49 protein-coding genes, 1 tRNA gene and 1 pseudogene (2 of these 51 only partly in view) are annotated in these 57,671 nt (G+C 63.5%); 31 read left to right on the forward strand and 20 right to left on the reverse strand.

Translation table 11 applies throughout. From position 1 onward, the window contains the following. Positions 1-800, reverse strand: the start of a protein-coding gene (locus NX778_RS08815) for an SLBB domain-containing protein (RefSeq protein WP_258811352.1). Its footprint begins 1,513 nt before the window's first position; only the first 800 of its 2,313 coding nucleotides appear in the window; it begins with the start codon at positions 798-800; its stop codon lies off the left edge, out of view. 337 nt (positions 801-1,137) lie between these two features. Next, positions 1,138-1,302 (reverse strand): hypothetical protein, encoded by a 165-nt coding sequence (locus NX778_RS08820; RefSeq protein WP_258811353.1) that lies wholly within the window; start codon positions 1,300-1,302, stop codon positions 1,138-1,140. 32 nt (positions 1,303-1,334) lie between these two features. On the opposite strand from NX778_RS08820, the gene NX778_RS08825 reads away from it, so the two are divergent. Continuing rightward, the gene (locus NX778_RS08825) at positions 1,335-3,041 is read left to right on the forward strand and encodes a glycosyl hydrolase family 28-related protein (RefSeq protein WP_258811354.1); all 1,707 of its coding nucleotides are present in this window, start codon (positions 1,335-1,337) and stop codon (positions 3,039-3,041) included. 24 nt (positions 3,042-3,065) lie between these two features. On the opposite strand, the gene NX778_RS08830 is transcribed toward NX778_RS08825, so the two are convergent. After that, positions 3,066-3,785 (reverse strand): pseudouridine synthase, encoded by a 720-nt coding sequence (locus tag NX778_RS08830; protein WP_258811355.1) that lies wholly within the window; start codon positions 3,783-3,785, stop codon positions 3,066-3,068. Positions 3,786-3,996: 211 nt separating this feature from the next. Here NX778_RS08830 and NX778_RS08835 point away from each other — a divergent pair, with 211 nt between their 5' ends. After that, on the forward strand, positions 3,997-4,224 hold the full coding sequence (locus tag NX778_RS08835) for a hypothetical protein (RefSeq protein ID WP_258811356.1): 228 nt from the start codon (positions 3,997-3,999) through the stop codon (positions 4,222-4,224). Positions 4,225-4,618: 394 nt separating this feature from the next. Here NX778_RS08835 and NX778_RS08840 read toward each other — a convergent pair whose 3' ends face one another. The 4 genes from NX778_RS08840 to NX778_RS08855 form a co-directional block, all read right to left on the reverse strand. Continuing rightward, a complete protein-coding gene (locus NX778_RS08840; RefSeq protein WP_258811357.1) occupies positions 4,619-5,605 on the reverse strand; it encodes a S49 family peptidase in 987 nt (328 codons plus the stop codon). 143 nt (positions 5,606-5,748) lie between these two features. Then, positions 5,749-6,126, reverse strand: coding sequence for a Rieske (2Fe-2S) protein (locus NX778_RS08845; RefSeq protein ID WP_258811358.1), 378 nt, complete (start codon positions 6,124-6,126; stop codon positions 5,749-5,751). After that, entirely contained in the window at positions 6,126-6,785 is a 660-nt protein-coding gene (locus tag NX778_RS08850) for an HAD-IIIA family hydrolase (protein ID WP_258811359.1), read from the reverse strand. Before NX778_RS08850 ends, NX778_RS08845 begins: the two co-directional genes overlap by 1 nt. A gap of 65 nt (positions 6,786-6,850) precedes the next feature. Next, on the reverse strand, positions 6,851-7,873 hold the full coding sequence (locus NX778_RS08855; RefSeq protein WP_258811360.1) for an RluA family pseudouridine synthase: 1,023 nt from the start codon (positions 7,871-7,873) through the stop codon (positions 6,851-6,853). Positions 7,874-8,514: 641 nt separating this feature from the next. Between NX778_RS08855 and NX778_RS08860 the strand changes: the two genes are divergently transcribed. The 4 genes and pseudogenes from NX778_RS08860 to moeA all read left to right on the forward strand — a co-directional run bounded on the left by NX778_RS08860 (position 8,515) and on the right by moeA (position 15,332). Beyond that, entirely contained in the window at positions 8,515-11,646 is a 3,132-nt protein-coding gene (locus tag NX778_RS08860; RefSeq protein WP_258811361.1) for an Rne/Rng family ribonuclease, read from the forward strand. 253 nt (positions 11,647-11,899) lie between these two features. Further along, a pseudogene (locus tag NX778_RS08865) lies at positions 11,900-12,076 on the forward strand (chromate transporter); the annotation flags it as partial. Between the two features lie 208 nt (positions 12,077-12,284). Beyond that, on the forward strand, positions 12,285-13,394 hold the full coding sequence (gene moaA / locus NX778_RS08870) for a GTP 3',8-cyclase MoaA (RefSeq protein ID WP_258811362.1): 1,110 nt from the start codon (positions 12,285-12,287) through the stop codon (positions 13,392-13,394). Between the two features lie 3 nt (positions 13,395-13,397). Further along, on the forward strand, positions 13,398-15,332 hold the full coding sequence (moeA, locus tag NX778_RS08875; RefSeq protein ID WP_258811363.1) for a molybdopterin molybdotransferase MoeA: 1,935 nt from the start codon (positions 13,398-13,400) through the stop codon (positions 15,330-15,332). Positions 15,333-15,342: 10 nt separating this feature from the next. Here moeA and blaOXA read toward each other — a convergent pair whose 3' ends face one another. The 9 genes from blaOXA to NX778_RS08920 all read right to left on the reverse strand — a co-directional run bounded on the left by blaOXA (position 15,343) and on the right by NX778_RS08920 (position 27,937). Continuing rightward, positions 15,343-16,095 carry a class D beta-lactamase gene (gene blaOXA, locus NX778_RS08880; RefSeq protein WP_258811364.1) on the reverse strand — a complete coding sequence of 251 codons (753 nt, stop codon included), beginning with the start codon at positions 16,093-16,095 and terminating at the stop codon, positions 15,343-15,345. A gap of 86 nt (positions 16,096-16,181) precedes the next feature. Beyond that, complete coding sequence (locus NX778_RS08885) at positions 16,182-17,495, reverse strand: DNA recombination protein RmuC (protein WP_258811365.1); 1,314 nt, start codon at positions 17,493-17,495, stop codon at positions 16,182-16,184. 2 nt (positions 17,496-17,497) lie between these two features. Further along, complete coding sequence (locus NX778_RS08890) at positions 17,498-17,887, reverse strand: group II truncated hemoglobin (RefSeq protein WP_258811366.1); 390 nt, start codon at positions 17,885-17,887, stop codon at positions 17,498-17,500. A gap of 41 nt (positions 17,888-17,928) precedes the next feature. Beyond that, positions 17,929-19,926: a T6SS phospholipase effector Tle1-like catalytic domain-containing protein gene (locus NX778_RS08895; protein WP_258811367.1), complete on the reverse strand. Its 1,998-nt coding sequence runs from the start codon at positions 19,924-19,926 to the stop codon at positions 17,929-17,931. Beyond that, positions 19,923-20,681: a DUF3304 domain-containing protein gene (locus tag NX778_RS08900; protein ID WP_258811368.1), complete on the reverse strand. Its 759-nt coding sequence runs from the start codon at positions 20,679-20,681 to the stop codon at positions 19,923-19,925. Before NX778_RS08900 ends, NX778_RS08895 begins: the two co-directional genes overlap by 4 nt. 2 nt (positions 20,682-20,683) lie before the next feature. Beyond that, on the reverse strand, positions 20,684-21,487 hold the full coding sequence (locus NX778_RS08905) for a DUF4123 domain-containing protein (protein WP_258811369.1): 804 nt from the start codon (positions 21,485-21,487) through the stop codon (positions 20,684-20,686). Next, on the reverse strand, positions 21,488-24,283 hold the full coding sequence (locus NX778_RS08910) for a type VI secretion system Vgr family protein (protein WP_258811370.1): 2,796 nt from the start codon (positions 24,281-24,283) through the stop codon (positions 21,488-21,490). 96 nt (positions 24,284-24,379) lie between these two features. After that, positions 24,380-26,911 carry an ABC transporter permease gene (locus tag NX778_RS08915; protein WP_258811371.1) on the reverse strand — a complete coding sequence of 844 codons (2,532 nt, stop codon included), beginning with the start codon at positions 26,909-26,911 and terminating at the stop codon, positions 24,380-24,382. Positions 26,912-26,923: 12 nt separating this feature from the next. Beyond that, positions 26,924-27,937, reverse strand: coding sequence for an adenosine deaminase (locus tag NX778_RS08920; protein WP_258811372.1), 1,014 nt, complete (start codon positions 27,935-27,937; stop codon positions 26,924-26,926). Between the two features lie 576 nt (positions 27,938-28,513). Here NX778_RS08920 and NX778_RS08925 point away from each other — a divergent pair. The 18 genes from NX778_RS08925 (at position 28,514) to NX778_RS09010 (ending at position 49,788) form a co-directional block, all read left to right on the forward strand. Beyond that, positions 28,514-30,436 (forward strand): PrkA family serine protein kinase, encoded by a 1,923-nt coding sequence (locus tag NX778_RS08925; RefSeq protein WP_258811373.1) that lies wholly within the window; start codon positions 28,514-28,516, stop codon positions 30,434-30,436. A gap of 230 nt (positions 30,437-30,666) precedes the next feature. Beyond that, positions 30,667-31,938 (forward strand): YeaH/YhbH family protein, encoded by a 1,272-nt coding sequence (locus tag NX778_RS08930; RefSeq protein ID WP_258811374.1) that lies wholly within the window; start codon positions 30,667-30,669, stop codon positions 31,936-31,938. Positions 31,939-31,953: 15 nt separating this feature from the next. Next, entirely contained in the window at positions 31,954-33,480 is a 1,527-nt protein-coding gene (locus tag NX778_RS08935) for a SpoVR family protein (protein WP_258811375.1), read from the forward strand. A gap of 641 nt (positions 33,481-34,121) precedes the next feature. After that, positions 34,122-34,778 carry an energy transducer TonB gene (locus NX778_RS08940; RefSeq protein WP_258811376.1) on the forward strand — a complete coding sequence of 219 codons (657 nt, stop codon included), beginning with the start codon at positions 34,122-34,124 and terminating at the stop codon, positions 34,776-34,778. An 85-nt stretch (positions 34,779-34,863) separates the two neighbouring features. Beyond that, a complete protein-coding gene (locus tag NX778_RS08945; RefSeq protein ID WP_258811377.1) occupies positions 34,864-35,775 on the forward strand; it encodes a MotA/TolQ/ExbB proton channel family protein in 912 nt (303 codons plus the stop codon). Positions 35,776-35,777: 2 nt separating this feature from the next. After that, positions 35,778-36,206 carry an ExbD/TolR family protein gene (locus NX778_RS08950; protein ID WP_258811378.1) on the forward strand — a complete coding sequence of 143 codons (429 nt, stop codon included), beginning with the start codon at positions 35,778-35,780 and terminating at the stop codon, positions 36,204-36,206. Positions 36,207-36,260: 54 nt separating this feature from the next. Continuing rightward, a complete protein-coding gene (locus NX778_RS08955; RefSeq protein WP_258811379.1) occupies positions 36,261-36,689 on the forward strand; it encodes an ExbD/TolR family protein in 429 nt (142 codons plus the stop codon). Positions 36,690-36,760: 71 nt separating this feature from the next. Further along, entirely contained in the window at positions 36,761-37,993 is a 1,233-nt protein-coding gene (locus tag NX778_RS08960) for a tetratricopeptide repeat protein (protein ID WP_258811380.1), read from the forward strand. A 322-nt stretch (positions 37,994-38,315) separates the two neighbouring features. After that, the gene (locus NX778_RS08965) at positions 38,316-39,287 is read left to right on the forward strand and encodes a bifunctional riboflavin kinase/FAD synthetase (protein ID WP_258811381.1); all 972 of its coding nucleotides are present in this window, start codon (positions 38,316-38,318) and stop codon (positions 39,285-39,287) included. A gap of 69 nt (positions 39,288-39,356) precedes the next feature. Continuing rightward, positions 39,357-42,251: an isoleucine--tRNA ligase gene (ileS, locus tag NX778_RS08970; protein WP_258811382.1), complete on the forward strand. Its 2,895-nt coding sequence runs from the start codon at positions 39,357-39,359 to the stop codon at positions 42,249-42,251. Between the two features lie 69 nt (positions 42,252-42,320). Continuing rightward, on the forward strand, positions 42,321-42,827 hold the full coding sequence (gene lspA, locus NX778_RS08975) for a signal peptidase II (RefSeq protein ID WP_258811383.1): 507 nt from the start codon (positions 42,321-42,323) through the stop codon (positions 42,825-42,827). Between the two features lie 10 nt (positions 42,828-42,837). After that, a complete protein-coding gene (coaBC, locus tag NX778_RS08980; RefSeq protein WP_258811384.1) occupies positions 42,838-44,064 on the forward strand; it encodes a bifunctional phosphopantothenoylcysteine decarboxylase/phosphopantothenate--cysteine ligase CoaBC in 1,227 nt (408 codons plus the stop codon). 9 nt (positions 44,065-44,073) lie between these two features. Then, a complete protein-coding gene (gene dut, locus NX778_RS08985) occupies positions 44,074-44,523 on the forward strand; it encodes a dUTP diphosphatase (protein WP_258811385.1) in 450 nt (149 codons plus the stop codon). Between the two features lie 12 nt (positions 44,524-44,535). Then, positions 44,536-45,618: a M48 family metalloprotease gene (locus tag NX778_RS08990; RefSeq protein WP_258811386.1), complete on the forward strand. Its 1,083-nt coding sequence runs from the start codon at positions 44,536-44,538 to the stop codon at positions 45,616-45,618. A 193-nt stretch (positions 45,619-45,811) separates the two neighbouring features. After that, positions 45,812-46,819 carry an XdhC family protein gene (locus tag NX778_RS08995; RefSeq protein ID WP_258811387.1) on the forward strand — a complete coding sequence of 336 codons (1,008 nt, stop codon included), beginning with the start codon at positions 45,812-45,814 and terminating at the stop codon, positions 46,817-46,819. A gap of 76 nt (positions 46,820-46,895) precedes the next feature. After that, entirely contained in the window at positions 46,896-47,795 is a 900-nt protein-coding gene (locus NX778_RS09000) for a DMT family transporter (protein WP_258811388.1), read from the forward strand. Next, positions 47,796-48,665 carry a DNA-3-methyladenine glycosylase family protein gene (locus NX778_RS09005; RefSeq protein WP_258811389.1) on the forward strand — a complete coding sequence of 290 codons (870 nt, stop codon included), beginning with the start codon at positions 47,796-47,798 and terminating at the stop codon, positions 48,663-48,665. 76 nt (positions 48,666-48,741) lie between these two features. Continuing rightward, positions 48,742-49,788, forward strand: coding sequence for a hypothetical protein (locus NX778_RS09010; RefSeq protein WP_258811390.1), 1,047 nt, complete (start codon positions 48,742-48,744; stop codon positions 49,786-49,788). Here the strand turns inward: NX778_RS09010 and NX778_RS09015 are convergent, their stop codons facing one another. Continuing rightward, positions 49,789-50,202, reverse strand: coding sequence for a T6SS immunity protein Tdi1 domain-containing protein (locus tag NX778_RS09015; RefSeq protein ID WP_258811391.1), 414 nt, complete (start codon positions 50,200-50,202; stop codon positions 49,789-49,791). 252 nt (positions 50,203-50,454) lie between these two features. On the opposite strand from NX778_RS09015, the gene NX778_RS09020 reads away from it, so the two are divergent. Together NX778_RS09020 and NX778_RS09025 are read left to right on the forward strand one after the other, a co-directional pair. Beyond that, positions 50,455-51,156 carry a hypothetical protein gene (locus tag NX778_RS09020; protein WP_258811392.1) on the forward strand — a complete coding sequence of 234 codons (702 nt, stop codon included), beginning with the start codon at positions 50,455-50,457 and terminating at the stop codon, positions 51,154-51,156. 283 nt (positions 51,157-51,439) lie between these two features. Continuing rightward, positions 51,440-51,643, forward strand: coding sequence for a hypothetical protein (locus NX778_RS09025; protein ID WP_258811393.1), 204 nt, complete (start codon positions 51,440-51,442; stop codon positions 51,641-51,643). Between the two features lie 48 nt (positions 51,644-51,691). Here the strand turns inward: NX778_RS09025 and NX778_RS09030 are convergent. After that, positions 51,692-51,768, reverse strand: a tRNA-Met gene (locus NX778_RS09030). Positions 51,769-51,931: 163 nt separating this feature from the next. Between NX778_RS09030 and NX778_RS09035 the strand changes: the two genes are divergently transcribed. The 5 genes from NX778_RS09035 (at position 51,932) to NX778_RS09055 (ending at position 56,294) form a co-directional block, all read left to right on the forward strand. Next, the gene (locus NX778_RS09035) at positions 51,932-52,513 is read left to right on the forward strand and encodes an NUDIX hydrolase (RefSeq protein ID WP_258811394.1); all 582 of its coding nucleotides are present in this window, start codon (positions 51,932-51,934) and stop codon (positions 52,511-52,513) included. Between the two features lie 3 nt (positions 52,514-52,516). Next, on the forward strand, positions 52,517-53,245 hold the full coding sequence (gene aat, locus NX778_RS09040; protein WP_258811395.1) for a leucyl/phenylalanyl-tRNA--protein transferase: 729 nt from the start codon (positions 52,517-52,519) through the stop codon (positions 53,243-53,245). A 52-nt stretch (positions 53,246-53,297) separates the two neighbouring features. After that, positions 53,298-54,026 (forward strand): arginyltransferase, encoded by a 729-nt coding sequence (locus tag NX778_RS09045; RefSeq protein ID WP_258811396.1) that lies wholly within the window; start codon positions 53,298-53,300, stop codon positions 54,024-54,026. A gap of 153 nt (positions 54,027-54,179) precedes the next feature. Then, the gene (locus tag NX778_RS09050) at positions 54,180-55,217 is read left to right on the forward strand and encodes a quinone-dependent dihydroorotate dehydrogenase (RefSeq protein ID WP_258811397.1); all 1,038 of its coding nucleotides are present in this window, start codon (positions 54,180-54,182) and stop codon (positions 55,215-55,217) included. Positions 55,218-55,247: 30 nt separating this feature from the next. Beyond that, positions 55,248-56,294, forward strand: a complete 1,047-nt coding sequence (locus tag NX778_RS09055; RefSeq protein ID WP_258811398.1) for an aldo/keto reductase — start codon at positions 55,248-55,250, stop codon at positions 56,292-56,294. 134 nt (positions 56,295-56,428) lie between these two features. On the opposite strand, the gene NX778_RS09060 is transcribed toward NX778_RS09055, so the two are convergent. Beyond that, the gene (locus NX778_RS09060) at positions 56,429-57,364 is read right to left on the reverse strand and encodes a CysB family HTH-type transcriptional regulator (RefSeq protein WP_258811399.1); all 936 of its coding nucleotides are present in this window, start codon (positions 57,362-57,364) and stop codon (positions 56,429-56,431) included. Beyond that, positions 57,361-57,671: the end of a sulfate/molybdate ABC transporter ATP-binding protein gene (locus tag NX778_RS09065; protein WP_258811400.1), read on the reverse strand. The gene runs 763 nt beyond the window's last position; 311 of the gene's 1,074 nt are visible here — the last part of the coding sequence; its start codon lies beyond the right edge, outside the window; the stop codon is at positions 57,361-57,363. The genes NX778_RS09060 and NX778_RS09065 overlap by 4 nt, the downstream gene beginning before the upstream one ends.

Below are 57,671 nucleotides of genomic sequence, written 5' to 3' on the forward strand. Positions count from 1 at the left end.
TTGTCCCCCCTGGCGATGAATGAATACAGGTCGAGCTCCGCCGCGACGGTCCCGCCGCGCTTGACTTGTACATGGCGCATGGAACCGTTTGCGTTGGGCCCGCCACTGGCAAACAAAGCCGTCACAAGCGTCGACAGGCTGGACACAGTGTATGTCCCGGGACGCTGGGCTTGGCCGACCACATAGACCGTGATCGCGCGCAGCTGCCCAAAAGTAACACTGAGCGTCACGCCCTTGTAAAGCTTCCCCACTGCTCCGCGGATCACCGACTCCGCCTGCCCCGCCCGGACACCGGCAAGCGAAATGGTGCCGAGGGTTGGGAGTGAAATCGACCCGTTTCGGTCGATCGTTGCCCGATAATCAATGTCGATTGTACCCCAGCCACGGATCAGCAGCTGATCGCCAGGGCCAAGCTGATAGTCGGAGGGCACCGGCGTGTTGGCAACCGGCGCAAAGGTGGACGGTGCATTCGCGAAAAACTCCGAACCAAAGATGGGCAAGGACCGGCCGGTATTTTCTGCCAAGAATTTCTGAAACTCACTCTGTACCACATTGTTCGCCTCGCGACTAGCCGCGCCTTGCGCCGCACCAGCCGCTCCGGCCCCAGCAGCAGCCGCGTCCGAAGTGCTTCCGTTAGTAATCGTGACCTTGTGCGGCGCTTGCGCCGGAGCGAGTTCACCAACCGATGCTTGGGCTTCCTGTCCAAACAGATCCGACTTGAAGTCAGTCTTCTCCTGGGCAGGGGCGATTGCAGCTACAGCCATGGCGACGGTCGCGAAACCGATTTTGATGTTAAACATTGAGTAAGCCAAAGGAAATCAAGCGAGAGCGTTTTAGTTCAGCTCGCTATGTTACCCGATGGTATTGGTTGAGGGAAATGCCTGATGAACGCCAGTTTGCAAAAACCCCTTGCGTGAGGGCGACCGTTCAGCAGATTTACCACACTGCAGTTCCGAGATTTCGCTAAAAAATTATCAGACAAAAAACGTTTACCCCACCAAGCAAGTCTTTGATAACAAAAGGAAATTCTATTGTTTCCAATAATCAATATTAGATACATTCTGACAAATGTTAAAGTTTCAAGCTATGGGCTATGAAGGGGCAGAAGAACTTTAGATAAATGCACTTTCTACATTTTTATGAAATTTTGGGAATATCTACCCAGCACCAATAGGGCCCTACCTCCTGCTGCGGAATGATCGATCCCTCGACGGGGTTGAGAATTTTCATCGAAAAGGCACAACGTTCAGCTGCCGGCGGTCTTCGCTCCAGCCCCGATTTCTCTTCCGCGGGCAGGTACATTACACTTCCTCACCATTTCGAAAGGAAAAATCATGGTCGGGATGTTCAGTAAAGCGCGGCGCTCGATGCTCTTCGGTGCAGGCACCATCGCTGGATTTTTTGCGAAGACAACGCCATCTGCGTCTGTGCCTTCCTTAATATCGGAAGCGAATGCTGCGGGACAGGTTCCGCTATTTCAGAACCAACTGTCCGCCCCCTCGGGCGCTTCTCTGGTTGGCTTTGCCCAAGTCGACACGACTCAGAGAACTGTGCAGGACAGGCTGCGCGACGAGATCAATGTGCGTGATTTCGGCGCCAAAGGTGACGGTGCAGCTGATGACACTGACGCCATCAACGCAGCGATCGCGTACGCGAAGGCGAAACGGTTCAGATGCGTTGTAGTCCCGAGCGGCAACTATAAGACAAGTGGTTCAATCGTCATCGGTGGCAACTTTCAGGATGGGTTCGAACTGCGCGGGCACCGCGCAAGCATCACGGCAACGGCAAATGCACCGGTCTTTCTCGTGGACGCCCGCCATCCCGAGGCAGCCCCCGAAGTCCGGATTCACGTGCTGTTGCATGGCTTTGATGTGGTGGGTCCAGGCAAAGCACATGCAAATTCTGCAGCCATACAGGCGCAACACGGCGCCAATGTCCATGCGAAAGACTGCTCGCTAAAGAATTGCAATCGCGGCTTGTACGGTTACGGCAACCTCATAAGCCAATACGACAACCTTTTTATCCAGGGATGTGCATACGGAATCGACTTGGCCGCTGACGGCGAGTTCGCCCCGAACGACGTTCACTTTACAAATTGTCAAATCATTGCGAACGATCGCGCGATTCGTGCAAAGACTTTCCCTAACGGCGCTATCACCTTCGTCGGTTGCGAGATCGAGGGAAATAATTCAAACGGCGCAATAGACGATGGTGTTCCTGTTGCCGAATTCGCCAACGCGGGCAAAGTAACGATGATCGGCTGCCACATGGAAGACAATCCGGGCCAGTTCAACATCTACTATGACGCACTGGCCAGGAACCACCTTAATCTGATTGGATCGGAACTGACGCCGGGCGACAGATGCGGCAATGTCTTGTACGTGGCAAATGTCACCGGGGGCAGCAGCCTCATTGTCGTTGGAAGCCGCGTCACCAACAACGTCGGAAAGAATCAGATCGTACTTTCACCTGGTGCAAGGGCTACGATCATTGGCGAAACGGCCGGCTACGTGAGCGGCGACGTGTCGCAGGCACTGATCCTCCAGGCCGGGCTGCTCAATATTTCACGTGAAGATCGCAGCGTGGGAGGCGTCGGGGTGGCTTTTCCGAGAACCCAACAAGCTTCCGCCGATCCGAACACGCTCGACGACTACGCGGAGGGAACGTGGACCCCTGTTGTGATCGGCGCCGCAGGCGCAGGGTCAGCGAAATACTCGACACAGAACGGCAGATACACGAAGGTCGGACGGCAGGTTTTTGTCGAAGCGTATCTTCATTGGACTGGCGGCACAGGCACTGGAGACTTCTATATTGCCGGGCTTCCTTTCACAGTCTCCAATTCCCCCCCTACCTATCCCTCAGCGAATATTGGCCGAACCACCGAAATTTCGTGGACAGCCGGCAATATAATCTATGCGACTTTCGAACCAGGGACCAGGCAAATTCATTTGCTCGAAGGACCGAACGGCGGTGGGGGAGTTTCGATGCTTCCGTATCCAAAAGAAGGTTCCATTATGGTTTCGGGTACCTATACCGTTTAACAGCCCATCCGCCGCGATGGCAGACTACGACGCGGGCACCAGCAACGCTAGCAGTGGAGGCTCAAGGTAGCACCACTCTCCTTCCTTAATCATCAAGGATTCAAGGGTGAGCGCCCCTATCTGCGAGCGATGCAGCGCGGTGCAATGATTGCCGGCTGCGGCGAGCATGCGCTTGACTTGGTGGTACTTGCCCTGCTCCAACACGATTTCAAGCTGATGCTCACCGCGCTTGATGCAGGTCACGGCGGCGAGGGGCGCTGGCTCGTCGTGCAATTGAACACCGGCCAGTAGTTGGTCGACCAACTCCTGGGTCACGGGCTCCGCCGTTGTTGCCTGATATACCTTTGGTACATGGCGCTTCGGCGAGGACTGCGCGTGGATAAATGCGCCGTCGTCGGACATCAGCAGCATGCCGGTGGTGTCGTGGTCGAGGCGGCCTACCGGCTGTACCTCGCGCCAAGTGAACTGTTCCGGCAGCAGGGTCAGCACGCCGGGGTGATGGCTCGGCTTGCGCGAGCACTCGTAGCCAGCCGGCTTGTACAGGGCGATGTAGACATGCTCGCGGTAGGTCCACTCCTCATCGAACACGGTCAGGACGAGGCCATCGGTCTCGACAAGGGTCTTATAACTGGTCAGGATTTCGCCGCCGATGGCGACGCCGCCGTCTTCGATCAGGGCGCGGCAGTACTTGCGGCTGCCGAAGCCTTGGGATTGGAGGATGCGGTCAAGGGAGATTTTGCTCATGGGGCAAGACTGTAACAGAACGCTCAACCGGGTCAAAGCTGCGACGGATGCCCTTGCAGCCGGGACAGCATCGTTGCGTTCGTTTGATTTTCCTCAAGCATCGGAATTTTCCGATAGATACACTGAGATTGAAGTAGGAATCGGACTAACGGAACCATCCTTTTCTAGGACGTTCGTTAGGAATTTTGACCAGGAAAACCAAGAGGCCAGGATGCAAACTGCGAATCTACAGCAGCAAACGGTCGAAGAACGCAAAAATAACGCCCGTGAGCAGTCTGCCATTTTTCCTACCAAGTTGGCGCTTGTGCGCTGGATGAGCGGGGCTGAGCCGCAGTTGCATCACTCGCAGCCTCCCCTCCGCGCGGCGTGGCTGGCGAAGGCGCAGCGGGATTTCCAGGCATGGCTGGACGATGGTGGGTTCGTGCAACATGACGATTGAGGCCGCGCCAGTTAAGTCGCCGGGCGAGAACCAGCCACGTTGGGCCGTTTAGGTCCACCCAGCAGGCGTAGACCAACGAACGGAGACGCCGCAGATCTGCGAACTCAGCATGGGTCCCGGCCTGCGCCGGGACGACGGCTCGGAACTAAACTCAGCAGATCCCTATCTGCAGAACTAGAAAGAGAAAACGACGGCGAGGGCCGTCGTTTTCTTTCCCCAAAGGGGATTGTCATGAGGAATTGATTTCTCTCGAATCGTACATTGACGTACGTCTCTGTAGTCCATATCCGGAACCGATGAGAAGAGGCTGAAAGTCCGTTTCGTCTCCTTGAGGGAACTACATTCGTAAATATAGAACACGAACGCGAACTTTCAAGGAAAAGATCGAGCGCGTTCAGCGCAACTGTGGAATTTGACCACGGTACACGGATTGCACGGCGCCACTACCCACCGACGCGCCGAACTTCTTCAGGACGCGTTCCGGCAGACCTTCGTGCGCCGTGTAGTCGACGATATCCTCGGCCTTGACGATGTCGCGCGCCACCGAATCGACAGTGCCGAAGCCGTCCGCCAGCCCCATGTCGACGGCCTTGGCGCCGGTCCAGTAAAGGCCGGAGAAGATTTCCGGGGTTTCCCTCAGGCGAGTGCCGCGGCCCGCGCGCACGACACTAATGAATTGCTGGTGGATCTCGTTCAGCATTTCCTGAGCGTGTTGCTTCTGCTTTTCCGACTGCGGGCTGAATGGGTCGAGGAAGCCCTTGTTCTCGCCGGCAGTCAGCAGGCGGCGCTCCACTCCCAGCTTTTCCATGGCGCCGACGAAGCCGAAACCGTCCATCAGTACGCCGACAGATCCGACGATGCTTGCCTTGTTGACGTAGATTTTGTCGGCGGCGGAAGCGATGTAGTAGCCGCCGGATGCGCAGATTTCGTCGACCACCACGTACAGGGGCTTGTTCGGGTAACCCTTTTTCAGCCGATTGATCTCGTCGACCACGATGCCCGCCTGGACCGGACTACCACCCGGGCTGTTGATCTTAAGCACGATCGCTGCCGTGCCTTGATCAGCGTAAGCCTTGTTCAGGGAATTCACGATATTGTCGGCGGATCCGCTGCCATCGGTATCGATCGTGCCTTTGATTTCGATCAGGGCCGTATGGCGTCCGAGTGCCTGGGTGTCCGAGCTTCCAAGGTCGAAGTAATTCCACACGACGACGATCGCGAGCGTCAGGAAGACGAGCTTGAAGAAGATGCCCCAGCGGCGCGCGGCGCGTTGCTCCTTGACCGTGGCGAACACGAGGCGTTCGAGGGTTTCGCGCTCCCAGTTGGCGATCGTAGGCTCTTGCGGCGTGGCGGCCGGGTGGTCAGGGTTCTGTTCGCTCATGCATGGTGGCGTAGGGTTTGCTGGCGCCGTCAATTCCGGTCTGCTTGGTGGGCGCCCAGGCAAAATGGGGTTCCCGCTTTCTCGGGAACGACGGTAACTCTATCTCTACGTCTATCTCTATCTTCATCTCTAGCGATATCTCATCAGCTGGATGACCCAGCCGCCGAAGGCTTGATGAGATCGTCCGGCTGCCAGTAGATCTTGTTATCCGCTTCACGCACTGCGATTTTGCGCAACCTGCCGCCCTTGCACGGGCCACCAGCGCACGAACCGCTATCCGGCAGGTAAATCGCGCCGTGCGTCGAGCACATCAGGTACAGGCCGCTCGACTCGAAGAATTCGCCCTGGAACCAGTCCAGCTCGATCGGCACGTGGGCGCAACGATTCAGGTAAGCATACGGCTTCCCATCGTAACGCACCACGAAACCTGTCGCTTCGTCGCCATACGCCAACACGGGGAAACGCACGCCCTTGCCGCCCTCTTCCAGCGCACCCGAATCGCAGATGAACACTTCTTCCATCACGCGTTCTCGGCCAGCCATTGGCGAAGCTCACCAACCGTTTTCGCCGAGAAGATGGGTTTGCAGGCTTCCAGTTGATGCACCGGATGCGCGCCATATTCCACCGCGATCCCGCTCGCCCCGGCGTTATTCGCCATCAGCAAGTCATGCGTGGTGTCGCCTACCATCACGGTACGCCGGAGGTCCTGGCCCAGTTCCCTGGTCAGTTCCTGCAACATTGCCGGGTGCGGCTTCGAGAATGTCTCGTCCGCGCAACGAGTGGCGTCAAACATCGACAGCAGCCCGACCGCGTTCAGCGCACGGTTCAGGCCCACTCGGCTCTTGCCCGTGGCCACTGCAAGGAAGTATCCCTCTTGCGAAAGTTCTTCCAACATCTCGCGAACTTCCGGGAACAGCACCAGTTCGTGGTCTTTCGTCAGGTAGTGGTAGCGATAGCGCTCGATCATCTTCGGATACAGATCCGGGTCGATGTCGGGGATCACGGTCTGCATCGCCTCGGCCAGGCGCAGGCCGATCACGTGCGCGGCGGCCTGGTCGGTCGGCGGGGCAACGCCGATGTCCTTGGCCGCCGACTGGATGCTTTTGACGATGGTGGCGGTGCTGTCCATCAGCGTGCCGTCCCAGTCAAAAACGATCAGGTCGAATTTTTTTCGTGGCATGTGTTCTGGCCGCTCGCGCGGCCAGCTCCTCTACTTATTTTTATGTGATTCGGGAAAACACCCTGCTATCCCTTTGCTTGCCCCAAGCTTACCAAGAAACGCTCGCATTCAGCGGGCAGTGGCGCCTTCAGTGTCATTTCTTTCCCGGAATCAGGATGGGTGAAGGTGATTTGATGCGCATGGAGAAACATCCTGCGCAGCGGACCATGATCCTCGCCAGCCTTCTGCAGCTGGCGGTTCAATGCGAAATCGCCGTACTTCTCGTCACCGAGGATAGGAAAGCCCGAAGATGCCAGATGAACGCGGATCTGGTGGGTACGCCCCGTCTTCAGCTCCGCTTCCAGCAAGGCAAATCGCTCCCACTTGCGCAGGAGGCTGAATACGGTATGGGATTCCATGCCCCCGGCCTGCACCACCACCCGCCGCTCGCCATCCGGCGTCGTGAATTTATGCAAGGGCAGCTTCACATGCTGCCGCTTGTTGTTCCAGTCGCCATAGACCGCGGTCAAATAGCGTTTGTCGGTGTGGCCATCGCGCATCTGCTCGTGCAGATTAGTCAGGGCCGAGCGTTTCTTAGCAAGCAACAACAACCCCGAGGTTTCGCGGTCCAGCCGGTGCACCAGTTCCAGGAACTTGGCCTCCGGCCGCGCAGCCCGCAGCTGCTCGATGACGCCATAGGAAACGCCCGATCCGCCGTGCACGGCCACCCCGGCCGGCTTGTCGATCACCAGCAGGTGGCTGTCCTCGAACAGAATCGGGAACTCGACGCCGGGCACGGGCGCCGAAGCGCTGCGTTCGGCCATCCGCACAGGAGGAATGCGCACGACGTCGCCCGCTACCAGCCGATACAGCTGGTCGATGCGGCCCTTGTTCACCCGCACTTCACCGGAGCGCAGGATCCGGTAGACATGGCTCTTGGGGACGCCCTTGCAGATCCGCAGAAGGAAGTTGTCGATACGCTGACCGGCCTCTTCTTCGGTAATGGTAACGAGCTGCACTTGCGCAGCTGCCTGTGATGAAGGGGGAACGACAGCATTTTGCTGCCTGGTTTCTCCTGTCTTCCCAGAAATTCTCTTTAAGTCCTTCATTTTGAATATATAATCGACAGGCGGCGGTCAAACCTCTGCTTGTGTAAGAATTAAAACGATATTTTACACAGGGGCGCCCCCGTCGGCCCCGCAAATAAATGCTATTCGATGGGGAAAATAGCGTACGCACGTTCCCGCGCGAGCTTGGGCTGCACCGTAGTTGCAGTCGGGTAACGCGTGAGGGATGCAGGAATGGATTGTTTGGAAATGTAAGGATAAGTACCGGCAAGCCCGCCGCAAGGTTGGCTCGCTGGTTGATGGCGTCGATAACGCTTGCCGTTTTCGCCCGACCCGATGTAGGCCTCAATCAGAAGGCTCGTGAATAAAGGCTGATTCTTCGCCTGGTATCGAAGTCCTGGTTTGTTCGCTGGCTACGGTTTGGCATGCTGTTGCACATCGCCTCGCTGATGCTGTGCCGCCCTGTTCGGGCCGCACGCAGATTTTGCAGGCGTCAAGGTGCGCGCGGCAATGACGATTGACTCCATCCGCGCCCTGTTGCGGGCAGCGACGCCGTGCGTCGCCGCGCCGCAGGAGTAGGGCATACCCACCCTCCAACACTCCCCTCCCCGCGTACTCCTTGTATGTTGCCGCCCTTTGGCAAGGTGGCTTGGAACGGCCTTCGGGTCGCGGAGTTTATAAAAATGAAACGAATGTTGTTTAATGCTACGCAGCAGGAAGAGTTGCGCGTAGCGATCGTCGACGGTCAGAAGCTGATCGATATCGATATCGAGACGTCCGGCCGCGAACAGCGCAAGTCGAACATCTACAAAGGCGTCATCACCCGCATCGAACCGTCGCTGGAAGCCTGCTTCGTCAGCTACGGCGAGGAGCGCCACGGCTTCCTGCCGTTCAAGGAAGTGGCGCGTTCCTATTTCCGCGATGGCGTGGACGTCCGCAATGCCACTATTAAAGAGGCGCTGCGCGAAGGCCAGGAAATCATGGTGCAGGTCGAGAAAGAGGAACGCGGCAACAAGGGCGCGGCCCTGACCTCGTTCATCTCGCTGGCCGGCCGCTACCTGGTACTGATGCCGAACAACCCGCGCGGCGGCGGCGTGTCGCGCCGTGTCGAGGGCGAAGAGCGCCAGGAACTGCGCGAGACCATGGACAAGCTCGACCTGCCGCAAGGCATGTCGGTGATTGCCCGCACCGCCGGCATTGGCCGCAATGTTGACGAGCTGCAGTGGGACCTGAACTACCTGATGCAGCTGTGGCGCGCGATCGAAGGCGCCGGCAAGTCGGCACCGGGTCCATTCCTGATCTACCAGGAAAGCTCGCTCGTGATCCGCGCGATCCGCGACTACTTCCAGCCGGACATCGGCGAGATCCTGATCGATACCGACGAGATCTACGAACAGGCGCACCAGTTCATGAGCCACGTGATGCCCGACATGGTGCACCGCGTGAAGCGTTATAGCGACGACGTGCCGCTGTTCTCGCGTTTCCAGATCGAACACCAGATCGAGACCGCGTACTCGCGCACCGTCCCGCTGCCGTCGGGCGGCGCGATCGTCATCGACCACACCGAAGCGCTGGTGTCCATCGACGTCAACTCGGCGCGCGCCACGCGCGGCTCGGACATCGAGACCACCGCCTTCAACACCAACTGCGAGGCGGCCGATGAAGTGGCCCGCCAGCTGCGCCTGCGCGACCTGGGCGGCCTGATCGTGATCGACTTCATCGACATGGAAGTGGCCAAGAACCAGCGCGAAGTCGAGCAGCGCCTGAAGGACGCCCTGCACCACGACCGTGCGCGCGTCCAGATGGGCAAGATCTCGCGCTTCGGCCTGATGGAACTGTCGCGCCAGCGCCTGCGTCCGTCGCTGTCGGAAGGCTCGCACGTGACCTGCCCGCGTTGCTCCGGCACCGGCCACATCCGCGATACCGAATCGTCCGCCCTGCAAGTCCTGCGCATCATCCAGGAAGAGGCGATGAAGGAAAACTCCGCGACCATCCACGTGCAAGTGCCGGTGGACGTGGCCGCGTTCCTGCTCAACGAGAAGCGTGGCGAAGTGCTCAAGATCGAGAACCGCCACAAGATCGCCGTCATCCTGATCCCGAACAAGCATCTGGAGACGCCGCACTACAAACTGGAGCGCATCAAGCACGACGACCCGCGCCTGGAAGAAGCGGCCGCCAGCTACACTCTGGCCGAATCCGCCGAAACGGACATGGGCTTCTCCAAGCGCCAGAAGGAAGAGACCCGTCCGCGCCAGGAAGCTGTCGTCAAAACCATTACCCCGGCACAACCGGCACCGATGGTGGACCGCAGCGAAGTGGCGGCCAAGCCGGCAGCCGCGCCGGCGGCCCCGGTCGCACCGGTGGCGCAGTCGCCGGCCGAGATCGGCTTCTTCGCGCGTCTGCGCAATTTCTTCTTCGGCGCACCGGCGCCGGTCGCCCCGGTCGCAGCACCGGCCCCGGCCGCAGCTGCATTGAAGCCGGCAGCGGGCGAACGTGGTGACCGCGGTGGCCGCAACCAGCAGCGTGGCCGCGGTGGCCGTAACGGCAAGCAAGGTGGCCGCGAGCGCGAGGAGCGCGAACCGGTCGCCAAGGCGCCGCAGGACGAGACTGCCAAGGCAACGGAAGGCACGGAGGCCAAAGGCGGCCGCCAGCGCCAGCAACGCCAGCCGCGTGAGCAGCGCGAGCCGGTCGAGGCGCAAGCCCAGCGCGCCGAGCGTGGTGAACGCGCCGAGCGCGGCGAGCGCCCGGAAAAAGCGGAACGTCCGGAGCGTGCGGAACGCGGTGAGCGCGGCCAGCGTCCGCAACGCGAGCGTGGCGAGCGCTTCCCGGCTGCCGAAGCAAAATCCGAGGAACCGAACCTGGCGCAAGTGGTCGCCGTGGCGGAAGCCGACACCGCCAGCGCTCCGCACGGTGACGAGCTCGAGCATGCGGTGAACCTGGCTGCGGCGCCGGCCGGCGAGCATGGCGAAGGCGGCGATGAGCCGCGCCGCCGACGCCGTCGTGGCGGCCGCAACCGCAACCGCCGCGAGCGTGAGCAGGTCGAGGACGCGGAAGGCGCCGAGCAGGAAGGCGAACCGGCGTTCACCCCGGTGGCCGACCAGGAAGCTGCCAAGGTGCAAGCCGAGGCACGCCAGGCCGCATCGACCGCCGACCTGGGCGCACCGTGGCCGTTCCCGACGTCCGCGTCGATGGCAGCCCGTGCTGCTGAGAAAGCGCCACAAGCACCGGCAGCAGCGGTGGCATCGACCGCCCAGCCGGGCCCGACGTCGACCGCCTGGGTGTTCCCGACGGCTGCGATGATGGGGGCCCGCGCCGCTGAGCAGGCTGCTCCGGCGAAGGCTGAACAGGCTGCTTCCGAGCCGGCACAGGCTGCCGCTTCGGTTGAAACTGCCCAGGCTGCGGCGCCAGTAGAGGCTGCTGCTCCGGTACAGGCTGCTGCTCCGGTACAGGCTGCTGCTCCGGTACAGGCTGCTGCTCCGGCTCCGGTTGCTTCGGCGCCAGTTGCTGCTGCTCCGGTTGCTGCTGCTCCGGCTGAGCCGGCACTGGTTGCTGCTCCGGCGGCCATCTCGCCTGCTGCACCTGTCGAAGCTGTCGCAGCCGCGCCGACATCGGCAAGCGCACCGGCTCCGGCCGCGGATCTGGGCGAGCTGCTGGCCGCTGCCGGCCTGCAACTTGCATCGACCGACCCGGCCAAGCTGCGTGCCGCGCAAGAGCAAGCGGCCCAGGTTGCACCGGCAGCACCGGTGCGCCGCACCCGCCGCGTGCCGCCGCCGCCGGTGGATGAACCGCTGGTTCAGGTGGATACCCGTCAGTAATCACGCTGCGGTTTGAAGAAGAAGGGAAGCGTTCGCGCTTCCCTTTTTTTACGCCGCGTGACGAGAGGCTCAGCATGGATCCCGGCCTCCGCCGGGATGACGGTTTTTTGGATGGTGATAAACAATTAAGGTTCGCTCGCTGGTTTGCTTGAAAACCGTCGCCCCGGCGGAGGCCGGGGCCCATGCTGAGCATCCACGCCTGCGCCCGCTTTCCTGTACGATGAGCGACCTCCACGCTCCCCGCGCGACCCGAATGCCCGAGCCAAACCCGCCGTCGCGCCCCTCCCCCATCGGCCTGGGCGAAGCCTTCTAGTACTGGCTCAAACTCGGCTTCATCAGCTTCGGCGGCCCCGCCGGCCAGATCGCGGTGATGCATGCGGAACTGGTCGAGCGCCGCCGCTGGATCTCCGAACGCCGCTTCCTGCGCGCCGCTCACCGCCATCTCGGCCGCCGTGGTCGGCGTCATCGCCAGCCTATCCCTGTTCTTCGGCCGCAGGTATTCTTCGCCGGCGGACAGTGGCAGCCGGCCGCGATGCTCATCTGCGCCGCGGCCTGCGTCGCACTGTTCCGCTACCGCGTCGATACGGTCAGATTGGTCCTCGCCTGTGCCGTCGCCGGCCTCGTGCTATCGTATCGGCATGGCTGAAAAAAACATCATGCTGGTCGACGACCGCGCCCGTGCGCTCGCCGTCCCAGCCATCCTCGACACGCCGGCAGGCCGCGTGCAGGACGCGCTCGCGCGTCCGCTGCACGACCTGCGCATCTCGGTCACCGACCGCTGCAATTTCCGCTGCGTGTACTGCATGCCGAAGGAAGTGTTCGACAAGGACTATCCCTACCTGCCGCACTCCTCGCTGCTCTCGTTTGAAGAGATCACGCGCGTCGCGCGCCTGTTCGTCGAACACGGCGTCGAAAAGCTGCGCCTGACCGGCGGCGAACCGCTGCTACGCAAGGACATCGAACGCCTGGTCGCGATGCTGCGCGAGCTGAAGACGCCCAGTGGCCGCCCGCTCGACCTGACGCTCACCACCAACGCGTCCCTGCTGGCCCGCAAGGCGCGCTCGCTGAAGGACGCTGGCCTCGACCGCGTCACCGTCTCGCTCGATGCATTGGACGACGCCACCTTCCGCCGCATGAACGATGTCGACTTCGCCGTGTCCGACGTCCTCGAAGGCCTCGACGCAGCGCACGCCGCGGGCCTTGGCCCGATCAAGGTCAACATGGTGGTCAAACGCGGCATGAACGACGACCAGATCCTGCCAATGGCGCGCCACTTCAAAGGCTCGCCCTTCATCCTGCGCTTCATCGAATTCATGGACGTGGGCGCGTCCAACGGCTGGAACATGGCGGACGTGGTGCCGTCGAGCGAAGTAGTGCGCCGCATCGGCGCCGAAATGCCGCTCGAACCCATCGCGGCCAATTACAGCGGCGAGACCGCGGAGCGCTGGCGCTACACCGACGGCGGCGGCGAGATCGGCCTCATCTCCAGCGTCACCCAGGCCTTCTGCCACGACTGCTCACGTATCCGCCTGTCCACCGAGGGCAAGCTGTACACCTGCCTGTTCGCCACGCGCGGCCACGACGTGCGCGCGCTGCTGCGCGAAGGCCGCAGCGACCTCGAAATCTCCAACGCGATCGCGCAGCTGTGGCGCGTACGCGCCGACCGTTATTCCGAGACCCGAACCATCAACACGGCAGGCCTCGTGCGCGGCGAGCGCAAAGTCGAAATGTCCTACATCGGCGGCTAGAACATGAAAAAGAACGAATCGATCAGTGGGCTGATCCTCGCTGGCGGGCGTGGCACGCGCATGGGCCACGTGGACAAGGGCCTGCAGCCCTTCCGCGGAAAGCCGATGGCGGCGCATGTACTGGAACGGCTCGCGCCGCAAGTGGCCAGCATCGCCATCAACGCCAACCAGAACCTCGACACCTGGCTCGGCTTCGGTGTGCCGGTCTGGCCGGACGAGACGCCAGGCTTCGCCGGTCCGCTGGCGGGCCTGGAAGCAGGCATGCGCCGCTGCGCCACGCCTTATCTTTTGAGCGCGCCATGTGATTCGCCGTTTGTGCCGGAGGATCTGGCCGAGCGCCTGTTCGAAGCCCTGCAGCGCGAAGACGCGGACCTTGCGTTCGCCGCGACCCAGGAGCCGGGCAAGATGGTGCAGCCGCATCCGGTCTTCTGCCTGGTGAAGGCGGAGCTGCAGCCCGTGCTGTCGGCCTATCTCGCGGCAGGCGGGCGCAAGATGGATGGCTGGTACAAGGAGCTCAAGGCCGTCGAAGTCCTGTTCGACGACGCCGACGCCTTCCGCAACATCAATACGCGCGACGAGCTCGAACAGCTCGATGCAGACGGCTCGTCGTTCCCGCGCACGGGCTCGACGCCCCCCGGAGAACCCCATTTCGCCGATCAGCCACAATCGCTGGCCCAAGTCGCCAGCTGCCTCGCCGGCTACGACCCCAACGCGCTTCCGGTACGTGATGCCCAACGCATCATCCGCGACTTCGTCACGCCGATCCGCGGAATCGAACAAGTCGCGCTGCGTTCGGCTCTGGGTCGGGTGCTGGCACAGGACATAATCTCCACCATCAACGTCCCGGCCCACGACAACTCCGCGATGGACGGTTTTGCCCTGCGCGGCAGCGACCTGAAACCGGACGCGCCAACGACGCTGCGCGTGATCGCCACCGTCTACGCCGGCCGCCCCTGCGACATCGTCCCATCGGACGGCGAATGCGTGCGCATCATGACCGGCGGCGTAATGCCGAATGGCTGCGACAGCGTGGTACCGCAGGAATTCGTCACCGCGGACAGCGACACCAGCGTCACCATCCCGCCCGGCGCCATCCGCACCGGCGACAACCGCCGCCTGGCCGGCGAAGACCTCAAGGCCGGCAATGCAGCGCTCCGCAAAGGCAAAGTGATCCGCCCCGCCGATCTCGGCATGCTCGCCTCGCTCGCGGTCGCGGAAGTGCCGGTGCAGCGCCGCCTGCGCGTCGCCTTTTTCTCGACCGGTGACGAGCTGCGGTCGATCGGCCAGCCGCTGGATGAAGGCTGCGTCTACGACAGCAACCGCTACACCATCTATGGCATGCTGCAGCGGCTCGGCTGCGACATCATCGACATGGGCATCGTGCGCGACGATCCACAGGCGCTGGAAGACGCGCTGCGCACCGCCTGCGAGAACGCGGACGCGATCGTCACCTCGGGCGGCGTGTCGGTCGGCGCGGCGGACTACACCAAGCAGGTCATGGCCAGGCTGGGCGACGTCACGTTCTGGAAGATCGGCATGCGCCCCGGCCGCCCGCTCGCTTTCGGCCGCATCGCGTCCGGCGCGCACAGCGCCTACCTGTTCGGATTGCCGGGAAATCCGGTGGCCGTGATGGTCTCGTTCTACTTCTTCGCGCGCGACGCGCTGCTGCGCATGATGGGCGCGGAGGCGCCGCTTGAACTCGTGAAGGCCCGTTCGGCGGGCGCGATCCGCAAGAAACCGGGGCGCACCGAATACCAGCGCGGCATCCTGTCGCGCAGCGACGACGGCATGCCGCAAGTGCGCATCACCGGCTCGCAAGGCTCAGGCATCCTGCGTTCGATGTCGGAGGCGAACTGCATGGTGGTGCTGCACGACGAACAGGGCAGCGTCGCCGCCGGGGACATGGTGGATGTGCTGCTGTTCGAAGGTCTGGTCTGATTCCCGGCGCCTAGCGCGCCAGTTGCGCGAGCTCGCCCACCATCCCGTCGCGCGCCTGGATCGCCACCGGCACCTCGCCGGTCTCGGAGGCTTCCCGTTTGAGGAGGCGGGCGAATACGACGGTACGCCTGCCCTTCGTCGCCCAGCCGACGTACCAGCCATTGCCGCCGCCGGAGCCGGTCTTGCCGTGCACCGTCCAGCCACCTGGAACCTCGCCGTACAGCGTGATCCTGGCGGTCATGTCGTAGGCGTGCCCGCTGACGCCGAGCTCGCGGTTTACGAGCTTGCGCAGGAATGCCACCTGTTCGAGCGGTGAAATCTGCAGCGATGAATTGATCCACGAAAGATCCGGGCCTTCCGTCGCCGGCAAACCCGATACATCTGCGTTGCCGAAGCCGAAACGCTGCGTGTACGCGGCAAGCCGCTCGTGCCCGATCGCGAACGTCACCTGCTGCGAAAACCAGACGACAGAGTCACGCATCCACTTCGCCGGATCGGTCGGCATGCGCCAGTTCTCGCGCCAGTCGACGTAGCCGGGGCGGAACGGCAGCAGCGGCGCGTGCTCGTCCTTGAGGAAGCCCGCGTCATAACCCATCAGGCTGATCGCGACCTTGAACGTCGACGCCGGCGTCACGCGGCGATCGCATTCGCCGCGCTGTGCGAGCACCTTGCCGCTGGCGGCATCGGCCACCACCGTGCACACTTCCCTCGCCTGACTGTTCGAAACCACGAGCATCGCTGCGAGAATCACGAAACGCAGCATCTCCCTGCTCCTGCTGCGAGCTCCGGCGCCGCCAAATGCAAGCTCCATTCGCTTCCTCATTCTTATCTTTCAGTTCGCGGTTGATGTCAGTCGTCGGCTTCGACCGGCTCGGTCCCCAACATCAACTGCGCAGCTTCGCTCGGCAGGGCCTCCACTGACTTCAACTTGCGCGCCATCACCCGACTGCGCACTTCGGCGTTCTCGATGTTTTTCGCGGCGCGTTCCAGCGTCACCTTGGTCGCGGCGAGCACGTCGCCGAACTTCCCGAATTCGGTCTTCACAGCACCCAGAACCTGCCACACTTCCGACGAACGCTTCTCCAGCGCCAGCGTGCGGAAGCCCATCTGCAGGCTGTTGAGGAGCGCGGTCAGGGTCGACGGCCCGGCCACCATCACGCGCAGGGTGCGCTGAAGTTCATCGGAGAGGCCCGGGCGGCGCATCACCTCTGCGTACAGGCCCTCGGTCGGGAGGAACAGGATCGCGAAGTCGGTCGTCTGCGGTGGCGAAACGTATTTCTCGCAGATGGTCTTCGCCTCAAGCCGCACCGCGCGCTCCAGCTCCGCTCCCGCTTTCGCCACGCCGTCGGCGTCGGCGTGCTCGGCCGCTTCCACCAGGCGCTCGTACTGTTCCTTCGGGAACTTGGCGTCGATCGGCAACCACAGTGGCGGGCCGCCTTCAGTCGCGCCAGGGAGCTTGATCGCGAACTCGACACGCGCGTTGGTGCCCACCACGGTCTCGACGTTGCGCGCGTACTGGTCGACGGTCAGCACTTGCTCCAGCAGCATCTCCAGCTGCACCTCGCCCCACGTGCCGCGCGTCTTCACGTTGGTCAGCACCCGTTTCAGGTCACCCACGCCGACCGCGAGCTGCTGCATCTCACCCAGGCCCTGGTGTACTTTCTCCAATCGTTCGGAGACGTGGCGGAAGGACTCGGTCAGGCGCGTTTCGAGCGTCGCATGCAGCTTCTCGTCGACGGTCTGGCGCATCTCCTCGAGCCGCTTGGCGTTATCGTGCTGGAGGTCGCCGATCTTGGCTTCCAGCGTCGCGCGCACTTCGAGCATGCGCTGCGCGTTCGATTCCGTGAGCGTCGACAGCGCCTGGTTCAGCGTGTCGGCGAAGCGCTTGAGCGCCCGCGCCTGCTCCTCGCGTCCGCCGGCGCCTTGCGCCTGGATCTGCTGGCGCATCGCTTCGAGCTGCTGCACAATTGCGGCCTGGTTCTGCGCGAGATGCGCCGACAGTTCCTGGCGCGTGCCCTGCGCGCTAGCCTGCATTTCTAGACGCAGTTCGCGTTCGATCCGTTCGAACTGCGCATCGCCCCGGCCACGCAATAGCGCGAGCAACTGGAGTACAACGACGGCAAAGAGTGCGGCGGCGAGGATCAGGAACTGGGTTTCGGTCATGGTCAGTCAGCCTTGTTGCGCATCCAGTCGGCGGTGTTGTAGAACGATTGCATCAGGCGCAGCTGCAGCTCCTCGTCGATGCCGACATCGTGCATCGCCATCGCCATGCAACGCAGCCACTGGTCACGTTCGCCGGTGCCGATCCCGAACGGCAGGTGGCGCGCGCGCAGCATCGGATGGCCGAATTTGTCGATGAAGAGATTGGGCCCGCCCAGCCAGCCGGACAGGAACATGAACAGCTTCTCGCGCGAGCTGTCGTTGGGCTTGGGGTGCATCGCGTGGATGCCGGCGAATTCCGGCTCCAGCTCCATCAGGTCGTAAAAGCGGTCGACCAGTTCACGCAGGCGGCTCTCGCCGCCGATCATTTCGTAGGGGGTGGGGGTATCGGACATCCTGCCATGATAGCGCAGGCCGCTGACGCTGTGCTGGGCGATCAGGATAGCAGCAAACCGTCGGACCCACCATAAACTTTCCGATATCGGAGATATCCTGCCTCGACTCCTCTAAACGGCTCGCGACCTCCGTTCACCATCCTCGGGATCTTACCAGTCCTCGCATACTCGTCTGCCGCACGCTCCTGCTCTTGGGTCAGGGCAGATGACGGCTGGGAGTAATCCGCCTTCCCAGCAAGCACTGGCAGGCGCTGGTGGCGCAGCTGAACCCATTTGTTCAAAAGCTCTTTAAGGTCACGCTCATTGTCGGCGTCCCCCAAACATTTGAACGACGCTCTCGAATCGTGAACATAGTCGTCAAAAAAGCGTAAAACCTCGACGCTTGGCTTTTTCCACTTTCTCCACCACGTCGCGATCTCTTCCCACTCGGCGTCGCGGTTGTTGTTAAAGCCAGGCGGCTGAGTCGCTGGCGTGAAAAAGTCGCCCCTCTTCCGCAGCCAATCCTCGAACCGAGCGATTTCTTCATCGAACTCTAGACCTGCACTATAGATGTCATTCTGATGTAGCGTGGATGCGCGTGCAAAACCAGGAATTTTGTGGACAGGGCTAGGTCCATCGACCCGGCGCGCCAAGCGCCATTCCATCTGTTTGCGGGCCTGCTCGCGCATGATTCGATGGATCGGCCCACTGGTCTCCTTGCAAGTGGCAATGTAGGAGTTGAACGTCTCGATGGTGCGATCCGACAGCGCGAATCTCCCCTTGACGGTCTCAGACGCAAACTCGAGTTTTAGTGGAGCACCGTTAATCCGCGCCGACTTGTACATCATAAGCAAAGGAATTCGGGACAGCATGTCGTCGCCATTGGCGTCGCTTCCTTTGCCCTGCTCGCAGGGGCAGTACCCGCACCCGACATCCGAATGCACTCCAGGCATAACGATTTCTTCATGGCCTGCCGAAAGGACACCATTCACTGCGATCGAGTCCACTGGAAAACTACGGCGCAGTTCATGTGCTGCGACGAGATGCAGACATTTGAGCCCCGAGGGGACACGCAAGCTGTCCTCTGCGTCGGCCCAGGCAGCATGGCCATCCCACCAGTTTGTGGAGTTTGCTAACCCGACCGAAGCTACAGTGTCGAACAGTCCAAGAAAATCGAATTCAACGTGGAATCCGCCGAGAGACATTTCGCCAGGCCTTCCCCGAAGCTCTGCGTCCAGCCTGCATAGTGACTGCAGCCAGTTGGTGAACACCCGAGCCTCAGTGGCACCGCGAGAGAATCCAAACGTCGATATGTAGATCGTCTTCACCGTCCCAGGGTCGATCTTCCGGGGTTTGCCAGTCACCGGATCGGGACAATGTAGCGCTACTGCCGCCTGTAACTGGGACAGAACGACCTTGAATTCCTCACGCGTGCGCCCTATGCGATACCGTATCCGCTCTGGCACCTGCGCAGCCGTTTCGCCATCCATCGCCGCGCGAGCTTCCCGCGTCAAGGATGTGTTTCGAAATAGCCGATCCAGATCGGATGCGATCAACAACGGCGCCTTCAGGAAATAACGGTGGACATTATTGATCGCCTGCGCCAACGCCCAAATTATCCGGCGCTCGCCGAGACGACCGCCCGCGGCACCCGCAGTGGCATCGCCATCCTTGCCACTGTCGCCTACGTCGGGAAAGGGAGACGCGACGCCAGGGACATAAACTTTGAAGAAGTGCGTATACTCCTTTGCCCGGTAGTGCCAGTCGGTATATGCGGGGAGAACGCCGGGCACGCTCAGGCCAGGGAAACAGTCATAGAGTCGCGCGACATTGGAGTGGTCCTTAGTTGCTTCGGCCTGCCGGTAATTGTTCCGCGTGCCATCAAAAAAGAACCCGAAGAACAGATTGGTTTTGCATGATTCGCTGGGCGTCCCTAACGTCGGCTTTTCGCGCAACTCCAGGGCAGTGAGTACTTTTCGACGATCGGTTGAGAAGAATTGATTCCGATCGCTCGAATACTTAAAGGCCGCGCCAATGGCCGGCGATAGAAGCGCGCTCACGGCCGCGTCTCCTCGAACCGTTGCAGCTCGCGCGTAGAGTCCATCAAGCCCTGCTTATATTCCTCATTGAGGTAGGCAAGATATCGAGGATCCTGCGGTCCGCTGAATTTGGCGACCGACGCGCGGTCGTACTGTTCGGCATCAGCCCACGCCTCTGCGGCGCGCTTGTTCGGATCCTTCTTAAGCTGGTCTAAAAGGGTAACAAACAGATCGACATCCGTCTTTTTATAGTGCCTGATTAACTCCCAGCGCGTGCGGCGATACTCCAGGGAGGGAACCGGCCACCCCTTCACCTGTCCGGGCCATCTGGGGTGATCCGGCTGATAATCGCTTGAAACAACGCTGACAGTCCCGTCTTCACCGCGCAAAACCCAAAGCTCGCCCGGCTTTCCGTCCACGTACGGGGGAACCTCGGCTGTTTGCTCGGCTATGACTTCTGGCAAATGCCCGTCTTTGTCCTTGGGTAGCCAGTGCGTTAGTCGAATACGCACCTTGATTCCCGGGCGCCATTGCTTTGGAAGCGGATAACAACAGGTGGTGCCCCCGGCTGCAAAGGAGTCGATGTGCTCCCCAGCATTGCTGTCATCCGGATTATTGGGGTCTATCAACAAGTAACTGAATTCGTCGCCACGGTAGTTGACGCCATGCACGTCGACACCGACTGTCGTCTTTGCTTTTTCGCACGCGGATAAAGCCAGCCCGGTAACTAGCAAGGCGGGACACAAGAGCGACCGAATTGGAAGATGTCTAAACATATCTACTCCCGTGAATAATCGAGCCACGCCACCAAGCGCGAAGCCGCTTCCGACGCATCGAAAAGTTGGTCCCGCTGCCAAAACCACTCGCACCAATCGATCAGTTGATCTTGAATTCCGGCTCTGGTAGCAGCGCTCAGCGCAGTCGCCACAAGCGCATGACTTCTTGCCGGGCTGCGATACACTTCATGCCCTCGGCTGCCAAGCAGTGACAGTATTTCGTCGACAAGACTGTCATCGACCAGTATTGAAAACTGCGGCTGATCCAGAACGGGATCATCAGCAATCGGAGCATCCGAAGGCACAAACTTTCGCTCTATCCACCGTCCATCGCGTGAAAGATAGGTCCAACGTACGGCAGGGCCGAGGAATTGCCTGAGCTGTGCGCCGCTCAAAGTATTCAAGATCGATGGCAATCGCCGGGTATCCGAGAATCTGAAGTTAAAGCGCTGGCCATCGGCTTCGACAATGCACCAGGCAGCGAGTCGAGCGGCTAGCCGGTCTGCCGTTTCCTGTGTTTCGAGAGCGCTCACCATCGGCCAGCGGTCACATTGTTTGAGCAGACGGGTTAGCCGGCGACTGTTCGGCTCGAAACGCACTAAAATGGGCGAGACATCTCTTGCCTGATCGGAGCAGCAAGGCAGCGATTCGAAGAGGAGTCTCTTTGCTCCACATGGAAGCAATCTGTGAAGACCAGGGACGAAGGCTCCATCGATTAGCAAGATCAGAAAATGACGCGGCGGCAGCGCCTCATAGCGAGCGCAAAGATCGTCCAACCAGTCAGGCGCGAACGAGTCGATGAGCATCTATTCCACCATCGTGAAAGCTGCTCCCGCAGCAAGGGCCTTCCTGAGACACGCGACGCAGATCGTTCTAGGCAGTGCTGGCATCGGATACGCGACCCGCTCCGGCCCGGCGAGGCTCTTCTTGCCAGCATTGATCGTGATCTTCCCCGGGCACTGGACCGTGACGTTCCCACCCTCGATCGTGATGTTCGCCCCGCCCGCCGTGGAAAGGCTGATCCGCTTCGCAGCTGCCCAATCGATGTGACTGTTTGCGCTGATGACCTTGATTTCGTCACGCGCCTGTATCTTGAGTTCATCGGATTGGGCTTGGATATCGATCGCATCTTTCGCCGCGATCAGCTGCAATCCGACGCCGCCCTCGCCTGCTTTCACAGCGCCAGCGAGCACTCCGATCGCCTGCCCGGCGTGCACCCGCATCTGGCCACCGGTGACGAACTGCGTGTCGCCGCCGCTCATCAAAGCCACCGTCTCGCCATTCGCAAGCTGCATGCTCTGGCCGGCGTTCGCGCCGAAGCCGTCCTTGGCCGAGATTGCGATGATCGCCTCCGACGAATGCGGCAGCTGGCCGGAACTCGACACGGCGCCATCGTTGCTGACCATGCCCGATGCCGCAGCGAGCAGCGATTTGAGCGGCGCCGTTTCGTCGCTGATCACGCTGGCGTTAGCCTTCGCAGCGCCGGCGTGCATCGCAAGGCCGACCGTCTGATGCGTCAGCGCCGCGCCGTGAAAGGATTCCGCCAGCGCGGCAGCCTGCCGCAGCATGCCGACGCAAGCGCCGTTTTCGCCGGCAGGATCTCGCGCGGTCGCGTTGTGGCTAATCTTGTAGCTGGATACCAGAAGCCCACGGCCAGCGCGAACTGCGCCACATGAATCGGTCCGCAATTCCGCGCCCAGGCCACGGAAGCTGCCGCGATAGTTGTCCGCGCAGTGAACGAGATGACCGAGATTGAGCTCCGTCGCCGCATATGTCGTCTTGAGCTGCAACCGCCCTTGCGCATCGGTGTCGTCGAACAGCAGCTGGTTGTATCCATGCCCGCCGAACTCCTTGCTGCGCACGCCCCACTGCGCGCCGCCGTTGCGGTGCCCATCGCTACCTGCCGACGCGCCATGCCACACGGGGCTATTCCCACCCGCGAGATTGCCTTGCGCGGAGCACGCATGATCGTGCGCCTTTTCGAACAGGAGATCGTTGCTTGCGGTTCGATCCATTCCACCGGGCGTCGGTCCGATGCCGCCTTCACCCTGGCCGTTGTAGAGCGCACCGACGATGACCGGACGATCGATGTCATTCTCGACGAACTGCACCAGCACCTCCTGCCCAATCCGCGGCAAGAACTGAGAACCCATGCCACCGCCGGCGGAACGCTGCGCGACGCGTACCCAACACGTCGCATCGCCGCTGTCCTGCCAGTGGTAGCGGATGCGGACGCGTCCAAGCCGATCGCAGCACAGCTCGTCCGCGCCGCTCGGTTCATCTCCGCCATCCGCACCGACAACGATCGCGCCTTGCGATCCCAGCGCAGTCGGTTTCGGGTGCTGCGTTTGCGGACCCCAGGTCAGCTCCGCGTGCACAGCATCGAAGCAGTTGGCGTAGCCGGATTGGATGGCCTGTGCGATGACGAGTTCGAAGTCCTCCGGCTCGACGTCACGTGAGCACTCTTCAAGCAGTTCGGGGATCGGGCCAAAGAGCTCGGTCAGAGCGTGCGCGGCCGATGGCGGCAGGTTGTTCACGCCGACGCTTGTCACGCCAAGGATAGCGAACGACGCATCGTCCCCAAGCTGCTGCAACGGCGCCTCGGTAACGGTGACTCGTGTCCCTGCACGCAAGGTGCGAACTGTCGAGCGGCCGCGCCAGAGCTGGCCGCGCGCTTCCATCCCTTGCATGCGCAGATCCGCGTAGCGTCGCGCCTGCACAGCGTTCGGATACGCGTACTGCCCGGGCACATCAAATGCTTCCAACGCCGGCATCCCCGCGATGCGCGTGGGCGACTGGGTGGCGACGATGCGCTTGGCCTTGTAGTCGTAGCTGAGCACCGTAGCAAGCGACGCGTGCAGCCGCCGCTGCGCTGCCAAAGACTGTACGGTATCCCGCTGCTCGACCGCCCGTGCGCCGTGGTAGCGAATGCCGCCGCCGGATGCGCTGCACGCATCTTCCGGCGTCGCGTCGGGGTGGCTGCTGTCCGCGAACAGCACCATGCACGAGCCTTCGCTTCCGTCTTCGAAGCGCCAGGACAGCCCCTCCTCCGCCAGCAGCCTGCTGACGAAATCGAAATCGGACTCCCGGTATTGGCAGCAGTAACTGCGCGGCAGTGCGTCGGACATGAAGGTGACCGCCTCGCCGCTCCAGCGCCAGCGCGCCAACGGCCGGTAGGGCGCGAACACGTCGTCGACGATGTGGATGACGGCCTTGTCCTGCCACACGCGGCTATTACGCACCTGGCCGAGCCGCCAGATCCAAGGCGAGACCCGCAAGCGGTAGCGCGCGAATCGGCCATCGCTGCCCAGCATCGCCGCTTCGCAGATATCGCCGGCGAAGACCGTACACGTGCCATCGGCAAGACTGGTCTCCAGGGTCGCGGTCTGGCCAAGCAGCGCATCGAGGTCCACCCAGGTGCTGGTGGAAAGCACGATCAGATCGCGCACGCCGACTTCGTTGACGGCGTCGCGGGCGAGGAAGGCTTCAACCAGCAGGTCGCCGCTTGCGCCGTCGCCGTCCCCGACGGATAGCGAATACAGCCGCGTCGTGCCCGAAAACTGCACGAGCGCGGCCGTGATGTCGTCCGTCAGCTGGCTCATCGTGGTCAACGCTGCTCCTCACAAAGCAAGCGCCACGATACCGCCACTCAACAAGTCATTTCTTGCGCAAAGTCATCGCTTTGCAGAAACGAACGTTCACGCCTCGCGCAGCGTCTGCAAGGGCGGCTGGCGCAGCACGTTGCGCAGCCCCAGCCAACCACCGATCAGCGCGCACACGGCGCCCGCAACCAGCCCCGCGCCCCAAACCCCAGGCTCGAACGACCACGGAAACTTGAATTGGTACTTGGCCAAGGCCCATCCGAGGGCAGCCGCGCCGGAAGCCGCCAGCAGTCCCGATAAAGCGCCGACCAGCAGGAACTCGATGCGCTGCGCCTGCGCCAGCTGGCCGCGCGTGGCACCGAGCGCGCGCAGCAGTCCGGCCTCTCGGGTGCGCTCGGCCTGCGATCCCATGAGCGCCGCGTACAGCACCAGCACGCCCGACGCCAGCGTGAACATGAACAGGAACTCGACCGCGGTCACAACCTGGTCCAGCACTTCCTGCAGCTGGCGGATGATGCCGGAGACGTCGACCACGGTCAGGTTCGGGTACGCGCGCGTGAGCGAGTTCGCGAGCGCCGCGCCACGCTGCGGCAGGTGGAATGCGGTCATGAAGGTCTGCGGCGCATTCGCCATCGCGCTCGGGTTGATGATGACGAAGAAGTTGGCGCGCATCGATCCCCATTCCAACTTGCGCAGGCTGGTGATCTTCGCGTCGACGACCTGCCCGGCCATATCGAAGCGCATCACGTCACCCAGCTTCAGGTGCAGCGTGCGCCCGATGCCCTGCTCGACCGAGGCCTCGGACACGCCGGGGCCGTCGTTGAACCACTGGCCTTGCACGATCTCGTTCTGCTGCGGGATCTGGGTCATGGTCGACAGGTTGAACTCGCGATCGGCGAGACGGCGCGCATCGTCATTCCGATAAGTCTGCGGCGTGATCGCCTGGCCGTTCACGGCGACCAGGCGGCCGCGGATCATCGGATACAGGGCCGGCGACGGCACGCCCGCCGCCTGGATGCGGCGCGCGACGTCGTCCTTCTGGTCCGGCATGATGTTGATGATGAAGCGGTTGGGCGCATCCGGCGGCGTCGCCACGCGCCAGGCGTTCATCAGGTCTCCGCGCACGACGGTAAGGAGCAGCAGCGCCATCAGGCCCAGCGCCAGCGAAACGATCTGCACCACGGTGGCGCCGGGCCGCCGCTGCAGCGAGGTGATCGCGAAGCGCCAGCCTTGGCCGCTGGAGATGCCGCGCAGCTGGCGCAGCAGGTACAGCGCGAGCCAGCCGGCCAGCGCGAACACGCCGAAGCCGCCGAGGAAGCCGCCAGCCGTGATCAGCGCCAGCTTGGGGTCACCCACCTGCCAGAGCAGCAGCGCGAGGAAGGCGGCGATGCCGATGCCGTAGGTGGCGAGGACCATCGGCTGGGGCGCGGCCTGCTCGCGCCGGATCACGCGGTTGTGCGGCACGTTGCGCAGCTGGAGCACCGGCGGTAGCGCGAAACCGACGAGCAGCAGCAGGCCGGTGGCCACGCCCTGCAGCGCGGGCAGCGGCGAGACCGGCGGCAGGTCGGTGGTAACCATGCGCCCGACCAGTTCAAGCAGTACGTAATGCGCGCCGAATCCCACAAGCACGCCGAGCACGCTGCCAGCCAGGCCGACCAGTGCAAATTCGGTCAGGTACATCAGGCCGACCTGGTTCTGCGTCATGCCCAGGCAGCGCAGCATCGCACAGGCGTCCAGGTGGCGCTGCATGAAGCGGCGCGCGGCCATCGCGACCGCCACCGCCGCAAGCATCGCCGACAGCAGCGCGACCAGCGACAGGAAACGGTCGGCGCGGTCGAGCGTCGCGCGCATTTCGGGACGGCCGTTTTCCAGCGACTCGATACGCATACCCTTCACCTGCGTGCTCTCGATCTGCGCGCGCAGCCAACACTCGTAATCGTCGACGCGCGCCAGGTCGTTGTTCGACGGCGCCGCCACCTGCATGCGGTAGGTGACGCGCGCGAAGTTGTCGACCAGGTGCGTGGCCGGCAGGTCGTCCAGCGCCAGCATCACACGCGGCGCGAAGTTGGCGAACGATGCGCCGCGATCCGGTTCGCTGGCGATCAGCTGGGTGATGGTGAAGCGCTTGTCGCCGAGCTGGATGCTGTCGCCGACGCGGGTCTTGAGGCTGACAAGCAGATTGGCGTCGACCCACACCGTGCCGGGCGCGGGAATCGCAGACGTCTTGGCGCCGAGCGCCGCGCTGGCATCGTCGGCATTGGTCGTGATGCGCATCTGGCCGCGCAGCGGGTAGCCCTTCGAGACGGCCTTCACCGATGCGAGCTGCGCGACCGACGCCTCGCCGGCGCCCGCTTGCGCCATGCTGGGGAAGGTCACGGTATCGGCCAGCAGCAGGCCGCGGCGCTCGGCTTCGCGGCGCCAGTCGGAGCGGATCGGCTGGTCCGCGTTGACCAGCAGGTCGGCGCCGATGAGCTGGTGGGCGTCGCGGTTGAGCGCCGTGCGCATGCGGTCGACGAAGAAGCCGACGGCGGACAGCGCGGACACGGCGACGATCAGCGCCACCAGCAGGAAGCGCAGCTCGCCGGCGCGCCAGTCGCGCAGGGTCATTCGGAGGGCTTGGGTGAACATTCGGTCTGCGTATCAGGCGGTGGCGGATGCGAAGAAGGCGTCGACTTCGGCCAGGTACTTGCGCTTGTCTTCCGGATCGAGGAACGAGGCCGTGAAACTGTTCCGGGCCAGGGTCTTCGCATCCGCCACGCCAAGGTCGAGCGCCTCGAACGCGGCGAGATAGTTGGCATTGACGTAGCCGCCGAAATACGCCGGATCGTCCGAATTCACCGTCGCCACCAGCCCCGCATCGAGCAGCGCTCGCAGGTTGTGCTTGCCCATGACGTCGAACACGCGCAGCTTGATGTTCGACAGCGGGCACACCGTCAGCGGCACCTGCTCGCTCACCAGGCGGTCCACCAGCAGCTGGTCCTCGAGGCAGCGCACGCCGTGGTCGATGCGCTCCACGTTCAGCACATCGAGGGCATTGCGGATGTAGGACGGCGGCCCCTCCTCGCCCGCATGCGCGACCAGGTGCAAGCCGAGCTCGCGCGCACGGTCGAACACGCGCGCGAACTTTTCCGGCGGATGGCCGACCTCGGACGAATCGAGGCCGACGCCGATGAACTTGTCGCGGTAGGGCGCCGCATCTTCCAGCGTGGCAATCGCTTCCTCCTCAGAAAGATGTCGAAGGAAACACATGATCAGCCGGCTGCTGATCGGCCCTTCCTGGCAGGCGCGCCAGATGCCCGTGATCACCGTTTCAATCGGCACGCCACGCGCGGTATGGGTCTGTGGATCGAAAAAAATTTCGGCATGGCGGACATTATCGGCATGGACACGCGCCAAATAAGCCGCCGTCATATCGTAAAAATCCTGCTCGGTCAGCAATACGCTGGCGCCTGCGTAATAAATATCCAGAAATGATTGCAAGTCAGTAAACGCGTACGCTGCGCGCAACGCTTCCACCGAGGAATAAGCCAGTGAAACACCATTCCTTTGCGCGAGCGCAAAAATCAATTCGGGCTCCAATGAACCCTCGATATGAATGTGCAATTCGGCTTTTGGCATGCCAACAACAATGTTGCGCAGCGGATCAGTCAACATCTATTTTCTCCTGCAATTAGCGCCCGGGTAGGACCACGCCGACAAGTGTAGCGCATGCGCGCCGACGGCTCAGTCCCGCTCTCAAAGCGGGCCTCGAAGGCCTGCAGTACGGTGCGCCACAGCTTGGCCATATCGGGCACTATCGACTTACCATTTGTGAAAGAAGATTGTGAAATGCATTACTCGAAAACGCTTTCAAGCGGCCTCAAAAGGGCTTCAAAAAAGCGCCGCCGGGATCATTTTGCGCATGCTCCAAATTGGTGCTTTTGTTATATAAATCAATTTGTTACAACTGCTACTCAAAGCCACACGATACTGCTTTGACTTCCGGAATTATTAGGCATATAGTGAATTTCATAAACATCAGAAGATGCTTCCACAATACGCGGGGGGACCGGACCACCGTCCGGGACAACAACAAGAAAATCGCTCGCCGCCGTCACCGTCAGCTTGCTGATGCTTGTGCGGCAGCGACCCAAAAGAAGAAGGAGTACGCCAATAGACCGGGGCCTTGGCAGTTGCCACAACGAACTGCCATGACAGTGATCGTTGTTAAGCACATTAAAGGACATTCACATGACCATTTTTGACAACTACGCCGCCCGCTATGAGCGTACCAAGGAAGAGGATTATTCACTGTCGGAGTACCTCCAGCTCTGCAAGAAGAATCCCCTGACTTACGCCAGTGCCCCGGAACGCATGCTTGCGGCGATCGGCGAGCCGACCCTGGTCGACACCCGCCTCGATCCGCGCCTGTCGCGCATCTTCGCCAATAAGGTCATCAAGGTTTATCCCGCGTTCAAAGAGTTCTACGGGATGGAGGAAGTGATCGAACAGGTGGTCTCCTACTTCCGCCACGCGGCGCAGGGGCTGGAGGAGCGCAAGCAGATCCTGTACCTGCTGGGCCCGGTCGGCGGCGGCAAATCGTCGATCGCCGAAAAGCTCAAGCAGCTGATGGAGCTGGTGCCTTTCTATTGCCTCAAAGGCTCGCCGGTCAACGAATCGCCACTCGGCCTGTTCAACGAAGCGGAAGACGGCACCATCCTCGAGGAAGACTACGGCATCCCGCGGCGCTACCTGCGCACCATCCCGAGCCCGTGGGCAGTCAAGCGCCTGCACGAGTTCAATGGCGACATCAACCAGTTCCGCGTGGTCAAACGCTACCCGTCGATCCTGAAGCAGATCGCGATCTCGAAAACGGAACCGGGCGACGAGAACAACCAGGACATTTCCTCGCTGGTCGGCAAGGTCGACATCCGCAAGCTGGAGGAATACCCGCAGGACGATCCGGACGCCTACAGCTACTCGGGCGGCCTGTGCCTGGCCAACCAGGGCCTGATGGAATTCGTCGAGATGTTCAAGGCCCCGATCAAGGTGCTGCACCCGCTGCTGACCGCGACCCAGGAAGGCAACTACAAGGGCACCGAAGGCTTCGGCGCGATCCCGTTCGAGGGCATCATCCTGGCGCACTCCAATGAGTCCGAGTGGAAGAGCTTCCGCAACAACCGCAACAACGAGGCATTCCTCGACCGTATCTATATCGTCAAGGTGCCTTACTGCCTGCGCGTGTCGGACGAGATCAAGATCTACGATAAGCTGCTGCGCAACTCCTCGCTGGAGCGGGCGCCCTGCGCCCCGGGCACGCTGCGCATGATGTCGCAGTTCGCGATCCTGTCGCGCCTGAAGGATCCGGAGAACTCCAGCATCTTCTCGAAAATGCTGGTGTACGACGGCGACAACCTGAAGGACACCGATCCGAAGGCCAAGTCGATGCACGAATACGTCGACTACGCCGGCGTGGACGAAGGCATGAACGGCCTGTCGACCCGGTTTGCCTTCAAGATCCTGTCCAAGGTCTTCAACTTCGACAGCACCGAGGTGGCCGCCAATCCGGTGCACCTGCTGTACGTGCTCGAACAGCAGATCGAGCGCGAACAGTTCCCGCCCGAGATCGAGCAGCGCTACCTGTCCTATATCAAGGAACACCTGGCGCAGCGCTACGTAGACTTCATCGGCAAGGAGATCCAGACGGCCTACCTCGAGAGCTATTCCGAGTACGGCCAGAACATCTTCGACCGCTACGTCACGTTCGCCGACTTCTGGATCCAGGACCAGGAATTCCGCGATCCGGACACCGGCGAGTCGTTCGACCGCGAACAGCTCAATGCGGAGCTGGAAAAGATCGAGAAGCCGGCCGGCATCTCGAACCCGAAAGATTTCCGCAACGAGATCGTCAACTTCTGCCTGCGCGCGCGGGCGACGAACAACGGCAAGAACCCGGCGTGGACGAGTTACGAAAAGTTCCGCACCGTCATCGAGAAGAAAATGTTCTCGAATACAGAGGAGTTGCTGCCGGTGATCTCGTTCAACGCCAAGGCCAGTGCCGAGGACGCCAACAAGCATGCCGACTTCGTGGCACGCATGGTCGAGAAAGGCTACACCGCCAAGCAGGTCAGGCTCCTGTGCGAGTGGTACCTGCGTGTGAGGAAATCCTCTTAAGCCCTGCGGCGCCGGCCGGGGCGGCGCGGCGGATCCCGGCGGTCCGCCTGCACTGCCCCGGCTGAGTGGGGCCGCTCCCACGCGGGCGCCGGGAACCGGCCGATGTGCGGCCGCCGTTGCGGCGCGCACACTGAGCCGTCCCTCCACCCGTGCGCCAGCACGCGAACACGCAGAGTATTAAGATAGGGGGACCGGACCTTCCGGCCCGCCGCGAGAATCAGGAGGCAGTTTTGACTTACCTCATCGACCGACGCTTGCAGGGCAAGAACAAGTCAGCGGTCAACCGCGAGCGCTTCCTGCGCCGCTACAAAGCGCAGATCAAGGACGCCGTTGGGCGCGCGATCAAGGGCCGCTCGATCACCGATATCGAGAACGGCGAAAAAGTCTCGATCCCCGTCAAGGACGTCAACGAGCCGCACTTCGGCCATGCCCACGGCGGCGTGTGGGAAGTCGTCAACCCCGGCAATACCGAATACCAGAAGGGCGACCAGATCAACCGGCCGAAATCGGGCGGCGGCGGGTCCGGGCGCGGCCGCGCCGGCAACAGCGAGCAGACCACCGAGGACGACTTCATCTTCGAGCTGACGCGCGAAGAATTCATGAATTACTTCTTCGAGGACCTCGAACTGCCGAACATGGTCAAGACGCAACTGGCCCAGACAGTCGAGTTCAAGAACCAGCGCGCCGGCTACAACGTGTCCGGCACGCCGTCCAATATCCATGTGCTGCGTTCGCTGCGGGGCGCGCTCGGCCGTCGCATCGCGCTCGGCGCGCCCTCGCGCCGCGCGCTCACCGAGGCCGAAAACGAGCTCAAGCGCCTGCAGGAGCTGGGCGCGCAGGACGACGACGCCCGCGTGCTCGAACTCAAGCACAAGATCCACACGCTGCACACCAAGCTGCTGGCGATCCCCTTCATCGATCCCTTCGACCTGCGCTACACCAACCGGATCAAGGTGCCCAAGCCCACCACCCAGGCCGTGATGTTCTGCATCATGGACGTGTCGGGCTCGATGGACGAGATGCGCAAGGACACCGCCAAGCGCTTTTTCATCCTGCTCTACCTGTTCCTCAAGCGCGTGTACGAAAAGATCGAAGTGGTGTTCATCCGCCACCACACGGCGGCCGCGGAAGTGGACGAGGACGAATTCTTCCATTCGCGCGAGTCGGGCGGCACGGTGGTGTCGTCGGCCCTGCACCTGCTGCAGAAAGTGCTGGCGGAGCGCTATTCCAGCGCCGACTGGAACGCCTACGTGGCCCAGGCCTCGGACGGCGACAACTGGGACAACGATTCGGTGCTGTGCAAGCAGATCCTGCTCAACGGGATCATGCCGCGCGTGCAGTATTACACCTACGTCGAGATTACCGACGGGCCGCCGCAGAATCTGTGGGAGCAATACATGGAAGTCGCGGAGCACAACCTCAATTTCGCGATGCAAAAGATCGTGACGCCGGCCGACATTTATCCGGTATTCCGGGAACTGTTCAAGAAACAGCCCAAGTAAACAGCGAGGCGCATCATGCCCAGAGATCCCCGCAATCCGCGCGCCCTGCCCGAGCAGTCCGAATGGACGTTCGACCTGATCGAGCAGGCGCACGAAGAAATTCGTCGCGTGGCCGAACGCTTCGGCCTGGACACCTACCCGACCCAGCTCGAAATCATCACCGCCGAACAGATGATGGATGCCTACACCTCGGTGGGCATGCCGGTGTCGTACAACCATTGGTCCTTCGGCAAGCACTTCCTCTCGACCGAGAAAAGCTACCGCCGCGGCCAGATGGGCCTGGCCTACGAGATCGTCATCAACTCCAATCCCTGCATCGCCTACCTGATGGAGGAAAACAGCCTGACCATGCAGGCGCTGGTGATCGCGCACGCCGCCTACGGCCACAACTCCTTCTTCAAGGGGAACTACCTGTTCCGCACCTGGACCGACGCCGACGCCATCGTCGACTACATGGTCTTCGCCAAGAACTACATCGCCGAATGCGAGCGGCGCCACGGCATCGACGCCGTCGAGGAGCTGCTCGATTCCTGCCACGCGCTGCAGAACTACGGCGTGGACCGCTACAAGCGCCCGGCCAAGCTGTCGATGGCCAAGGAAACGGCGCGCCAGAAAGAGCGCCAGGAATACGCCCAGTCCCAGGTCAATGCCCTGTGGCGCACCATCCCGCGGCGCGACGAGGAAGAAGCGGGGCTGGCGACGCCGCAGCGCTTTCCGCCGGAGCCGGAGGAGAACCTGCTGTACTTCATCGAAAAGTACGCGCCGCTGCTGGAGCCCTGGCAGCGCGAGCTGGTGCGCATCACGCGCAAGATCTCGCAGTACTTCTATCCGCAGCGCCAGACCCAGGTGATGAACGAGGGCTGGGCCACCTTCTGGCACTACACCATCCTGCAGGAGCTGTACAAGGAAGGCGTGGTCGGCGACGGCTTCATGATGGAATTCCTGCAAAGCCATACCAACGTCGTGTACCAGCCGCCTGCCACCAGCCAGTTCTACAGCGGCATCAATCCCTACGCGCTGGGCTTCGCGATGATGAGCGACATCCGCAGGATCTGCGAAGACCCGACGGCCGAGGACCGCGCCTGGTTCCCCGACATGGCCGGCAGCGACTGGATCAAGACGCTCGACTTCGCGATGCGCAATTTCAAGGACGAGAGCTTCATCGCCCAGTACCTGTCGCCCAAGCTGATCCGCGACTTCCACTTCTTCTCGGTGCTGGACGACGACCGCCACGACAAGCTGACGGTGTCGGCGATCCATGACGAATCCGGCTACCGCTACGTGCGCCAGAAGCTGGCCGAGCAGTACAACCTGGGCAGCCGCGAGCCGAACATCCAGGTCTGGCAGGTGAACACGCGCGACGACCGCGCACTCACCCTGCGCCACACCCAGTTCCAGCGCCGCCCGCTGAACCAGCAGGCGCAGGAAGTGCTCAAGCACGTGGCGCGCCTGTGGGGGTTCGACGTCCGCCTCGAAACGGTGGACCCGACCGGGCACGTGGTCAACTTCCTGGAGTGCCGCCGCGAGAAGCGCGGGCGTTGAACCATTCTATATATAGATCAAGGTTCACGCGGGCCGCCGGCGCGGCCCGTTTGCTCGCAATGCGCTATACAGACTGCGCGCCGGCGGCGCCGGCGATCCGCTCCGCGGCCCCCGCGCCCGTGCCTGTGCCCGCCCGCGCCACCTCATCCCTGCCCGCAAGCAATCACAACTTTGACTCATATCAAGAAGGCGTCAACCCATCACCACAGGTCATGGGTTACCGGCACTCTCCATGGGGAAGTAAGGTTCAATAGAACGCCGCGACCGGCAGAATCTGGCTATAGTTAGCAGAAACGCCATGCATATTTAATACGATATTTGCTCGGAGGTAAAAAATACGTGAAAAATTCGGTGCGAGGCAGGTAGAAACTGATCTTCCACGCCTCTCGCGGGTACTCAGTGCATTTGTCATCATACATCTACATGTTTCATCAATTTCCAGCACGACACGCCTCTGCGTGGATGAGCATGTTTCCCTGTTTTTACAGGCAGTTAAACCTTCTTTGAGCCCCTAAAAATGTCTGTGCAAAAAACAATTCGTAGGTATAATTCCGCGATGTCCCGGATGCGGCCCTAGTTTTTTGTCGTGTTTTGTGGGTTATAGAAGCAACCAAAAGAGAGTTGGTATTGGAGAAAGCAGGATGAATTTTTCGCACGAGAAGGAACCCGGGAAGAATTTCACTGGTATCGCCATTGTCATCGTCTTGCACGTCATTGTCGCCTGGGGGATCATCAACGGTCTCGGCAAGCGCATGATCACCAAGATGCAGGAGGCAGTGGAGACCAAGATCATCGAGGAAGTGAAACCTCCCCCACCGCCTGAAACGCCGCCCCCGCCGCCACCGCCCGAGATGAAGGCTCCTCCGCCGCCGTTCATCCCGCCGGTCGAAGTGCAGGTGCAGCAGCCGCCGCCGCAGCAGAACACCATCGCTGTCAGCAGCCAGGCCAAGCCGCAAACGACCGAACTGTCCAAGGCGCTGCCGACTCCGGCCGCCGCGCCCGCCAAGGCAACCGGTCCGAGCAAGACCCCGGCCGTGGTGAACTTCGACACCTGCGCCAAACCGGAATACCCGAAGTCGTCGCTGCGTAACGAAGAGACTGGTACCTCGACCATTACCTTCCTGATCGGTGCCGATGGTGGCGTCAAGGATTCCAAGATCACGAAGTCGAGTGGCTTCCGTGACCTGGATAAGGCAGCGCAAGCAGCGCTGGGCAAGTGCCGCTTCAAGCCGGCAACTGAAAACGGCCAGCCGGTGGAAACCTGGCAGCCGGTGGCATACGACTGGCGCCTCGACTGATCAGTCAGGACTTCGCAAGCCACGTTTTATCAATTCGTTGTCAAATTTGTTCAGCGAACGCTCTATTTAAATTTTTGGAGGAAGCATGTTTAAGAATACCCGTTTGTCCGCTCTGCTGGCGGCTGTCCTGTTCTCGGTGTCGGCGGCTTCGGCGCTGGTGTCCGCACCGGCCTACGCTGACGCTCCGGCATCGGCAGCGGCTTCGGCTCCGGCCGCAGCGGCAAGCGCACCGGCTGCCGACGCAGCTGCTCCGGCCGACGCCGCAGCTGCTGCTCCGGCCGCCAAGGCCGAGAAGGTCGAAGCCGAAAACCCCTACGGCTTCTCGGCCGTGTGGGAAGGCGGCATCGTGTCGCGCGGCACCCTGATCATCCTGTCGCTGATGTCGATGGGCTCCTGGTACATCATCATCACCAAGCTGATCGACCAGATGAAGATCTTCAAGCAGTCGAAAGAAGCGTCGGCCAAGTTCTGGAAAGCCCCGTCGATCGCCGCTGGCTCGGCTTCGCTGAAAGACGGCTCGCCGTTCCGCTTCATCGCTGAAACCGGCACCAAGGCCACCCAGCACCACGACGGCGCCCTGCTCGAGCAGATCGACCTGTCGAGCTGGGTCACCATGCAGATCCAGCGTTCGGTCGAGAAAGTCCAGTCGCGCCTGCAAGACGGCCTGTCGTTCCTGGCAACCGTCGGTTCGACCGCACCGTTCATCGGTCTGTTCGGTACCGTCTGGGGTATCTACAACGCACTGACCAACATCGGTATGACCGGTAACGCGTCGATCGACAAGGTCGCAGGTCCGGTGGGTGAAGCACTGATCATGACCGCCTTCGGTCTGTTCGTCGCAGTCCCGGCCGTTCTGGGCTACAACTGGCTGGTCCGTCGTAACAAGTCGGCCATGGAAGATGTCCGTTCGTTCTCGGCTGACGTGCACTCGGTGCTGGTCTCGGGTGTCATGACCACCGCTAACGCCGCGGCAGCAGGTAGCAAGAAGGTTGGCTAATCATGTCGATGTCCGTCGGCTCCGATAGCGGAGATGAAGATCAGGTGATGTCGGAGATCAACACGACGCCCCTCGTGGACATCATGTTGGTTCTCCTGATCATCTTCCTGATCACAAGCCCGGTGGTGATGCACTTGGTGCCCATCAAGCTGCCTACCGAATCCAACGAGCCAGTGAAGAACAAGCCGGAAGACGTGAATATCGTGGTCAGCAAAGACGGCGATGTTTACTGGGGCCAGAAGAAGCTGGCCAATTCCGACGAGTTGTTCGAGTTGCTCAAGAAGGAATCGGTCAAGCTGCCGCAACCTGCGGTCCACGTGCGCGGCGACATGTCGGCGCGTTACGAGGCCATCGGCCGTGTGATGTTCCAGGCACAACGTGCTGGCGTGCAGAAGGTCGGCTTCGTCATCGAACCACCTGACAAGGGCTAAGTCCCTCGCCGCAGCTTCCGGGCTGCGGCGGCCAGACAGCAGAAAGGAAACACTATGAGTATGAATGTCGGTGGAGGCGGAGCATCAAACGCTGATCCGGAACCGATGATGGAAATGAACATGACTCCCTTGATCGACGTGATGTTGGTCTTGATTATCATGATGATCATTACCATCCCGAAGCAGATGCACTCGGTCAACCTGAACATGCCGGTCGGCAACCCTCCGCCGCCGACCACGCCGCCTACGGTTGTCACGATTGACGTCGACTTCGACGGCACGATCTTGTGGGACAACGCGCCGGTTGATCGTGCTACACTGGAAAGCAAGCTCTCCAATGTAGCGGCTCAGGCTGATCAGCCGGAAGTGCATGTGCGCCCCAACAAGCTGGTCGAGTACAAATACGTCGCCGGCGTGATGGCAGCAGCCCAGCGCCTCGGCGTGACCAAAATTGGTATGGTCGGCAACGAGCAGTTCCAATAAGCAGTTTCGACTGTGATAAGCACGGCAGGGTTTCCCTGCCGTGTCCATTTTGAGGAAAGAATTTCACCAACATGTCCAAGTTCCGTCTCGCACATCTCGGCCTCGCCCTGGCCGCCCTCGGTTTCACCGCTGCCGTCCCGATGGTCGGCCTGGCCCCGGTCTACGCCGCCGAGGCCGTCCGCCCGGAAGTCGGCAAGCCGCTGCAGGAAGCCCAACAGCTGATGAAGCAGGGCAAGAACAAAGACGCGCTGGTCAAGCTGCACCAGCTGGATAGCGTCGGCGGCAAGACCCCGAACGAGGTCTACCTGATCGAGCGCACCCGCGCCGCCGCCGCGTCGGCCGCGGGCGACAATGACACCGCGATCAAGGCCTTCGAAGCCCTGCTCGCCTCCGGCAAGCTGTCGCCGACCGAAAAATCGCAGTTCTCGGAAGGTCTGTTCTCGCTGTACCAGCGTGGCGGCGACCTGAACAAGGCAAACGCCTTCATCGAGAGGCAGCTCAAGGAGCGCGACGATCCGAAGCTGCGCGGCTACCTGATGCAGAACTACTACAAGCAGGGTAACTGGAGCGCGCTGGAATCCGAACTGAAGAGCGCCGAGAAGCGCGGCGGCCTGAACGAAGACCAGCTGGGCATGCTGGCCAACGTGCAGCTCAAGAAGAACGACAAGGCCGGCTACGTCAACACCATCGAGAAGCTGGCCGCCAGCTATCCGAAGGCCCGCTACTGGGAAGACCTGCTGAACCGCGTGCAAGGCAAGCCTGGCTTCTCGGGCCGCCTGCTGGTCGACATCGACCGCCTGAAGCTGGCCAACGGCCTGCTGAAGAAGCCGAGCGAGTACATGGAGATGGGCCAGCTGGTGCTGCAAGCCAAGGCGCCGGCGGAAGCCGTCAAGGTCATCGACAAGGGCTACAAGGCAGGCGTGCTGGGCTCCGGTCCGGATGCCGCGCGCCACCAGCGCCTGAAGGACCTGGCCGCCAAGACCCTGGCCGACCAGAGCAAGACCGCAGCCACCGACGAAGCCCAGTTCAAGAAGGACAAGGACGGCGACAACCTGGTCGCGCTCGGCTATGGCCTGGTGCAGGCTGGCCAAGCCGACAAGGGCCTGAAGATGATGGAAGACGCCATCAAGTCGGGCACCGTGAAGAACCCGGACGAGGCCAAGCTGCACCTGGGCGAAGCCCTCGCCGTCGCCGGCAAGAAGCAGCAGGCGATCAACACCCTGAAGTCCGTGGGCGGCACCGAAGGCACCGCCGACCTGGCCCGCTACTGGATCATGGCCATCAACCACCCGATCGGCGGCTGATCCCTGCCCTGTCCCAGACAGCAAAAACTGCCGGCCTGTGCCGGCAGTTTTTTTGCACCGTCACTTCCCCTCGACGTCGTTCCCGCAGAGGCGGGTCCCCCCTCGCAAGCATGCCCGATACATCAAGCGGAAGCGGCCTGCCCAAAAATGCGATTCCCGCCTCCGCGGGAATGCCGTGCCAACATTGACAACATGGGCAGATGTCGCCGGCTTCTTCCCTCTCCATCCCAGCCCGCCGCAGCCTTTCCCAGCTTCACCAATGTGCAAGCCGCCACTTGACCGTATAATCTGATATTTCGCTCCGGATCGATTTAGCACTTGAATGAAGGTATTTCGCGGACTTCCCAACGACAGGGCGCGCGCCCCGTGCGCGCTCACGATCGGCAACTTTGACGGCGTCCACCGTGGCCACCAGGCTTTGCTGGGCCACGTTACCGCCGCCGCGGCCGAACTCGGGCTGGAAGCGGCCGTCATGACCTTCGAGCCCCACCCGCGCGAGTTCTTCGCCGCCAGGATGGGCGACCTGTCCAAGGCCCCGGCCCGCATCGCCAACCTGCGCGACAAGCTCGGCGCGCTGGCCAGTGGCGGCATCGACCGCGTCATCGTCGAGCATTTCAACGAGCACTTCGCCTCGATGTCGCCGCGCGAATTCACCGAGCGCGTGCTGGTGCAGGGCCTGCACGTCAAATGGCTGATGGTCGGCGAGGACTTCTGCTACGGCGCCAAACGCGCCGGCAACGTCCACACCCTGGTCGAGGCCGGCAAGGAATACGGCTTCCGCGTCGAGACCCTGCCCGCCGTCATGCACGGCGACCTGCGCATCTCCTCGTCCGAAGTGCGCGCCGCCCTCGCCCGTGGCGATTTCGCCACCACCCGCGACCTGCTCGGCCATCCGTACTCGATGTCCGGCCACGTGATCCACGGTGCCAAGCTCGGCCGTACCCTCGGCTTCCCCACACTCAACCTGCGCGTCGCCCACCGCCCCGCCGTGTCCGGCGTGTTCGTGGTGCAGGTGCATGGCATCGGCCCGCAGCCGCTGCCGGCCGTCGCCAGCCTCGGCGTGCGCCCGACCGTCGAGGACGAAGGCCGGATGCTGCTCGAAGTGCACCTGTTCGACTTCAAGCAGGACTGCTACGGCAAGCTGGTGCGCGTCGAATTCCTCGCCCACCTGCGTGACGAGGAAAAATACGAGGACCTGGCCACCCTCACCGCCGCGATCGCCCGCGACGAAGACATGGCGCGCGCCTTCTTCGCCCGCCGCACCGGCGCCCTGACCGCCACCGACCGAATTTGACGCCGGCATGCCAGCGGCCGCGCGCCGCGCCACCGACGTCACCACAGCATTTACCAAAGAAAACCGAATATGTCCGATAACAGCAAACCCGTCCAGAACAAGCCCGCCAAGGCGGCCGACAAGCCGCAGAGCAAATACCCGGTCAACATGCCCGACACCGCCTTCCCGATGCGCGGCGACCTCGCCAAGCGCGAGCCGGGCTGGGTCAAGCAGTGGCAGGACAAGCAGCTCTACAAGCGCATCCGCAAGGCCGCCGCCGGCCGCCCGAAATTCGTGCTGCACGACGGCCCGCCGTATGCCAACGGCGACATCCACCTCGGCCACGCCGTCAACAAGATCCTCAAGGACATGGTCGTCAAGTCGCGCACCATCGCCGGCTTCGACGCGCCCTACGTGCCGGGCTGGGACTGCCACGGCATGCCGATCGAGATCCAGATCGAAAAGCTGTACGGCAAGAACCTGCCGACCGACGAAGTGCTGGCCAAGGCCCGCGCCTACGCCCACGAGCAGATCGACAAGCAGCGCACTGGCTTCATCCGCCTGGGCGTGCTGGGCGAATGGGAAAATCCCTACATGACCATGGCCCACGGCAACGAGGCCGACGAGCTGCGCGCCCTCGGCAAGCTGCTCGACAAGGGCTACGTCTACCGCGGCCTGAAGCCGGTCAACTGGTGCTTCGACTGCGGCTCGGCGCTGGCCGAAGCGGAAGTCGAGTACCAGGACAAGCGCGACCCCGCGATCGACGTCGGCTTCGCCTTCGCCGAACCGGAGAAGCTGGCCGCCGCCTTCGGCATGCCCAAGCTGCCGGCCTGGGACGGCTTCATCGTCATCTGGACCACCACGCCGTGGACCATCCCGTCCAACCAGGCGCTCAACGTGCACCCGGAAGTGACCTACGCCCTGGTCCAGGCCGAGCGCGACGGCAAGCCGCTGCTGCTGATCCTGGCCGAAGACCTGGTCGCTTCCTGCCTGCAGCGCTACAAGCTGGAAGGCGAGATCATCGCCACCACCGTCGGCGAATCGCTGAACGGCGTCCGCTTCAGGCACCCGCTGCACGCCGCCGACAAATTCTACGACCGCACTTCGCCGGTCTACCTGGCCGACTACGTCACCACCGACAGCGGCACCGGCGTGGTCCACTCGGCGCCGGCCTACGGCCTCGAAGACTTCCAGTCCTGCAAAGCGCACGGCATGAAGGATGACGAGATCCTCAAGCCCGTGATGGGCGACGGCCGCTACGCCTCGACCCTGCCGCTGTTCGGCGGGATGACCATCTGGGAAGCGTCCAAGCCGATCTGCGAAGCGCTCAAAGGCGCCGGCGCCCTGTTCGAGCTGAAGATGTTCGACCACAGCTACATGCACTGCTGGCGCCACAAGACCCCGATCGTCTACCGCGCCACCAGCCAGTGGTTCGCCGGCATGGACGTCAAGCCGAAAGACGGTGGCCCGACCCTGCGCGAGACCGCGCTGGCCGGCATCGCCGAGACCCGGTTCTTCCCCGACTGGGGCCAGGCGCGCCTGCAGGGCATGATCGCCAACCGTCCGGACTGGACCCTGTCGCGCCAGCGCCAGTGGGGCGTGCCGATGGCCTTCTTCCTCCATCGCGAGACCGGTGAGCTCCATCCGCGCACGCCGGAGCTGCTGGAGCAGGTGGCGCAGCTGATCGAGAAGGACGGCATCGAAGCCTGGCACAAGCTCGATCCCAAGGACCTGCTGGGCGAGGAGGCCGCCCACTACGAGAAGAACCGCGACACGCTCGACGTCTGGTTTGACTCCGGCACCACCCACTACACCGTGCTGCGCGGCTCGCACAAGGAGCAGTCGCACTTCCCGGCCGACCTCTACCTGGAAGGCTCGGACCAGCACCGCGGCTGGTTCCACTCCTCGCTGCTGACCGCCTCGATGCTGGACGGCCGCCCGCCCTACAAGGCGCTGCTGACGCACGGCTTCACCGTCGACGAACATGGCCGCAAGATGTCCAAGTCGCTCGGCAACGTGCTGTCGCCGCAGAAGATCAGCGACACCCTCGGCGCCGACATCCTGCGCCTGTGGGTCGCCTCGACCGACTACACCGGCGAGCTGGCGCTGTCGGAAGAGATCCTCAAGCGCGTGACCGAAGCCTACCGCCGCATCCGCAACACGCTGCGCTTCCTGCTCGCGAACACCTCGGACTTCGACCCGGTCAAGGACGCCGTGCCGGCCGCCGAGCTGCTCGAGATCGACCGCTGGGCGATCGCGATGACCGAAGCGCTGCAGGCCGACATCGCGGCCAGCTTCGAGCGCTACGAATTCCACCCGGTGGTGTCGCGCCTGCAGAACTACTGCTCGGAAGACCTGGGCGGCTTCTACCTCGACGTGCTCAAGGACCGCCTGTACACCACCGGCCTCGATTCCAGGGCGCGCCGCTCGGCCCAGACCGCGCTGTGGCACATGACCCACGCGCTGCTGCGCATGCTGGCCCCGATCCTGTCTTTCACGGTGGAGGAAGCCTGGGCCGTGTTCGCGGGCGCGTCGGCCTTCAAGGACAGCGACGAGACCATCTTCACCCAGACCTTCTGGACCTTCCCGCAAGTGGCGGACGGCCCGGCCCTGCTGGCCAAGTACGCCACGCTGCGCGCGGTGCGCGCCGAAGTGACCAAGGAACTGGAAGCGCTGCGCGGCAGTGGCGCGATCGGCTCCTCGCTGCAGGCCGAGCTGGTGGTCAAGGCCGCCGGCGAGAAGTACCAGCTGCTCGACAGCCTGGAAGATGACCTCAAGTTCGTGTTCATCACCTCCCAGGCCAAGGCGATGGAAGTGCCGGCCGCTGAAGACGAAGCGGTGGCCGTCACCGCCTCGACCGCGCCGAAGTGCGAGCGCTGCTGGCACTACCGCGCCGACGTCGGCAGCCACCACGAACACGCCGGCCTGTGCGGCCGCTGCGTGAGCAACCTGTTCGGCAACGGCGAAGAACGCCGCTACGCGTAAGGCTGTGCCGGTCCCGCCGCATCCGCTCATCCTGCGGATGCGGCGGCCCTCGACCCTGACAACGACAATATGGCAACCAAAAAGAAATCGGGCCCCAGCGGCAGCGCCAACCTGATGCCGTGGCTTGGCATCGCCTTCATCGTCATCCTGCTCGACCAGCTGTCCAAGCTCACCATCACGACGCTGTTCCAGCATGGCGAGGAGCGCCGCATCACCAGCTTCTTCAACCTGGTGCTGGCCTATAACCCGGGCGCGGCCTTCAACTTCCTGTCCGACCAGAGCGGCTGGCAGCGCTACCTGTTCACCGCCATCGCGATCGCTGCGGTCATCTTCATCATCACCATGCTGCGCAAGCACGCCGGCCAGCGCCTGTTCTGCTGGTCGCTGGCGCTGATCATGGGCGGTGCGCTCGGCAATGTGATCGACCGCCTGGCTTACGGCCACGTGATCGACTTCCTCGACTTCCACTGGGCGGCCTGGGGCCACTTCCCGGCCTTTAACATCGCCGACTCGGCGATCACCATCGGCGCATTCCTGTTCATCTTCGACGAGCTGCGCCGCGTGAACAAACATTGAGGGGAAAGCCATGACCCGCGACCTGAACGGCAAGAACATCGTGCTGGGCCTCACCGGCGGCGTGGCCTGCTACAAGGCGGCGGAACTGTGCCGGGCGCTGGTCAAGGCCGGCGCCCAGGTGCAGGTGGTGATGACCGAATCGGCCACCCACTTCATCGGCGCGGTCACCATGCAGGCGCTGTCCGGACATACTGTTTATACCGATCAGTGGGATCCGCGCATCGCCAACAATATGGCCCATATCGACCTGACCCGCCGCGCCGACGCGGTGCTGGTCGCGCCCTGCTCGGCCGACTTCATCCGCAAGCTGGCGCACGGCGCCTGCGACGACCTGCTGTCGACCCTGTGCGTGGCGCGGCCGCGCCATGTGCCGCTGCTGGTGGCGCCGGCCATGAACGTGGAGATGTGGGAGAACCCTGCCACCCAGCGCAACGTCGCCACCCTGCGCGAGGACGGCATCAGCCTGCTCGGGCCGGCCGCCGGCGACCAGGCCTGCGGCGAGACCGGCCTTGGCCGCATGCTGGAGCCGGAAGACCTGCTCGAAGAGCTGGTGGCCTCGTTCCAGCCCAAGGTATTGGCCGGCAAGCGGGTGCTGATCACCGCCGGCCCGACCTACGAGCCGATCGACCCGGTGCGCGGCATCACCAATCTCTCGTCCGGCAAGATGGGCTACGCGGTGGCGCGCGCGGCGCGCGAGGCCGGCGCCGACGTGCTGCTGGTGTCCGGCCCCACCACCCTGCCCACCCCGCATGGCGTGCGGCGCATCGACGTCCAGAGCGCACGCGAGATGTACGACGCGGTGATGGCGGCGGTACCCGGCCAGCATATCTTCGTCGGCGTGGCCGCGGTGGCCGACTGGCGCGTGGCCAATCCCAGCGACCAGAAGGTCAAGAAGCAGGAAGGCGGCGCGCCGCCCGAGCTGCGCTTCGAACAGAACCCGGACATCCTCGCCACCGTGGCGGCCACCACCGGCATCTCCGGCTGGCCCTACTGCGTCGGCTTCGCGGCCGAGTCGGAGAACCTGATCGATTACGGCGCCGCCAAGCGCGAAAAAAAAGGTGTCCCTCTGTTGGTCGGTAATATCGGCCACCACACTTTCGGGCAGGATGAGAACAGTATCGTGCTGTTCGACGACAGCGGCCATACCGTGCTGCCGCGCGCGCCCAAGCTGGCCCTCGCCCGCCAGCTGGTTTCCGAAATCGCCAAGCGCCTCGAACAGCGCTCCTTGCTTACCTGAGAACAGAATATGAAGACCATCGACGTCAAGATCCTCGACCCGCGCATGAAGGACCAGCTGCCGCACTACGCCACCGGCGGCAGCGCGGGCCTGGACCTGCGCGCCTGCCTCGACGCCCCCGTCACGCTCGAACCCGGCCAGACCGTGCTGGTGCCCACCGGCCTGGCCATCCACATCGGCGATCCCGGCTACGCCGCCATGATCCTGCCGCGCAGTGGGCTCGGCCATAAGAACGGCATCGTTCTTGGAAATTTGGTAGGCTTGATCGACTCCGACTATCAGGGCCAGCTGATGGTCTCGACCTGGAACCGGGGCCATGCCACGTTCACGCTGCAGCCGATGGAACGGCTGGCGCAGCTGGTCATCGTGCCGGTCCTGCAGGTCGGCTTCAACGTCGTGGAGGAGTTCGCATCGAGCGACCGGGGCGCCGGCGGTTTCGGCAGCACCGGCAAACATTAAGTGAGGAGGACTATGAGCCGCATCCAAAGCATGCGCCGCGCGGCGCTGGGAACGAGCATCGCCCTGCTGCTGTCGGCTTGCGCCACCCGGGGACCGGTCGCGCCGCCCGTGACGCAAGCGCCCGGCGCGCAGCTGCCGCAGGCGCCCGTGCTGACGCCGCAGATGGCCGCCGCCGCCGACACGCTGCGGCGCATGGCCGGCATGCAGGAACGCCTGTACAAGGTCGCGGCTCCGCTCCTCATCGACAACGCGGAGCTGTGCAAATCGCACGCGCGCAACCTGCTCGGCTTCACCGCCAAGAACCGCTACTCCTACCCGGGCGACTACAACGAGGCGGCGCACGTCGCCTTCGGCATGGGCGAGCGCCTGCAGGTCACCGAGGTCCTGGCCGGCAGCGGCGCCGCCAAGGCCGGCCTGAAGGTCGGCGACGTGCTGCTGTCGGCGGGCGGCAAGCCGCTGCCGCCGGGCCGCCACGCGCTGTCGGGCGCGGGCGCCATCTTCGGGCCGCTGGTCGCCTCGCAGGCCAGCCTGCCGTTCACGATCGAGCGCAACGGCTCCACGCGCGAGCTCAGCATCCCGGTCACGCGCGCCTGCGCCTACGGCATCGAGCTGGGCAACGCGGACAACATCAACTCCTACGCCGACGGCCAGCGCGTGATGGTCACGCGCGGCATGATCGAATTCACCCGCAGCGACGACGAGCTGGCCTACGTGCTGGCCACCGGGCTTGCGCACAATGTGCTGGGCCATGCCACCGCGCAGCGCAACACCGCCACCATCGGCAGCATCATCGACAACCTGATCAAGGTGAAGCCGGACGACAGCATGTTGATCGGCAGCGGCGGCATCAAGGCCATGCCGGCCGAGATGGATGCGTCGGCGGACCGGCTCGCGGTCTACATGCTGGCGCGCGCCGGCTACGACATCAACGGCGACGACGACTTCTGGAAGCGCCTCGCGTCGTCGGTGCCGGCCACGGTGCTGAACGGGTATACGGCCAACCATCCGGCGGTGGATGCGCGCGCCACCGCCATCAACAAGGCCATCAACGAAGTGAAAGCCAAGCACGCGTCGAAGAAGGCGCTGCTGCCTTGAGGGCCACCTGACGTCGCTTTTGGTTACCGTCGCTTATAAAGTTACCGTTGTTCCCGCCTCCGCGGGAACGACGTTCTCGCTTATGCGAGTGCGTCACGGCGCTCAACAAGGAAGCGTTCCAACGCTCCCCCGCCATTTTTTGTATGATTGTCCATCCAGCACACCACTTATGCAAAATTTTGCATAATCATCCATGGACAGCATCGACCTCGAAGTTCTGAAAACCGCCGCCGCCTGGCTCAACGCCGGGCACCGCTGCGAGCTGGTCACCGTCATCAAGACCTGGGGCTCCAGTCCGCGTCCGCCCGGCGCCATGCTCGCGATCCGCGAAGGCGGCGAGATCGTCGGCTCGGTCTCCGGCGGCTGTATCGAGGACGACCTGATCGCCAGCGTGGCGCGCGACGGCGTCTCGCAGACCGCGCCCTTCCTGCTCGACTACGGCATCAGCGCCGACCAGGCGCGCCGCTTCGGCCTGCCCTGCGGCGGCACCATCCAGCTCGCGATCGAGCCGCTGTCCGGCGCCAGCGGCCTGCCCGAGCTGCTGGCCCGCCTCGGCCGCGGCGAAACCGTCGAGCGCCGCATCGACCTCAAGACCGGCGCCGTCACCCTGCGCGGCGCCAGCGCCGATAGCACCCTGCACGTCGACGGCGACACCCTGGCCACCGTGCACGGTCCGCGCTGGCGCCTGTTCATCATCGGCGCCGGCCAGCTGTCGCGCTTCCTGGCGCAGGTGGCCAGCGCCATGGACTACCGCGTCACCGTGTGCGATCCGCGCGAGGAATACCGCATGGGCTGGGACCTGCCCGGCGTCGAGCTGGTGCACTGCATGCCGGACGACCTGGTGCTCGAAGCGCAGCTGGATGCGCGCAGCGCCGTGGTCGCGCTCACCCACGATCCCAAGCTCGACGACCTCGCGCTGATGGAAGCGCTCAAGTCCGACGCCTTCTATGTCGGCGCGATCGGCTCGCGCGCCAACAATGCCAAGCGGCGCGAGCGCCTCAAGCTGTTCGACGTGACCGAGGCCCAGCTGGCGCGCCTGCATGGCCCGGTCGGCATCTACATCGGCAGCAAGACGCCGGCTGAAATCGCGATCTCGATCCTGGCCGAGCTCACCGCCGTAAAGAACGCCGTGCCGGCCGAGCTGCTGGTCCCGCATGCCACCGCCGCGCCGATGAGCGTGGCCGGCTGCGTGATCCCCTGAATTCAAAAGCAAGAAACGGCTGGCCCTGCGCGCAGCCCCCTGCGACAATCTGGTCCGCCACCACTTCCGCTCCACCATGAACACCGCCAACCTGCTCCGTCTCGTCACGCTCGCCGCCATCTGGGGCGGCTCCTTCCTGTTCATGCGCATCAGCGCGCCCGTGCTCGGCCCCGCCGTGCTGATCGAGTTCCGCGTGCTGCTCGCCGCGATCTTCCTGATGCTGGTCGGCCTGGTCCTGCGCAAGCGCGCCGCCCCGCTGAACCTGCGCGAACACTGGAAGCACTACCTGATCCTCGGCTTCTTCAATTCGGCCCTGCCCTTCCTGCTGTTTGCCTACGGCGCCCAGTTCCTGTCCGCGTCGGTGGAGTCGGTGCTGAACGCGACCGCACCGATGTGGGGCGCGCTCGTCGGCCTGGTATGGAAGCGCCAGCCGATCAAGGCAAGCACCTTCGCCGGACTTGTGCTGGGCACCGTCGGCGTGGCCGTGCTGGTCGGCTTCGACAGCATCACCGCGCAACCGGGCGCCGGGCTGGCGGTGGTCGCGGCACTGGTCGCTGCTTTCTGCTACAGCGTCGCCAGCACCTATGCGCGATCGGCGAAAAGTGTTCCCGCCTTCGCCAACGCGCACGGGTCGATGTGGGCCTCCGCGCTGCTGGTGCTGCCCGTGCTGCCCTTCTTCCCGCAGCACGGGCCGGCGACCCTGCCGGTGGTCGGCAGTGTGGTCGCGATCGGCATCCTGTGCAGCGGCATCGCCTACCTGATTTATTTCCGCCTGATCGACGAGATCGGCCCGACTTCCGCGCTCACCGTCACCTTCCTCAACCCGGTGTTCGGCATCCTGTGGGGCGCGCTGTTCCTCGGCGAGGTGGTCGGCTGGTACACGGTGGTCGGCACCGCCATCGTGCTGTGCGGGACCGCGCTGGTCACCGGCTTCGTGCCGCGCTTCGGCCGCGCACCGGCGGTCGCGGCGAAGTAGATGCATCGTCTGGAGATCGCGCTGCCGGAGGGCTACCGCAGCGCCGGGGTATTCGCTTTCCACAGCCGCGACGCCGAGGGTGTGGCGGAAGTGGTCACGCCGGGCCGCATCCGCAAGGCGGTCATGCTCGATGGGGTGCCGGTGCTGCTGGACGTCGCGATCGATACCAGGGAGGCCCGCTGCACCATCGACTCCGCCACCATGCCCGCCCATGCGCGCGAAGCGTTGGACAGCATCCTCGGCCTGCGCATCGATCCCGCGCCCTTCATGGCCGCGTTTGGCGGCGACGACCTGCTCGGCCCCGTGATCCAGCGCCAGCCGGGACTGCGCATCGTGCAATCGGCCACCGTGTTCGAGGCCCTGACCTGGGCCATCATCGGCCAGCAGATCAACCTGCCGTTCGCGATCGCGCTGCGCCGCACCTTCATCCAGCTCGGCGCGCGCCGCCATGAATCCGGCATGTGGTGCTATCCGGACGCGGCCGATGTCGCGCGGCTTGAGCTCGATGAGCTCACCACCCGCAAGTTCTCGCGCGCGAAAGCGGAAACCCTGCTGCGCGTGGCGCGCCTGGTCGACGACGGTGAACTCGTACTCGCCCACGATGACGATCCGGCCCACGCCGCCGGCCAGCTGCTGGCGGTGAAAGGCATCGGCCCCTGGACCGTGAACTACACGCTGCTGCGCGGTTACGGCTATCCGGACTGCTCGTTGCACGGCGACGTCGCGATCCGCGCCGCCTTCCAGCGCCTGCTGGGCGAAGCGGACAAGCCGTCCATCGCCCACACCGAAGCGCTGCTGGAAGACTACCGCCCGCACCGCACGATGGCCGCTGCATACCTCTGGGCCAGCCTGAACCAGCCCGCGGGCTGAAGTTTGTTCTAGCGCAAACCCGCGTCCGCGCTTCGTCGGGATACTTTCTCGGTCCGGCCCATGAGAAAAATCCACGATGAAACTTCTTCGGCTCCTTCTGCTCGCCTCGCTAGCAAGCATCAGCCCGGCGCAGGCCCAACTGATCGCCGACAGTCCGCGCGGCGCCTATTTCTCGGCCGGCTTCGGCAACGGCAGCATTGACGGACCCGGGGCCGTCGGCTACCGCAATATGCGCTGGCGCGCCTTCGAGTCGCGCATCGGCCGCGATCTCAATCCGCGCCTCGTGGGCGAAGGCAGCCTCGAAGGCGCGGCGACCGCCCGCATCGATTTCGTCTACTACAACGAAGGCCACCCGGACAACAACCACCGCGACGGCTTCGCCCTCCAGCTGAGCTACGCCCGCCGCTTCGGCGAGGCCTTGACGGCGGAACTGTCGGCCGGGCCCTACACCTCGATGAACACGACCACGCTTGGCGGCGTGCAGATCGACCAGGCCCGGCGCGGCATGCTGTACAGCGCGGCGCTGCGCTGCGACCTGGGCTGGTGGATGCCCGGCGCCCACCTCCGCCTGGGCTACAACCACGCGGCGCCGCGCGGCGTGTTCCATTCGGACGCGCTGATGGTCGGCATCGGCCGCCACTTCACCGATGTCCCGCCCTTTCCCGAAACCGATCTCGCGCGCAGCAAGCTGTGGCTGGGCGGATCGTACGGGCGCGCCTATACCAGCCAGTCCGGCACCCGCGATTCCAACGGCGGCATCCTGGAAACCAAGCAGTACGGCGGCAAGTGGGCGCTGTCCTTCAGCGCCATCTTCGAAGGCGACGACAAGACGCGCGTCGACCGGCGCGGCATGGCGGCGCAGTTCTGGTTCGTGCAGCCGCTTACCAAGGCGTGGTCGGCACAGGCCGGCATCGGTCCCTATATTGCCGAGAACCGGCGCGACAACAACCGCACCGGCACCCATGGCCTGATTTCACTGCAGTTCGAACGCGCGCTCTCCGACCGCAGCAAGGTCTTCTTCGCCTTTCATCGGGTGAAGAGCTTCCAGGAATCCAATGACCGCGACCTGTTCCACCTCGGCCTGCTGACGGCCTTCGGCGCCGGCCAGCACGAGGCCCGCTAATCAGTCCCAGCGCGGCAAACCGTCGAACTGCTGCGCGCCCTCCCCCGAAAAGCGGATCAACTCGGACAGCGGCACCGTGGCCAGGTTGTCCCGCCCGTAGTGGCCGCCCAGCGCGCTGGGAATCTTGAGGCAATACTTGCGCCCATCCTTCAGCGGGCCCAGTGTGGTCTCGGCCAGGTGCACCACCTCCGGCATGTACCAGTCGTTCAGGAAAGCCTGGTTGTAGGCCAGCGCATCGAAGGAGGCCTGGTCTTCCGCCAATGGCTCGCAGCACAGGTCTTGCGGGCGCAGCCGCCAATATCTGCCATCCTCGTCCAGGATGATCAGGTTGCCGAAGTCGTTTTCACCCAGCACTTCTACAGCGGTCAGTCCGCACCAACCCCATGCCTCGTTAATTTCGTCAACTGTAATCATCGAAATTGCTCCGCATCCATGAAAACCCGGGCCGCAAGCGGCCACAGCGAACTCTTTGACCGCGCCGCCGCGCGACTGTCGCGCTGGCCCGCACGGGCATTGATACAAATCGAGCAGCGAAAGCGATTCCTCGCGTCTATAAATGCGCTGCTTCTGAAAGAACTAGGGCCAAAATCCAATTGTGCGCAGGTGTCTCCTGACTAAAATCAAACAAATGCGGACTTGAGTCCGCCATCGAATAGGAGAGCGCTGATGAAACACCAAATCAACATCGTGCTGGCCGCCGCCACCTTGATCGTCGCAAGCGATGGCTTTGCACATCCACAAATGCAATCCCCGAGCGTCCAGGCCAGCCGGCACCAAAGCCAGGCCCAGCAATCCCGCGACAGCGAGCACTGCAACACCATGGCGCGCAAGGAAACCGGCGTGGATCCCATCGCCATCGCCGCCAACGCGACGCCACTCCAGCCTGGAAAGGGTATCACTAGCACGCCAATCGAAGCGCCGAGTACGGCGATGGGCGCCTCCGCCGCCGGAACCACCGCGGCCGGCACCGGCGACATGGGCGCCGGCCAGCAGATGGGCAGCACGGCCACTGGTCAAATGAGCAACTCTGGCACTGGACAGATGGGCAACACCAGCAGCGGCGAAATGACGGCCTCCGGCAGCGCACAGATGCAAACCGGCACCGGGCAGACGGTCAATTCCAGCAATGCGCAGATGGCCACTGCCGGAACGCCGCAAACCGGCACGGCGACGTCGAACAGCAATTGGGCCAGCGGCGCATCGACGGCCGGCAGCACCGGCAGCTCCTCGATGGGCGCCTCCGCTTCCGGGTCCACTGGCTCCAGCGGCAACCCCATGGCCATGGCCGACAGCGCCGAGGATTACAACCGGGCGTTTTCGCGGTGCATGAGCAGCCGTGGTTACGTAGTGGGAAGCAACAGTCAATAAGACACCGCGCGCGGCAGGATGATTTGATACTGCTCAGCGCCGCGGCTGCAACGAACATGAGCGTGCGCTCTCAAAAGGAGTAGCGGCAGGAAGCTGCCGCCAAACGGAGGGCGCACGCGCCACCTACGCATCCCATCGCTTCACAAAGCTGAAGGCGAGCCCTATGGCCGCCTGGCGGTCCCCGCGCGACCAAGGTCCAATGTCGGCGCGCGGGGTGTCGCGGCTATGGTGGATCGATGGGCGCACCTGGCGCGCCCGCACCAATTTCGGGAGGAACACGCCAATGAATATCCGAACACCCGCCTTGCTCGCCGCCGTCCTGCTGGCCGGCTGCTCCTCGATGGGCTACGGCACATCGGGCACGCGCGGCAACACCCAGTCGACGCCCCCGCAGCAAGGACAGCAGCGCGACGATGTCAATGCGGCCGTGCTGCCGCTCGGCCCCGCACACGTTCCTGACGGAAATACTGCATGGCGCGCGGGCTGAAACGACAACGCCGCCGGGCTGTTTCCAGCGCCGGCGGCGTTTTGAATTTGGTTGCGGGGACAGGATTTGAACCTGTGACCTTCGGGTTATGAGCCCGACGAGCTGCCAGACTGCTCCACCCCGCGTCTGATGCTTTGCATTATACGCCCCCTGGCCAGTTTAGGCAAACTCAATCTCCAGCCGATGTGCGATTGCAGCAGATCAGGACGTTTTTAGACGCTTCCAGCCCAGCCGCCGCGGCGCCCGCAATCGGTGTAAAGTAGCGCAATACCATTTCTCGCGCTATCTATGAAATTTTGTTCCGAGTGCGCCCATCCGGTCGCGCTGGCCATTCCCGAAGGCGACAACCGGCCGCGCTACGTGTGCACGCATTGCGATGCAATTCATTACCAGAACCCAAAGCTGGTGATCGGCTCCATTCCCGTCTGGGAGCAGGACGGCGAATTGAAAGTGCTGCTATGCAAACGGGCAATCGAGCCGCGCTACGGCTACTGGACGCTGCCGGCCGGCTTCATGGAAAACGAGGAAACAACGGCCGAGGCCGCCGTGCGCGAAACCGAGGAAGAAGCCGGCGCCCATATCGAGATTGGCGAACTGTTCACCTTGCTCAACGTGGTCCACGTGCACCAGGTCCACATGTTCTACCTGGCCCGCCTGGTCGACCTTGACTTTGCTCCCGGCATCGAAAGCCTGGACGTGCGGCTGTTTTCCGAGCGCGACATCCCTTGGGACGAGCTCGCCTTCCCGACCATCCGCACGACGCTGGAACTGTTCTTTGCCGACCGCGTCAAAGTGCGTGAGGGCGGCAACTACGGTTTCCACAGTCGCGACATCATGCGCCCGATGCGCGCTGCAAGCAGCCCCGGCTGATCCATGATTCCCTGGCTCGAGACGAATACGCCGTTTCCGGACGTGTCCGAGGCATTGACCATCGACGCGCCGGGCCTGCTCGCGGCCGGCGCCGACCTCTCGGCGGCGCGCCTGTTACTTGCCTACCAGAATGGAATCTTTCCATGGTTTTCAGAGGGCCAGCCGATCCTGTGGTGGAGCACCGACCCGCGCATGGTCTTGCACACCGCGCGCTTCAAGGTCAGCGACAGCCTGCGCAAGACCCTGCGCCGGATCGAGCGCAGCCGGCTGGAGGGCGGCCGCTGGGACGTGCGCTTCGACACCGCCTTCGAATCCGTAATGCGCGCCTGCGCCGCCCCGCGCCGCGACGGTCCGGGCACCTGGATCTCGGAAGACATCATCGCCGGCTACACCGGCCTGCACCAGCTGGGCTATGCGCACTCGGCGGAAGTCTGGCTCGATGGCGAACTGGTGGGCGGCGCCTACGGCGTGTGCATCGGCCGCATGTTCTACGGCGAGTCGATGTTCGCGCGCGTGTCGGACGCGTCCAAGGTGGCGCTGGCCTACCTCGTCGCCTTCCTGCGCGGGCACGGCGTGGAGCTGATCGACTGCCAGCAGGAGACCTCGCACCTGGCCTCGCTGGGCGCCGCGCCGATCCCGCGCGCGCGCTTCCTGGAGCACCTGCGCGCCGCGATCCGGGAGCCGGCCATCGTCGACTGGGTGGTGGCGCCGCCGCTGCCACCCGAACGCTGAGAATTACAATCTTTCGCTAGAATGAGCAGAAACGCCGGACCGAGAGCTTTGCATGACGCACCTTAACGACCTGCCTTTTTCGACGCTGCAGTTCTACACCACGGCGCCCTACCCGTGCAGCTATCTCGACTCGCGCCAGGCGCGCTCGCAGGTCGCCACTCCCTCGCACCTGATCAACGCCGACGTCTATTCGGAGCTCGTCAAGAACGGCTTTCGCCGCAGCGGCATCTTCACCTACCGGCCCTACTGCGACGGCTGCCGCGCCTGCATCCCGGTGCGCGTGCGCACGGCGGATTTTTCGCCCAGCCGCGGCCAGCGCCGCGCCTGGAAGCGCCATGCCGACCTGGTCGCCATGGTCGCCAACCTGTCGTTCTCGGACGAGCACTACGCGCTCTACCTGCGCTACCAGACCACGCGCCATGCCGGCGGCGGCATGGACCAGGACAGCCGCGACCAGTACGCCCAGTTCCTGCTGCAAAGCCGGGTGAACACGCGGCTGGTGGAGTTCCGCGAGCCGGACGGCACGCTGCGCATGGTGTCGATCATCGACGTGCTGTCAGACGGCCTGTCCTCGGTCTACACCTTCTTCGACCCCGACGTGCCGGGCGCCTCCTACGGCACCTACAACGTCATGTGGCAGATCGACCAGGCGCACGAACTGGGCCTGCCCTACGTCTACCTCGGCTACTGGATCGAGCAGAGTCCCAAGATGGCCTACAAGATCAACTTCCGCCCGCTGGAAGCGCGCATCGACGGGGTGTGGGACGTCCTCGATCGCTGAAAGCGTCGACTAACAAGAGAACACAGGGAACGTCGTTCCCGCGCAGGCGGCAACGACGTTCTCTCTATGTCAGGGCGGTAGCGTCACGCACACGCTGCGCCACCTCCGCCCGCCGCGCAAGTTACAATACCGGCCATCCTTCCCGAGCCGCCCATGTCCGACAAACTCCTCTATTCCCTCGCCCGTCCGCTGCTGTTCTCCCTCGATCCCGAAACAGCCCATAACTTCACCCTGCCCGCGCTGCGCCGCGCCGAGGCGCTGGGACTGCTGCGCCACCACGCGCGTCCCGCCCCGGACCCGCGCACCGTCATGGGCATCACCTTCCCCAACCCGGTCGGCCTGGCCGCGGGCCTGGACAAGGATGGCGCCTACATCGACGGCCTGGCCGCGCTGGGCTTCGGCTTCATCGAGGTCGGCACCGTGACCCCGCGCGGCCAGCCCGGCAACCCGCGTCCGCGCATGTTCCGCCTGCCGCCGGCGCAAGGCATCATCAACCGGATGGGCTTCAACAACGGCGGCGTCGACGCCTTCGTCGCCAACGTGCAGGCCTCGCGCTTCTACCAGGAGAAGCGCGGCGTGCTGGGCCTGAACATCGGCAAGAACGCCGACACCCCGATCGAGCGCGCCGTCGACGACTACCTGACCTGCCTGCGCAAGGTCTACCCCTACGCCAGCTACGTCACGGTCAACATCTCGTCGCCGAACACCAAGAACCTGCGCCAGCTGCAAGGCGCATCCGAACTGGATGCCCTGCTCTCCCAGCTCAAGAGCGAGCAAGCGCGCCTCGCCGACCAGCACGGGCGCTATGTGCCGATCACGCTGAAGATCGCGCCGGATATCGACCTTGACCAGACCCGCAATATCGCCGACGCGCTCCTGCGCCACAAGATCGACGGCGTCATCGCCACCAACACCACGCTCTCGCGCGACGCCGTCAAGGGCATGGCGCATGGCGAAGAAACCGGCGGCCTGTCGGGCGCGCCGGTGCGCGAACTGTCGAACATCGTGGTGCGCGCGCTGAAGCAGGAGCTGGGCGACACCATTCCCATCATCGGTGTCGGCGGCATCATGAACGGCCGCGACGCCAAAGCCAAGATCGACGCCGGCGCCGCGCTGGTGCAGCTGTACAGCGGCCTGATTTACGCCGGCCCTGCGCTGATCCTCGACGCCGCCGCCGCAATAAAAGGCTGAATTCGAGGCCTGAACCACAAGGAGCACAGCATGCAAAAGAACCGTCTCGGCAGGACCGACCTGCACGTGACCCGCGTCTGCCTCGGCACGATGACCTTCGGCCAGCAGAACACCGAAACCGACGCCCACAGCCAGCTCGATTACGCGATCGAACGCGGCATCAACTTCATCGACACCGCCGAGATGTACCCGGTGCCGCCGCATCCGGACACCCAAGGCGCCACCGAGCGCTTCATCGGCAGCTGGCTGAAAAAGAGCGGCAAGCGCAGCGACATCGTGATCGCCTCGAAGATCGCGGGACCGAACCCGGCGATCAACTGGGTGCGCGGCGCGGAGCACAACCATGACGCCGCCAATATCCGCCAGGCCGTCGACGACAGCCTGCGCCGCCTGCAGACCGACTACATCGACCTGTACCAGCTGCACTGGCCGAGCCGGAACGTGCCGATCTTCGGCGCCAACAGCTTCGATCCGCAGAAGGAGCGGCAGCACGTCGCGGTCGAGCAAACGCTGGCAGCGCTGGACGAGATGGTCAAGGCGGGCAAGATCCGCCACGTCGGCGTGTCGAACGAGAGCCCGTGGGGCGTGTGCGAATTCATCAAGCAGAGCGAAGCCAAGGGCCTGCCGCGCATCGCCACCATCCAGAACCTGTACAACCTGACCGCGCGCGCGTTCGAGTCGACGCTGCTGGACGAGGTCTGCTACCGCGAGGACGTGAGCCTGCTGGCGTACAGCCCGCTGGCGTTCGGGCAGCTGTCGGCCAAGTACATCGACGATCCGAAGGCGGTGGGCAGGCTGACGATCTTCCCGCCGACCTGGAGCCCGCGCTACCTGCGGCCCGCGGTGATCGAGGCGACCAAGGAGTACGCGGCGCTGGCACGCGCCAACGGCATGACGCCGGCGCAGATGGCGCTGGCCTGGTGCTATTCGCGCTGGTTCGTGGCCTCGACCATCATCGGCGCGACCAATCTCGCGCAGCTGAAGGAGAACATCGATGCGGAGCAGGTGAGCCTGTCGCCGGAGGTGGTGGCCGCGATCGATGCGATTCATGCGAGGTACACCAACCCAGGCCAGTAAGCGTTTATCCGCCGTCGTCCCGGCGAAGGCCGGGACCCATGGACAGCTTGAGTTGTGGCGCGGTCGCCTCGTGCCTGCAGACTCAGCATGGGTCCCGGCCTTCGCCGGGACGACGTGCTAACGGCGCGTGGCGCCTACGCCGCCTCCCCCATCGGCATCAAGGCCTTCTCGATATCCCCCCGCGTCACCCCCGGCGCAAAGCGCTCGATGAAGTGATACGCATAGCTGCGCAGGTACGCCCCGCGCCTTAGCGCCAGCCGCGTCACGTTCGGCGCGAACAGGTGCGACGCCCCAATCGCGCGCAGGCCCTTGTCGCGCCCATGATCGAAGGCCATCTGCGCCACGATCCCCACGCCCATCCCCAGCGCGACGTACTGCTTGATCACGTCCGAATCCATCGCCGTCAGCACGATGTCCGGCGACAGCCCGGCTTCGACAAACGCCGCATCCACATGCCCGCGGCCCGTATAGCCGACGTCGTAGGTAATCAGCGGATGCGCCGCCAGGTCCTCGATGCGCAGCGGCGTCTTCGACAGCAGCGGATGCCCGTCCGGCACCACGACCAGGTGGCTCCAGCGATAGCAGGGAAACGACACCAGCTCCGGAAACGCCGCCAGGCCTTCGGTCGCAATCCCGATATCCGCCCGCCCCGACAGCACCCACTCCGCGATATGCTCCGGCGCGCTCTGCTGCAAGGCGATGCGCACATTCGGGAAGGCTTCGCGGAAGGCCTGCACCGCTTCCGGCAGCACGTAGCGCGCCTGCGTGTGCGTCACCGCGACGCGCAAGGTGCCGCTGTCCTGGGTCGCATATTCCTGGCTGGCCTGGCGCAGGTTCTCCGCCTCGACCAACAAGCGCTCGACGATCTTGAGGATGCCCTTGCCGGGATCGGTGAGCCCGGTCAGCCGCTTGCCGTTGCGTTCGAAGATGACCACGCCCAGCTCGTCCTCGAGCTCGCGGATCTGGCGCGACACACCGGGCTGCGAAGTGAAGAGCGCATTCGCCACCTCGGTCAAATTAAAGCCTCGACGCACTGCTTCGCGCACGGAGCGCAACTGCTGGAAGTTCATATGCCGCTGCCCTCGTCCACGAATACATGCATGCGGCGCGGCCGCACCACCAGCGTCTCGCCTTCCTTTGGCGCCAGCTTGCCGAAGCGGTCATTCGACATCACCGCCTCGATCAGCTCCGCATTGTCGACGCGCTCCAGGTCCAGCTGGGCCAGCGGCCCGATCGCATGCGCACGCCGCAGCTTGACCACGATGCCCTCGGCGCCAGGCGCATAGCGGTCCACTTCGAGATCGTGCGGCCGCACATAGCCCACCGCCTGCGAATCGCGCACGTCCGCGTGCTGCGGCACATCCAGCTCGACGCCGC

It is taken from the genome of Massilia terrae (assembly GCF_024753145.1).
In the GTDB taxonomy this organism is placed as follows: domain Bacteria; phylum Pseudomonadota; class Gammaproteobacteria; order Burkholderiales; family Burkholderiaceae_D; genus Telluria; species Telluria terrae.

Coding starts and splice junctions, on each gene's coding strand:
- NX778_RS08820 (WP_258811353.1), bottom strand. CDS start 1,302: ATGTACCTGCCCGCGGAAGAGAAATCGGGGCTGGAGCGAAGACCGCCG.
- NX778_RS08825 (WP_258811354.1), top strand. CDS start 1,335: ATGGTCGGGATGTTCAGTAAAGCGCGGCGCTCGATGCTCTTCGGTGCA.
- NX778_RS08830 (WP_258811355.1), bottom strand. CDS start 3,785: ATGAGCAAAATCTCCCTTGACCGCATCCTCCAATCCCAAGGCTTCGGC.
- NX778_RS08835 (WP_258811356.1), top strand. CDS start 3,997: ATGCAAACTGCGAATCTACAGCAGCAAACGGTCGAAGAACGCAAAAAT.
- NX778_RS08840 (WP_258811357.1), bottom strand. CDS start 5,605: ATGAGCGAACAGAACCCTGACCACCCGGCCGCCACGCCGCAAGAGCCT.
- NX778_RS08845 (WP_258811358.1), bottom strand. CDS start 6,126: ATGGAAGAAGTGTTCATCTGCGATTCGGGTGCGCTGGAAGAGGGCGGC.
- NX778_RS08850 (WP_258811359.1), bottom strand. CDS start 6,785: ATGCCACGAAAAAAATTCGACCTGATCGTTTTTGACTGGGACGGCACG.
- NX778_RS08855 (WP_258811360.1), bottom strand. CDS start 7,873: ATGAAGGACTTAAAGAGAATTTCTGGGAAGACAGGAGAAACCAGGCAG.
- NX778_RS08860 (WP_258811361.1), top strand. CDS start 8,515: ATGAAACGAATGTTGTTTAATGCTACGCAGCAGGAAGAGTTGCGCGTA.
- moaA (WP_258811362.1), top strand. CDS start 12,285: ATGGCTGAAAAAAACATCATGCTGGTCGACGACCGCGCCCGTGCGCTC.
- moeA (WP_258811363.1), top strand. CDS start 13,398: ATGAAAAAGAACGAATCGATCAGTGGGCTGATCCTCGCTGGCGGGCGT.
- blaOXA (WP_258811364.1), bottom strand. CDS start 16,095: ATGCTGCGTTTCGTGATTCTCGCAGCGATGCTCGTGGTTTCGAACAGT.
- NX778_RS08885 (WP_258811365.1), bottom strand. CDS start 17,495: ATGACCGAAACCCAGTTCCTGATCCTCGCCGCCGCACTCTTTGCCGTC.
- NX778_RS08890 (WP_258811366.1), bottom strand. CDS start 17,887: ATGTCCGATACCCCCACCCCCTACGAAATGATCGGCGGCGAGAGCCGC.
- NX778_RS08900 (WP_258811368.1), bottom strand. CDS start 20,681: ATGTTTAGACATCTTCCAATTCGGTCGCTCTTGTGTCCCGCCTTGCTA.
- NX778_RS08905 (WP_258811369.1), bottom strand. CDS start 21,487: ATGCTCATCGACTCGTTCGCGCCTGACTGGTTGGACGATCTTTGCGCT.
- NX778_RS08910 (WP_258811370.1), bottom strand. CDS start 24,283: ATGAGCCAGCTGACGGACGACATCACGGCCGCGCTCGTGCAGTTTTCG.
- NX778_RS08915 (WP_258811371.1), bottom strand. CDS start 26,911: ATGTTCACCCAAGCCCTCCGAATGACCCTGCGCGACTGGCGCGCCGGC.
- NX778_RS08920 (WP_258811372.1), bottom strand. CDS start 27,937: ATGTTGACTGATCCGCTGCGCAACATTGTTGTTGGCATGCCAAAAGCC.
- NX778_RS08925 (WP_258811373.1), top strand. CDS start 28,514: ATGACCATTTTTGACAACTACGCCGCCCGCTATGAGCGTACCAAGGAA.
- NX778_RS08935 (WP_258811375.1), top strand. CDS start 31,954: ATGCCCAGAGATCCCCGCAATCCGCGCGCCCTGCCCGAGCAGTCCGAA.
- NX778_RS08940 (WP_258811376.1), top strand. CDS start 34,122: ATGAATTTTTCGCACGAGAAGGAACCCGGGAAGAATTTCACTGGTATC.
- NX778_RS08945 (WP_258811377.1), top strand. CDS start 34,864: ATGTTTAAGAATACCCGTTTGTCCGCTCTGCTGGCGGCTGTCCTGTTC.
- NX778_RS08950 (WP_258811378.1), top strand. CDS start 35,778: ATGTCGATGTCCGTCGGCTCCGATAGCGGAGATGAAGATCAGGTGATG.
- NX778_RS08955 (WP_258811379.1), top strand. CDS start 36,261: ATGAGTATGAATGTCGGTGGAGGCGGAGCATCAAACGCTGATCCGGAA.
- NX778_RS08960 (WP_258811380.1), top strand. CDS start 36,761: ATGTCCAAGTTCCGTCTCGCACATCTCGGCCTCGCCCTGGCCGCCCTC.
- NX778_RS08965 (WP_258811381.1), top strand. CDS start 38,316: ATGAAGGTATTTCGCGGACTTCCCAACGACAGGGCGCGCGCCCCGTGC.
- ileS (WP_258811382.1), top strand. CDS start 39,357: ATGTCCGATAACAGCAAACCCGTCCAGAACAAGCCCGCCAAGGCGGCC.
- lspA (WP_258811383.1), top strand. CDS start 42,321: ATGGCAACCAAAAAGAAATCGGGCCCCAGCGGCAGCGCCAACCTGATG.
- coaBC (WP_258811384.1), top strand. CDS start 42,838: ATGACCCGCGACCTGAACGGCAAGAACATCGTGCTGGGCCTCACCGGC.
- dut (WP_258811385.1), top strand. CDS start 44,074: ATGAAGACCATCGACGTCAAGATCCTCGACCCGCGCATGAAGGACCAG.
- NX778_RS08990 (WP_258811386.1), top strand. CDS start 44,536: ATGAGCCGCATCCAAAGCATGCGCCGCGCGGCGCTGGGAACGAGCATC.
- NX778_RS08995 (WP_258811387.1), top strand. CDS start 45,812: ATGGACAGCATCGACCTCGAAGTTCTGAAAACCGCCGCCGCCTGGCTC.
- NX778_RS09000 (WP_258811388.1), top strand. CDS start 46,896: ATGAACACCGCCAACCTGCTCCGTCTCGTCACGCTCGCCGCCATCTGG.
- NX778_RS09005 (WP_258811389.1), top strand. CDS start 47,796: ATGCATCGTCTGGAGATCGCGCTGCCGGAGGGCTACCGCAGCGCCGGG.
- NX778_RS09010 (WP_258811390.1), top strand. CDS start 48,742: ATGAAACTTCTTCGGCTCCTTCTGCTCGCCTCGCTAGCAAGCATCAGC.
- NX778_RS09015 (WP_258811391.1), bottom strand. CDS start 50,202: ATGATTACAGTTGACGAAATTAACGAGGCATGGGGTTGGTGCGGACTG.
- NX778_RS09020 (WP_258811392.1), top strand. CDS start 50,455: ATGAAACACCAAATCAACATCGTGCTGGCCGCCGCCACCTTGATCGTC.
- NX778_RS09025 (WP_258811393.1), top strand. CDS start 51,440: ATGAATATCCGAACACCCGCCTTGCTCGCCGCCGTCCTGCTGGCCGGC.
- NX778_RS09035 (WP_258811394.1), top strand. CDS start 51,932: ATGAAATTTTGTTCCGAGTGCGCCCATCCGGTCGCGCTGGCCATTCCC.
- aat (WP_258811395.1), top strand. CDS start 52,517: ATGATTCCCTGGCTCGAGACGAATACGCCGTTTCCGGACGTGTCCGAG.
- NX778_RS09045 (WP_258811396.1), top strand. CDS start 53,298: ATGACGCACCTTAACGACCTGCCTTTTTCGACGCTGCAGTTCTACACC.
- NX778_RS09050 (WP_258811397.1), top strand. CDS start 54,180: ATGTCCGACAAACTCCTCTATTCCCTCGCCCGTCCGCTGCTGTTCTCC.
- NX778_RS09055 (WP_258811398.1), top strand. CDS start 55,248: ATGCAAAAGAACCGTCTCGGCAGGACCGACCTGCACGTGACCCGCGTC.
- NX778_RS09060 (WP_258811399.1), bottom strand. CDS start 57,364: ATGAACTTCCAGCAGTTGCGCTCCGTGCGCGAAGCAGTGCGTCGAGGC.